This window comes from Lachnospira multipara LB2003, from assembly GCF_000702205.1.
Classification (GTDB): domain Bacteria; phylum Bacillota; class Clostridia; order Lachnospirales; family Lachnospiraceae; genus Lachnospira; species Lachnospira multipara_A.
This window is the reverse complement of sequence record NZ_JNKW01000012.1, coordinates 1-57,671: the sequence shown is the minus strand read 5'-3', so window position 1 is coordinate 57,671 and position 57,671 is coordinate 1. Positions and strand designations below refer to the sequence as shown.

The following is a 57,671-nucleotide window of genomic DNA, read 5'->3' as shown; positions in this document are numbered from 1 at the left end:
ACAGCAACTATTTCACCAGATTTTGTAGCAGATAAAAGTGTGACTTATGAATCTTCTGATGAGAATGTGGCAACAGTTGATAGTAATGGACAGGTTATAGGTATAAGTCCAGGTGTGGCAATAATTAAGGTTAAGCCAGTTGCAGGAAAGAATGTAGAGGAAATTTGTATAGTTGAGGTTGAGGATGAAATATATACAGTAAAATATGATGCCAAAACCAATGGTGGCGAGTCTTATATTACAAGTGAAGACATCTCTTATGGAGATGAGGCAGATTTAAATGTGCCGGCAACTAAGAAACATTACTATCACCTAGGTTGGAATACTAATCCTAAGGCTACTACAGGCCTAGATAGATTAGTGGTTTCAGGACCTGTAACACTTTATGCAATTTATAAGGTTAAGGTTCCAGAAAAAATCGACCTTGGTGAAGATAGACAGATACAAATTGAAAGCCATGAATATATTGATGCAGTAATTACACCAGAGGATGCTCTAGATACTAGCTTAACATGGAGCAGTACCAATGAATCTGTGGCAACGGTAGATGATCACGGAAGAGTTGACGCCCTAGCCCTTGGTACAACAATTATTACAGCCACATCTAATGCAGATAACACAGTAAAGAAGACAATTAAGGTTACAGTTATAAAAAAGCGATTTAACGTAATTTATAATGCTGAATATAATGGTGGTACATCAGATGTAAGCTCACTTATAGCTGTTGATGGAGATAAGGCAAACTTAAAGGTAAAGGCATCTAAATATGGAAGTATCTTCCTTGGCTGGAATACAGATCCTAATGCAAGTGAGGGACTAAAGGAATATACAGTAAAATCAAATATAACCTTATATGCAATTTATAAAAAAATACAGGGAGACAATAAGGCAGAGGCAGTAATTGAATCAGTAACTAATGGAGACTCTAATGTATATGTTAATTCTACATCGGATATGACAGTTAAGAGTATGACAAGTGCAGAAAAAGCCAATGTTATTGCAGGTGCTTTATCAGTTAAGGAAGTATCTGATATGTATGCCGGAAAACTATCAACAGATATTACAATAGAGATTACACCTAATAGAGAAAGCATATCAAGTCCTGACAGTATATTGCTTCTTAATATGAGAGATCCAAATTATGTAGAGAATATACACTTCTTTAATACAGATGTGTATAGAACTATTAAATATACAGCAGGAGGACAAACAAAGGAAGAATTAACTACACTTGATACACCAATAGACCTTACATACATAATTCCATCAGAAATAGTAGTAAGGGAAGGTAGAGGCTTTAGAATGGTAGCTGCACATAAGGATGCTAATAAGGTGCGCTTTGCAACAAATTATGATGATAAAGATAATGTATATCAGACAATTACAATTAATATAGATAAGTTCTGTTTAATGGGACTAATTTATAGAGATACACCTTATGATAATAACGATTCTAATGCGCCAGAAAATCCTGAAAATCCTGATAATCCAGGAGAGCCAATACCATCAGATAATAATGGAATAATTGATGGAGGCGGTGGATATTCAGATAATGGTGGTGTTAATGCAGGCTATACATCTACAGGAGGCACCGCAAGAAGTTCTGGAATGCCATATGATGGAAATTCGAAGAATGCAAGTTATGTAGTTGTGGGACTATCAACTGCCACAGGGGATAAGCCAAATATTATATGGTATATAGCACTTTGCATATCAGCCCTAGTTTGTAATCTGGCACTAAAAATAGAGTTGGATAAACATAAAGAAGATAAGAAAAAAACATAAATGTAGGATCATTATAAAAAGGACTATCTAGAAAGTAATTAATAATAATTACTTTTTAGAAGTCCTTTTTAATTTAAGATTATAATTTTCAATATGACTTTTTTATTATATAAATGATTTTAGAAAAAATTATTCGTCATCTTCTCCCCAAGCTCTAGCACATTTAACAGCACGTTTCCAACCCTTGAGAAGTTTTTCTCTTTCTTTAGTTGTCATGTTAGGAATGAAATTTTTGGATAATTCCCAATTATTCTTGATATCTTCTTTGTTTTTCCAGTATTTTGTGCATAAACCAGCAAGATAGGCAGCACCAAGAGCAGTAGTTTCAATACAGCTAGGTCTATGAACCTCTACATTTAATATGTCAGCCTCAAACTGCATAAGGAAGTTATTAGCACAAGCACCGCCATCAACCTTTAAAGATACTAGGTCACAGCAAGCGTCTTCCTTCATAGCGGCAAGTACGTCATAAACCTGATAATCAATGGCTTCAAGGGTAGCCCTTATAAAATGCTCTTTTTTACAGCCCCTAGTTAAACCTACAATAGTACCACGGGCATAGGGATCCCAATAAGGAGCACCAAGGCCTGTAAAGGCAGGAACAAAATAAACTCCTTCTGTATCGGAGATACTTTTTGTGTAGTCTTCTGATTGACTGGCGTTTTTTAACATTCTAAGGCCATCTCTTAACCACTGAATAGAAGCACCAGCAATAAATACAGAACCCTCTAGGGCATAGTTAATATCATTTTTATCAAGACTTGCTGCAATGGTTGTTACAAGACCATGCTTTGATTCAATGGCTTTATTTCCTGTGTTAAGCAGAAGGAAACAACCGGTACCGTAAGTGTTTTTGGCTTCCCCAGCTTCAAAGCAACACTGACCAAAAAGGGCAGCCTGCTGATCACCAGCAATACCACATATAGGGACTTCCCCACCAAGTACAGTTGTATCTGAGTAGCCAAAAAGGCAACTGCTTGGCTTAACTTCAGGGAGCATAGATCTAGGAATATTAAAGTATTCCAAAAGTTTGTCGTCCCAGTCAAGCTTATGAATATCATAAAGCATGGTTCTACTTGCGTTAGTATAATCAGTTACATGAACTCTGCCCTTTGTTAGATTCCACACAAGCCAGCTATCAACTGTACCAAATATAAGCTTTCCTTCATTGGCAAGTTCTCTAGCATTAGCTACATTATCAAGAATCCAAGCGATTTTAGATGCACTAAAGTAAGCATCTGGAATAAGGCCTGTGGTTTTAATAACATAGTCTTTATATCCATCCTTAATTAATTTTTCAATAATAGGAGCAGTTCTTCTACATTGCCATACAATGGCGTTGTATATAGGAAGACCAGTCTCTTTATTCCAGATAATAGTTGTTTCTCTTTGATTAGTAATTCCTATTGAATCAATGTCTCTATAGGAAAGGCCGGCTTTTAATAGAGCCTCCATAGCCACACCAAGTTGTGATGACCAAATCTCCATTGGATTATGTTCAATCCATCCTGGACTTGGATAAATTTGTTCAAATTCTTTTTGCTCTTTTGAGATGATTTTACCTTTTTTATCAAAGATAATGCATCGTGAACTTGTTGTTCCCTGATCAAGAGCCATAACATACTCTCTCATAAAGTATCCCCCTTTTTAGTCTTCTTTTTAGTCTTCTTTTTAGTCCTCTTTTTTTCTGTAAAAACGACCTTGAACATGTTCTGTTCTCATAACATTAACGAAAGCGTTAGGATCTGTATTTTTAATAACCTTAGTTACATAGCCGGCTTCTTGGGAAGAAATAACAGAGTAGACAACGTTTCTTTCACAATGTTCAAATGATCCTTCACCTTCAAGAATAGTGGAGCTATGACCACTGGTTTTGGCAATACAATCAACCACTTCCTTTGGCTTATTAGTAACTATAAAAAGTGTGGATTCCTGGTATTTTCTGTAAAGCGTGTGAAGAACTTGTGTTGAAACATACTGGAAAATAATTGAATACATTGCCTTGTCCCAACCAAATAAAAATCCTGCAATTATAAGAATAACAGTATTAAATCCAAGGATTATATTAAAGGAATCTATTCCTTTTTTATCTGAAATAAAAATACTGATAAAGTCTGTTCCGCCGCTAGTACCGCCATTAAGAAGGCAAATACTAATAGCAACTCCATTTATAATTCCACCAAAAATAACTAATAGTAATACATCATTAGTGATTTTAATAGATGGCATAATATCTGTAAGCACACTTGTTAGTATAATCATATAAACAGATAGAAGTGTGAAATGCTTTCCGATATATTTAAATCCAATATAGATAGGAATAGCGTTAATGATTACATTTATAATGGTGTAGCTTACATGGATTTTTAAAAATTGTGAAAATGATCGCTGTATAAGCAGGGTTAATCCTGTAGCGCCACCAGGGAAGGTGTTTGCATTTCTTACAAATATAGTAATGTTTAGTGCCATAATAACGGCGGCAATTGTGATAAATACAATATTCCTAATACGTATTCCTATAGTTTTAGGGGTATTAGTTATTGTTTCATTAATTTCGTTCATTGTAGCCTCCAATAATTTGTTATAAAGACATATAATCTTTTGTATTAAATCTCGTAATTATTATATCAAAATATAGGCCTAAATTCAGCTTTTTTGCTATTTGTAAAAGTAAATATAAAAATACTTTAATCTGATAAAGAATTATGGTAGAATTTAACTTGGTTGTCTTAAATAAGTAAGACATATAATTTTATTAGGAGGAAAGTTATGGAAGAGAAGAAAAGAATGCTATCAGGCATCCAGCCAAGCGGCGACTTACATTTAGGTAATTATTTAGGAGCCATTAAGAATTGGTCAGACAGAGTTAACGACTATGACTGCTTCTATTTCATGGCTGATTTACATACAATTACAGTTCGTCAGAACCCAGCTGATTTAAGAAAAAGATCAATTAATCAGTTAGCACAGTATATTGCTTGTGGTTTGGATCCTGAAAAGAATACATTGTTTTTACAATCTCACGTTCCAGAACATGCGCAGCTTGCCTGGGTACTTAATTGTTATACAATGTTTGGCGAATTATCAAGAATGACACAGTTTAAGGATAAGTCTAATAAGCACAAGGACAATATTAATGCAGGTTTATTCACATACCCTGTACTTATGGCAGCAGATATCTTACTTTACCAGCCAGATTTCGTACCAGTTGGTGAAGATCAAAAGCAGCATGTAGAGATTTGTAGAGATATTGCCCAGAGATTTAATGGTATTTATGGTGATGTATTTAAGATACCAGAACCACTTATTGCTAAGACTGGTGCTAGAATCTATGGTCTTAATACACCAGGAGATAAGATGAGCAAGTCTAATCCAGATGGTTGTGTATTTATCATGGATGATCCTGATACAATTGCTCGTAAGTTTAAGAAGGCAATTACAGATTCAGATACTGAAAATTGTGTAAGATATGATAAGGTTAATAAGCCTGGTGTGGCTAACTTAATGAATATCTATTCAACAGTAACAGGTAAGACTTTTGAAGAAATCGAAAGAGAATTTGATGGTCTTGGTTACGGTAAGTTTAAGCCAGCTGTTGGTGAAGCTGTTATTGAACATCTCCGTCCAATTAGAGAAGAGTCAGAAAGACTTATTAAAGATAAGGCCTACCTTAATGATGTATATAAGGAAGGCGCAGAAAAAGCTGGCTATATTGCTATGAAGACTCTTCGTAAAGTTTATAAAAAGGTTGGTTTTTACCAGCTTACAAAGTAATAGAGTTTCTTTAGGGCTTTATTAATTTTATAATGATAGAAATTACAGGTTAGCTATTCAGATAATGAATAGCTAATTTTGTAACTCCTATAGATAAATAGAAATGAATTCTATATAGAATAAGGAGGATTTTATGACATTAGAAAAATTACAAAAAGATATGATCGCAGCTATGAAGGCTCATGAAAAGGATAGAAAGGAAGCAATCTCATCATTAATCGGTGCTGTTAAGAAGTTTGCTATTGATAATGGCAGCAGAGACAACATTACAGAAGATATTGTTGATCAGGTTGTTTTAAAGGAATTAAAGACTGCTAAGGAACAGGTTGATTCTTGTCCAGCAGATAGAACAGATCTTTTAGAGGAATATAAGTTAAGATATGATATTATCGCTGAGTATGCCCCTAAGATGATGTCTGAAGAAGAAATCGTTGCTTTTCTTGAGAAGGATTTTGCAGAAGTACTTGCAACTAAGAACAAGGGTCAGATTATGAAGTCAGTAATGCCAGCACTTAAGGGTAAGGCTGATGGAAAACTTATCAACCAGATTGTGGCAAGATATTGCTAATTAATATAATATTCTAGTAAAGTAAAGAGCTATTTCCTAATTGAATTGGAGATAGCTCTTTTTATCTATACATAACATAATTTGTTAATGTTATGGAATTGGTCTATACACTAATCTAACTAGCTAATGGGAAACTAATGGGAAAGTGCTAGAGTTAAGTAAAATTATAATTACAGACTAGAAGTTGCAAACTGTACTATAAGTTCTGCTACGCCACAGCCCACCATTACAAGAATAGGATCAGTTTTATATTTTTGTAGTAGGAAGAAGGCAACTAAAAACAACACAAAGGCTCTAATATTTACATCTGTTGCTATATTTGCAAAGCCACTTGGAATTACTGTTGGAACTAAGATAGTTAAACCTGCGGTAAAAATCATAGCAATTACTGCTGGAGCTAGCGCAGATAAAACTTCTTGAAGAGGCTTTAGGTTCTTGTATTTAACATATAACCAAGCAAGTAAAGTAACAAAAATACAAGAAGGAAGTATTACTCCAAGGGTTGAAACAATTGCTCCAGGAATACCTGCCACCTGATTACCTACAAAGGTCGCTGAATTTACAGCAATAGGGCCTGGCGTCATTTGAGAAATGGTAACTAAATCAGAGAAATCACTAGTGCTTAGCCAACCGTATTTATCAATAACCTGATTTTGAATTAGAGGCATAGCAGCGTAACCACCACCAAAACTAAAGGCTCCAATTTGTAAAAATGCTAAAAATAACTGAAGGTAAATCATTTTAAGACCTCCTTTTCTTTTTTGCCTTTAATAAAGGCTTTAATAAGTCCGTAGGCAATTACAATAAGAATAATAAGCACTACATTTACATTAAAATAATAATTAGCTATAAAGCTTGCAATAAGGATTATTATTTTACTAATGTCCTTTTCTTTCATAACATTTTTGGTCATATCATATACCACTGAAATAATAACCGCACTAACACCGGAGCGCATGCCATAAAGCAGGGCTTTAATTACAGTGTTATTTTTAAAAAGAGTATAAAAAGAAGAAATCACACTTATAATTACAAATGGTGGAATAATAGCTCCAAAAACAGCGCAGATAATTCCTGGAATACCGCAGATTTTGTAGCCTACAACAATAGAGCCATTTACTGCGATTGCGCCTGGTGATGACTGTGCAATTGCCACTAGATCTAACATTTCTTTTTCATCTATCCAATGTAATTCATCAACAAATTTTTTCTTAAGCAATGTAACAATTACATATCCTCCACCAAAGGTAAAGCTGCTAAGATAAAGAGTTGAAAAAAAGATTTTTCTTAGTTTTTTTATGTCCATAATAGCCTCCTAAATTTATGCTAATATTGTATACCTTGTGGGAAAATTGGTAAAATACTAATTAGAAAAGGCTTTATTTGCTGGGGAAGGATTTCTTAATTAAAACTTGAATTCTACAGTTAATTATGTTACACTTTGAAAGTTAATAACTGTTAGTTTTAATAGTTATTGATTTAATTTAATAGATGCGAAAGCATCAACTAAAGACTATGAAGGAGACTTCTTTTCATGGAAGCTGACAGGAAAGTGGCGTCATCGACTGAAAGCGCACGCAGTGAATTGCTAAGAGGAACACTCTGGAGTTGAATATCTGAAAGTTAAGAGTATTTAGAATATTAATTCTAGATTAGTTTAATCGTAGGTTATTACGTTGCACGCGTTAAGTGTTAATGAGGAGTAAAGGCTATGTCGCTTTTATTCAAATGCGGGTGGTACCGCGGATTAATTAGTTAATTCGCCCCGGAAGTTTAAGACTTCCGGGGTTTTTTATTTATCCGGAAGATTATAATTACTATTTGTTTTTATGAAAGGAGTACTTATGAGTAACATTTACAGAGACGTTAACCTCTCACAGGTTAGTGAATCAGACATTGGCAAAGAATTAAAGGTTTCAGGATGGGTTGAGAACATCCGTGACCACGGTGGAGTTTCGTTCATCGATTTAAGAGATATGTATGGTGTACTTCAGGTTGTACTTAGAGATACAACTCTTTTAGAGGGAATCCATAAGGAAGAATGTATCTCTATTGAAGGTATTATGGAGAAGAGAGATGAGGAAACATACAATCCAAAGCTCCCTACAGGTACAATCGAACTTGAAGCTAAGAAGATTACACTTTTAGGTAAGGTATATCAGCAGCTTCCATTTGAAGTTATGACTTCAAAAGAAGTTAGAGAAGATGTAAGACTTAAGTATAGATATTTAGATCTTCGTAATGAGAAGGTTAAGGACAATATTTTATTTAGATCAAAGGTTATTTCATTCCTTCGTTCTAAGATGACAGAGATGGGCTTTGTTGAAATTCAGACACCTATCCTTTGTGCTTCATCACCAGAAGGTGCTAGAGATTATATTGTTCCTTCAAGAAAATATAAGGGTAAGTTCTATGCATTACCACAGGCTCCACAGCAGTATAAGCAGTTACTTATGGTATCTGGTATTGATAAGTATTTCCAGATTGCTCCATGTTTCCGTGATGAAGATGCAAGAGCTGACCGTTCACCAGGAGAATTCTATCAGTTAGACTTCGAAATGAGTTTTGCTACTCAGGAAGATGTATTTAGAGTTGGTGAAGAAGTATTATCAGCAACATTTGAAAAATTTGCTCCAGAAGGATATACAGTAACACAGGCTCCATATCCTGTAATTAGCTATAAGCAGGCTATGCTTGAATTTGGTTCAGATAAGCCAGATTTAAGAAACCCTCTTAGAATTATTGATGTAACAGACTTCTTCCAGAAGTGTACATTTAAGCCATTTATTGGTAAGACTGTAAGAGCTATTAAGGTTCATGCAGATATGTCTAAGGGCTTCCATGAAAAGTTACTTAAGTTCGCTACAAGCATTGGTATGGGCGGTCTTGGTTACTTAGAAGTTAAGGAAGATTTATCATACAAGGGACCTATCGATAAGTTCATCCCAGATGAATTAAAGAAGGAATTCCTTACACTTGCTGGTCTTGAAGCTGGCGATACAATCTTCTTTATGGCTGATAAGGAAGAAAAGGCTGCATTCTTTGCAGGTCAGATTAGAAATGAATTAGGTGAGAAGTTAGACTTAATCGAGAAAAACGCTTATAGATTCTGCTACGTTAACGACTTCCCTATGTTTGAAAGAGATCCAGAGACTAAGAAGATTGGATTTACACATAACCCATTCTCTATGCCACAGGGCGGCTTAGAAGCTCTTAAGACTATGGATCCACTTGATATCTTAGCTTACCAGTACGATATCGTTTGTAACGGTATTGAATTATCTTCAGGTGCTGTACGTAACCACGATATGGAAATTATGGTTAAGGCATTTGAAATTGCTGGCTATGATGAAGAAGTATTAAAGGCTAAGTTTGGTGCTCTTTATAATGCATTCCAGTTTGGTGCACCTCCACACGCTGGTATGGCACCTGGTGTTGATAGAATGCTTATGTTACTTCGTAATGAAGAAAATATCCGTGAAGTTATTGCATTCCCAATGAGTGGTACAGCTCAGGATCTAATGTGCGGTGCTCCTAATGAAGTAACAGAGCAGCAGTTACGTGAGGTACATATTAAGGTTAGAGATTAAAAGAGGCAAACGGGAGGGGAGCAAATGAAGTCAGTCTTTTAAAAGACACGCTCACGCTAAGCTAACCACGTAGCGCTAGATAAGATTTTTCTTCGCTTTTCAGGCTTGAAAATTCTAACTAGCGACGCGGTTAGAATTGTCTTTTAGAAAGACTACTTCATTTGCTCAAAACCCCGCCACTCCGCTAATCCCCAGCTGCGTGAGGGTGCTAGTGTGACGGCAAAAGCGCTTCGCTGTTTGCCTGTGTGGTGAAAGAAGTGAAGGTGTGAGTATGACGGCAACTGGCTTCGCGGTTGCCTACGTGAGTTTGGATGACGCCAAAAGCGCTTCGCTGTTTGCCTGTATGGTGAAGAAGTGAAGGCGCGAGTATGACGGCAACTGGCTTCGCGGTTGCCTGCGTGAGTTTGGATGATGGCAAAAACGCTTCGCTGTTTGCCTGTATGGTGAAGAAGTGAAGGTGTGAATATGACGGCAACTGGCTTCGCGGTTGCCTGTGTGAGTTTAGATTTTGAAAGGAGGAACTTTTTTATGGCTAATGTTATTAGTGATGAGACTATTGATTACGTTGGTATCTTAGCTAAGCTTGAGCTTTCTGATGAAGAGAAGGAAGCTGCTAAGAAGGATATGGCAGATATGCTTGATTACATTGATAAGCTTGGTGAACTTGATACTACTGGTATTGAGCCTATGTCGCATGTATTCCCAGTTAACAATGTAATGAGAGAAGATGTTGTAACTAATGGTGATGGTAGCGAGGCAACTCTAAAGAACGCTCCAGAACATAATGAGTCAGGATTTATAGTTCCTAAGACTGTTGAATCATAAAATATAAAGTGAAACGAGAAGTTTGAAAGCAAGATAAAAACTAGGGTTGAAGAAACTCTAATTTAAATGGTAAAAACATCACATCATGGTTTTGTTTCCCAATCTACCTATAGTTTTTACTTGTTTGAAAGTTTTTTGTTAAGGGATGCGTGAAGTCTCGGGGATGTGGCCTGTAGAGGTCTCTATCCTTTGTAAAAACTGTCCTGTAGCCGTCGCTAGTTATTTTCTTAGAGCGTAAGCGATAAAGAAAATTTACTAGCGCTACGAGCTACAGCAAGCGAAAGCGTGTTTTTTAAGAAGGAATAGAGACGACGCAGGCGCCCACCGTTTCGCACGCAAGCATAACAAACATTGTTTCAAGAAAGGAAGATTATGGATTTACTTAATTTAACAGCGCATGAACTCTCAGCTGCTATTAAGTCTGGTGAAACTACAGCTGTTGAAGCTATGGAAGCTGTTCTTAAGCAGATTGAAAGTTCTGAATCTGAGATTAATGCGTATGTTACAGTAGATAAAGAAGCTGCCCTAGCTAAGGCTAAAAAGGCAGATGAAGACATTAAGTCTGGTAAGCTTACAGGTCCTTTAGCTGGTGTTCCTGTTGCTATTAAGGATAACATGTGTACTAAGGATATGCTTACAACATGTTCATCTAAGATTTTATCAAATTTTGTTCCTACTTTTTCTTCTGAAGCTGTAATTAAGCTTGAAGAAGCTGGAGCTGTAGTTATTGGTAAGACTAACATGGATGAGTTTGCTATGGGTTCTACAACAGAAACTTCATTCTATGGTGCTACTAAGAATCCTAGAAATACAGAACATGTACCTGGTGGTTCATCAGGTGGTTCTGCTGCTGCTGTAGCTGCTAATGAGGCTTTTGCAGCTCTTGGTTCAGATACAGGTGGATCAATTAGACAGCCAGCTGGTTACTGTGGTGTAGTTGGTTTAAAGCCAACATACGGAACAGTATCTAGATATGGTCTTATTGCTTACGGTTCATCTCTTGATCAGATTGGCCCTTTAACTAAGGATGTTACAGACTGTGCCTTAATTCTTGATGCTATTGCAGGCAAGGATGATAAGGACTCAACATCTATTGGTCGTGAAAAATACAACTTTGCAGACAGCTTAGTTGATGATGTTAAGGGTATGAAGATTGGTATTCCAAGAGATTATTTTGGAGAAGGTCTTGATCCAGAGGTTAAAGAAGCAGTTCTTAAGGCAGCTAAGGTATTAGAAGAAAAGGGTGCTATTGTTGAAGAGTTTGATTTAAGCCTTGTAGACTACGCAATTCCTACTTACTATACAATTGCTGCTGCAGAAGCATCATCTAACTTAGAGAGATTCGATGGTGTTAAGTATGGTCATAGAGCAGCAGAATACGATGGACTTCATAACATGTATAAAAAGACTCGTTCTGAAGGTTTTGGACCAGAAGTTAAGAGAAGAATCATGCTTGGTTCTTTCGTACTTAGCTCAGGTTACTATGACGCTTACTACTTAAAGGCTTTAAGAGTTAAGGCTCTTATTAAGAAGGCTTTTGATGAAGCATTTGCAAAATACGATGTAATCCTTGGACCTGTTGCTCCAACAACAGCACCAAAGCTTGGTTCATCTCTTGCAGATCCTATTAAAATGTATTTATCTGATATTTATACAATTTCAGTAAACTTAGCTTCTCTTCCTGGTATTTCACTTCCATGTGGTAAGGCAAGCAACGGTCTTCCAATTGGTTTACAGTTAATTGGTGATTGCTACAGAGAAGACAATATTATTCGTGCTGCTTACGCTTATGAATGCGCAAGAGGCGAAATAAAATTTTAGAAAGGAAGGGTGTATAAATGAAAGAATACGAGACAGTCATTGGTTTGGAAGTTCACGTTGAGCTTGCAACTAAAACTAAGATTTTCTGTGGTTGTTCTACTGAATTTGGTGGAGCTCCTAATACACATACTTGTCCAGTTTGTACAGGTATGCCAGGTTCCCTTCCTGTTTTAAACAAGAAGGTAGTTGAATACGCAACAGCAGTTGGTCTTGCTACTAATTGTGATATTACAAGAGATTGTAAATTTGATAGAAAAAATTATTTCTACCCTGATAATCCACAGAATTACCAGATTTCTCAGTTATATTTACCAATCTGTAGAAATGGTCATGTGGACATTAAATTAGAAGATGGTTCTACTAAGGAAATCAGAATCCATGAAATCCATATGGAAGAGGATGCTGGTAAGCTTATTCATGATGAATGGGAGGATGTATCATTTGTTGATTACAACAGATCTGGTGTACCTCTTATTGAAATCGTATCAGAACCTGATATGCGTTCAGCTAAGGAAGTTGTTGCATATCTTACAAAGCTTCGTAACACAATTCAGTATCTTGGTGCTTCAGATTGTAAGCTTCAGGAAGGTTCTATGAGAGCCGATGTTAACCTTTCAGTACGTGAAAAGGGAGCAACTGAATTTGGTACAAGAACTGAGATGAAGAACTTAAATTCATTCTCTGCTATTGAAAGAGCTATTGAAAATGAGCGCGCTCGTCAGATTGACTTAATTGAGTCAGGAGAAGGAGTAACTCAGGAAACAAGACGTTGGAATGATGATAAGGAATATTCATATGCTATGCGTTCTAAAGAGGATGCACAGGATTACAGATACTTCCCAGATCCAGACCTTGTTCCAATTCATATCACAGAAGAATTCTTGGATGAAATTAAGGCTAAACAGCCAGAATTTAAGGATGCTAAGATGTTAAGATACAAGGAAGAATTTGGCCTTCCAGATTACGATATTGAACAGATTACTGATTCTAAGAAGTTAGCTGATATCTTTGAGGCTACAGTTGCTATTTGCAACAATCCTAAGAAGGTTTCTAACTGGTTAATCGCAGAAACAATGCGTATCTTAAAGGAACGTCAGTTAGACTCTGTAGATATTAAGTTTAAGCCAGAGGCACTTGCTAGAATTATCGAACTTACAGATAAGAACGAAATTAATAGTAATGCTGCTAAGGAAGTCTTTGAGGCTATCTTTGATGGTGAGGTTGATCCAGACGATTACGTTAAGGAACACGGACTTAAGCAGGTTAACGATGAGGGAGCACTTCGTGCAACAGTTGAGCAGGTAATTGCAAACAACCCTCAGTCAGTAGCTGATTACAAGGGTGGTAAGGAAAAGGCTATTGGTTTCTTAGTTGGTCAGACTATGAAGGCAATGCAAGGAAAGGCTAACCCAGGTATGGTTACAAAATTACTTAAGGAATTACTTAATAACTAATTTGAATTTATTCTAAATAAAAAAACAGACATGGATAATTACTATAAATAATAGTGTTATCCATGTCTTTTATTAATTTATTTAGTCTTGGCATCAATCTCATCTTCATAGTCTTCAAAGATGTAATCAAGAATCGAAGACATACCAACAAATTCACAACCATAAGAATAATAATCAGAATTTTCTAATTGCTGACATCTAATGATTTTAACAACGCAATAAAGTACGCTGTCTTCAGCACCAAGTCTTAGGGCAGCATTGAAATAAAAACCAATAGGGAAAACGCTTTGAGATTCAAAACCGATACCGCTTTTTGAAATGTTAATAACGCGAATTGGTGAGTCTACATTTTGAATTTTAACGTTGTTCTGCTTAAAAAGTGTTGATACAACAAGTTTTAAGTCAGCTTCTACACGCCTATGTCTTCTTTTTTCGATTCCATCGTTCATATTATATCCTCCAATATTTGTTGTTTTTTTAAATTAGAGTTACACGAAACTAGTTATCTTGATTTTATGATACTATTTTGACTAAAATTTTGCAAGCCCAAGCAAAAACGCTCACAAACCCGCATAAAATGTGAATTTTCTCGTATATTCCATGAGAAATATCTATTGATTTTAAACATAGGCTGTTATATAATTTTTGTCGTGTGCTGTAAGTTTACTTGATATAATGAGTGAGATTTGCGCCACGAAAGGTTTAAACCTATAAACCTTGTTAGTAAGCAATTATTCGGCTTAAGTAATTGTTTATTAATTTTTAAATCCCGTAAAGGGTGCGACAGTAACAAAAGTTACTAAAAATTTAATAAAAGAAAAGGATGGGCACATTAATGGAGAAGTTAAAGTTACTCTACGAAGGAAAAGTCAGAGAAGTTTATGATAATGGAGATTCGCTAATCATAGCGGCGACTGATAGAATCTCAGCGTTCGATCATATTTTAAAGAATAAGGTTACAGATAAGGGTGCTATCCTTACTCAAATGTCTAAGTTCTGGTTTGATTTTACTAAAGACGTTATTAATAATCATATGATTTCTACAGATGTTTCTGATATGCCAGAACAATTCCAAAATGAAGATTACAAGGGACGAAGCATGAAGGTTAAGAAGTTAACAATGCTTCCTATTGAATGTATTGTAAGAGGATATATTACAGGTAGCGGATGGGCTAGCTATAAGGAAAATGGAACAGTTTGTGGTATTAAATTACCAGAAGGTCTTAAAGAATCTGAAAAATTACCAGAACCAATTTATACTCCTTCTACAAAGGCAGAAATTGGTGATCATGATGAAAATATCTCTTTTGAAAAGAGCATCGAAGTTCTTGAAAAAAAATTCCCGGGTCATGGAAACGAATATGCAACAAAAATTAAAGACGCTACAATTGCAATTTATAAAAAGTGCGCAGAATATGCATTAACAAAGGACATTATTATTGCTGATACTAAGTTTGAATTTGGTTTAGATGAAAATGGCGAAGTTGTAATTGGTGATGAAATGCTTACACCAGATAGCTCTAGATTCTGGCCAGTAGAAGGCTATGAAGCTGGTAAGAGTCAGCCATCATTTGATAAGCAGTTTGTAAGAGATTGGTTAAAGGCAAATCCAGATAGTGACTACCTTCTTCCAGAAGATGTAATCACTAAGACAGTAGATAAATATAAGGAAGCTTACCTTATGCTTACAGGTAAGGAATTTTCTAAGTAATCCACTATGAATGGAGGAAATATGGGTTTTTGTAAAAACGATTGTAAAAAATGTGGTGATAGCTGCAAAATGAATGAGTTTCTCCTTAATCGTAATGATGATTGTGATGGGGACGTAATTCATGATGAATGTGGCGTTTTTGGCGCATATGACATCGATGGCAGAGATGTATCATCCACAATTTACTACGGCCTTTTTGCACTTCAGCATAGAGGCCAGGAAAGTGCTGGTATTGCAGTTGGGGACACTAATGGACCTAAGGGTGTAAAATGCTATAAAGACATGGGCCTTGTTAATGAAGTTTTTAATAGTGAAAATCTTTCAAAATTAAAGGGCGATATTGGCGTAGGACATGTACGTTATTCAACAGCAGGAAGTTCAGTACGTGAAAATGCTCAACCTCTTGTAATTAACTATGTTAAGGGTACACTTGGTATGGCTCACAACGGAAACCTTCTTAATGCTGTTGAGTTAAGAGAAGAACTATCGTACACTGGCGCGATTTTTCAAACAACTATTGATTCAGAAGTTATAGCATATTTAATAGCAAGAGAAAGATTATACGCACCAACTGTTGAATTATCAGTAAGAAATGCCATGAGAAGAATTAAGGGAGCTTATTCCTTAGTAGTTATGAGTCCTAAAAAACTTATTGGTGCTAGAGATCCATTTGGTTTTAAACCTTTATGTATCGGTAAGAGAGACAACACTTATTTCTTATCTTCTGAAACTTGCGCTCTAGATACTGTTGGAGCTGAGTTTGTAAGAGATGTGGAACCTGGCGAAGTTGTTACTATTACACCAGAAGGTATTTTTAGTGATAAGACATTATGTCAGGAAAAACATGCAAGATGTATTTTTGAATATATTTATTTTGCTAGACCAGACAGTAAAATCGATGGTATGGGCGTTTACGAATCAAGAATTATTGCAGGAAAAATTCTTGCTCAGACACATCCTGTAGAAGCTGATTTAGTTGTTGGTGTTCCTGAATCAGGAAATCCTGCAGCTCTTGGTTATTCAATGGAATCAGGAATTCCATATGGTAACGCTTTTATTAAAAACAACTATGTTGGTAGAACATTTATTAAGCCTAAGCAGGGCGAGAGAGAATCTTCTGTTAAGGTTAAACTTAATGTTTTAAAGGAAGCTGTAAATGGTAAGAGAGTTGTAATGATTGATGATTCCATCGTTCGTGGTACAACATCTGCAAGAATTGTTAGTTTACTTAAGGCTGCGGGAGCTAAGGAAGTACATGTACGTATTAGTTCACCTGCATTCTTGCATCCATGCTATTTTGGAACAGATATTCCATCAGAAGACCAGCTTATTGCTTCTGGTCATTCAGTTGATGAAATATGTAAGATGATTGGAGCAGATTCGCTTGGATATCTTGATGTTACACGACTTTCAGAAATGATTGGCGGTAGAGAAGATATTTGCGATGCTTGCTTTACAGGTAATTATCCAATTGATCCTCCTAAGATTGATATTAGAGGAGAAATGGGTTAATTATAAGGAAAAAAGCTGCTAATAAGTGGCAAAGTTTAAAAAGTTTATTAAGGGAAGGCGGATTTAAACAATGAATGACGTTTATCAGACACCACTTGCACAAAGATATGCTAGTAAGGAGATGCAGTACATTTTTTCTCCAGATATGAAGTTTAAGACTTGGAGAAAGTTATGGATTGCTCTTGCTGAAACTGAGAAAGAACTTGGTCTTGATATTACTGATGAGCAGATTGAAGAATTAAAGGCTCATAAGGATGATATCAACTACGAAGATGCTAGAAAGCGTGAAAAGGAAGTTAGACATGATGTTATGTCGCATGTTTATGCTTACGGTTTACAATGTCCAAAGGCTAAGGGCATCATTCACTTAGGCGCTACATCTTGTTACGTAGGTGATAATACAGATGTTATCATCATGACAGAAGGCTTAAAGCTTGTTAGAAAAAAGCTTATTAATGTCATTTCTGAATTAGCTAAATTCGCAAAGGAATATAAGGCACAGCCAACACTTGCATTTACACATTTTCAGCCAGCACAGCCAACAACAGTAGGTAAGAGAGCTACTTTATGGATGAATGAATTTGTAATGGATCTTGAGGATTTAGATTACGTTCTTTCAACAATGAAGTTACTTGGTTGTAAGGGTACAACAGGTACACAGGCTTCTTTCCTAGAATTATTCAATGGTGATCATGATAAGATTCGTATGATTGATAAGAAGATTGCTGCTAAGATGGGATTTGATGCTTGTGTTCCAGTATCTGGTCAGACTTACTCTCGTAAGGTTGATACAAGAGTTCTTAACGTTCTTGCAGGTATTGCAGCTTCAGCTCATAAGATGTCTAATGATATTAGATTATTACAGCATTTAAAGGAAGTTGAAGAACCATTTGAAAAGAGTCAGATTGGTTCATCAGCTATGGCTTATAAGAGAAATCCAATGAGAAGTGAAAGAATTGCTTCATTAGCAGATTTCGTTATTGCTGATGCTCTTAATCCAGCAATTGTTTCATCAACACAGTGGTTTGAAAGAACTCTTGATGATTCAGCTAATAAGAGATTATCAGTACCAGAAGGCTTCTTAGCTGTTGATGGTATTCTTGACTTACTTCTTAATGTTACAGATGGCCTTAAGGTTTATGATAAGGTTATTCTTCGTCATTTTATGGCAGAATTACCATTCATGGCTACAGAAAACATCATGATGGATGCTGTTAAGGCTGGTGAAGACAGACAGGTTATGCATGAGAAGATCAGAGAATTATCAATGATCGCAGGTAGAAGAGTTAAGGAAGAAGGCCTTGATAACAACCTTCTTGAACTTATTGCTGCAGACCCATCATTCCATGTAACAATGGAAGAACTTCAGGCTAAGATGGAACCTATCAACTACGTAGGTCGTTCAAGAGAACAGGTTGATGAATATCTAGAAGAAGTAATCAATCCAATCCTTGAAGCTAATAAAGATTTACTTGGCATGACAGCAGAGATTAATGTTTAGTGTAGCTGGATTTGCTACGCAAAGCCAGCGCCCGTATCGTGCAAAGCACGATACAAGGTACGAAAAACCAGTGAAGATTTACGTTGGGCCCCGCTATGCGGGGGCAAGCGCCCGTAAGCTGCTTGCAGCTTACAAGGTATAGCTGGATTTGCTTTGCAAAGCACATCTTTAAAGAGGCGAGAAATCGCCTCTTTTTTTGCTTGCATTTATCCCACATACTATTTAAGATTTAACTATATACTTTATTTAACGAGATTCTTACAAGATTCTTATTGGGGGGAAAGATAAGATGAAATCTTTATTTTATGAGGAAGCAGCGAAAAATTGGAATGAGGCATTACCTTTAGGAAATGGTTTTTTAGGGGCTATGGTTTTTGGGGGAACAGGGATTGAACGTTTAAGTTTAAACGAGGATAGCTTATGGTATGGAGGATTTAAGAATCGTGTAAATCCTGATGCTAGGGAATCTATTCCTAAAATTAGAGAATTATTAGAAGAGGACAAACTAGATGAGGCGCAGATACTTGCAGATGAAACCTTTGCAGCTTGTCCAGATTCCCAGTGTCATTACGAACCCTTATGTGACTTATTAATTCAGCAAGAAAGCTCTTACGAATTGCAGAGCTTGCATGGAATGCGCTGGCTTAATGATAAGGATATGTCCAAGTTAGAGATAGAAAATCATAACTATAAAAGAGAACTAGATCTTGATTATGGAATTATGAAAGTTGAATATAATGGACATGATAATCGTAAATATAAACGAGAAATTTTCATATCTAATCCTAGTCGAGTGCTGGTTATGGATTTTGAGGGTGAGCCTTCTAGAATCTTAATGCGCAGGGATAGATATTTAAGCAAATTGGAAAAAATCGACAATAACACTATTGTCTTATCTGGTCAAACAGGAGATGGTGGAGTTAGTTATGTGGCAGTTTGTAGAGTGCTTGGAGAGGAAGTTTGTGCAAGAAATTCTTTAATTAAAGCAGGTGGAAAATTTAAGCTTTATTTAGCAGCAGCCACAAGTTATAGATATGAAGATCCAAAGGCTAAGGCTCTAGAATGGGTTGATAAGGCTAGCAAGGTGGATTATGAAATCTTAAAGAAAGAGCATATGTCTGATTTTAACCAATATATGAAGCGTTGTTATTTAGAATTAAAGAGCGATACAACTTCTAAAGATGAATTAGAATATATGCCTACTAATTTACGTTTAAAAAGATTTGTGGAAAAAAAGGATGATTTAGGCCTAATAAATACTTATTTTACATTTGGCAGATACTTACTTCTTAGTTCTTCAAGAGAGGGCAGTTTGCCAGCTAATTTGCAGGGAATATGGAATAAGGATTTTTTACCTGCATGGGATAGTAAATTTACCATAAATATTAATACCCAGATGAATTATTGGCCGGCAGAAAGCCTTAATTTATCTGATTTACACAAGCCTCTTTTTGATCATTTATTTAGGATGCTTCCGAAGGGAAAAGAAGTGGCTAAGGAAATGTATAATGCTGATGGTTTTGTGGCACATCATAATACAGACCTATGGGGAGATTGTGCGCCACAAGACACTTATGGTGCGTCTACCTACTGGCAGATGGGAGCGGCTTGGTTAAGTCTACATATTGCCGAGCATTATTTCTTCACTAAGGATCTTGATTTTTTAAGAGAAAATGTGGTCATTATGGAAGAGGCAGCGAAATTCCTTATGGAAACGATGCAGAAAAATAAGGATGGTTTTTATTATGTTAGTCCTTCAGTTTCCCCGGAAAATAAGTATTTAACAAAGGATAAGAAAAAGGGAACCCTAACCAATTGTGCTGCTATGGATGCTCAGATTACATATGAGTTAATGAAAGATTTGTGTATATGTGAGAAAGCTTTGGGGAAAGAAACTAAAAAATATCAGGATTTTGTGGAAAAGCTTCATCCAATAGTTGTAGAAAATGGACTTATTAAAGAGTGGATAAGAGATTATGAGGAGATAGATTTAGGTCATAGACATATTTCCCACCTCTTTGCTCTATACCCTGGAAGCCAGATAAAATCAAAAGCAGCTCAAACCCAAGTAAAGCTAGATAAGGCAGGTCAGACAATGCCAGATAAGTCGGAAATTTTTACGGCTGCAAGAAATACCCTAGAGCGAAGACTTGCCAATGGTGGTGGTTACACAGGTTGGAGTAGGGCTTGGATAATCTGCATGTGGGCAAGACTTCTTGATGGTGATAAGGCTTGGGAAAATATTGTTGCTCTTCTTGAAAAATCCACGCTTACAAACCTTTTAGACAATCATCCACCATTTCAGATTGATGGAAATTTTGGCAGTATTGCGGGAATTTCAGAAATGCTACTACAAAGTCATGAAGGCTTTATAAACATTTTGCCAGCACTTCCAAAGGCATGGAAAGAGGGTAAGGTTTACGGACTTAGGGCTAGGGGCGCTTATACTGTTAATATTTCTTGGAAGGAAAATGCATACACAGCCGAGATAATTCCTGATTTTAAGGGAACTTTAAAGTTAGCTGATGGGAAAGAGATAGAACATGAGGCTAAGGAAAAGATAGAAATAAAAAGGCACTATATATACTAAAGTATTGATAAATACTGACTTTTTTCGAAAAAAATTCAAAAAATGCTTGACACAAAAGAGTGATTTGTTATATACTAAGCAAGTCGCAAGTGCTTAACACTTGAGTCGATAAGCTTGGGGTCTTAGCTCAGCTGGGAGAGCATCTGCCTTACAAGCAGAGGGTCACAGGTTCGAGCCCTGTAGGCCCCACTCAATACGAAAGCTTATCAATTTAATATGGCGAGATAGCTCAGTTGGCTAGAGCACACGGTTCATACCCGTGGTGTCGTGGGTTCAAATCCCTCTCTCGCTACTAGATTTAGCAGGTCGAAAGACCTGCTTTTTTGTTGCATACTTTTATTTTTACGTAGCTTTACCTGCTTTATAAATAATTAACACTCCTTGCATTTCTTATGTCTTGATAAGTTTAGAAAAATATGTTTTACTTATAAGGTTAGAGATGTTTTTTGACATACTCTAAACTATAATAAGGAATTATTGCAATAGATATTTTTAGATAAAGGAGGAAGTACTAATGAGAGTTGGAATGGGATATGATGTACACAAGTTAGTTGAAGGTAGAAAGCTTATAATTGGCGGTGTAGAAATTCCATATGATAAGGGTTTACTTGGCCATTCAGATGCTGATGTGCTTCTTCATGCAATAACAGATGCAATTCTTGGTGCAGCAGCGCTTGGAGATATCGGAAAGCATTTTCCTGATACAGATCCAAGATATGAGGGCGCTGATAGTTTAAAGCTATTAAGTGAAGCCGCTCGTATGGTAGATGAGAAGAATTTTATCATAGAAAATGTTGATGCAACAATTATTGCACAAAAGCCTAAGATGAGACCATACATTGACACAATGAGAGAGAATATTGCTAAGGTATTAAATATTTCTGTTGATAGAGTTAATGTAAAGGCAACAACAGAAGAAGGCTTAGGTTTTACAGGCAGTGGAGAGGGCATTTCTTCACAGGCCATAGCATCTATTTCATCCGTTGATAATTATATTTATGGCGAATCAGATATGACAAACTGTAGTAGCTGTGGTGGTTGTGGCTCTTGTCCACGTAGAGAATCTAATTAGATTAGTTATAAATGGAATGGAATGATTATTATGAATTTTATTAAATATATTAAGCAAGAAACTGAAATAATAAAAAAGAAGGATCCGGCTATAAGAAGCAACCTTGAAGTTTTATTATATCCAAGTTTTTGGGCGATTTATTATTATAGAAAAGCTCACAAGTTATATGAAAAAGGCCATTTTTATAGAGCAAGAAAAATATCTCAAAGAGCTGCAAGAAAGACAGGAATAGAGATTCATCCAGGTGCGGTTATTGGGGAAGGTTTCTTTATAGATCATGGTCATGGTGTTGTTATTGGTGAAACAGCAATTATTGGCGATAATGTTACTTTGTATCAGGGAGTTACCTTAGGTGGTACAGGTAAGGAGCATGGTAAAAGACATCCAACACTAGGCAATAATATTATGGTTGGTGCTGGAGCTAAGGTTTTAGGTAATATAACTATAGGCAATAATTGTAAGATTGGCGCAGGCTCTGTAGTTGTAAAAAATGTACCTGATGACAGTACAGTTGTTGGTATACCAGGTAAGGTTGTTGTTCAGGATTGCAAGCGCATGATTGAAAATCTTGATCAGGTTACATTACCAGATCCAGTGGCAGCAGAATTCTGTAAACTAAAGGACGAGAATGAACGTATACTAAAGAGATTGGCTAAACTTGAAAAACAGGTGGCAGAAAATAGAGATCATATGATTATAAACTAGAGAGTTTTTTAGGAAGGTAATAAAATGAAGATTTACAATACATTAACAAGAAAAAAAGAAGAGTTTGTTCCAATTGAAGAAGGAAAGGTTAGAATGTATGTCTGCGGACCTACAGTTTATAACTTAATTCACATTGGTAATGCTAGACCAATGATAGTGTTTGATACAGTAAGAAGATATTTTGAATATAAGGGCTACGAAGTAAATTATGTATCAAATTTTACAGATGTAGACGACAAGATTATTAAGAAGGCTAACGAAGAAGGTACAACTGCTGATGTAATTAGTCAAAGATATATTGCTGAGTGTAAGAAGGATATGGAGGGCATGAATATTAAGCCAGCTACAACACATCCTTTAGCTACTAAGGAAATTCCAGGCATGTTAGATATGATTGGAACACTTATTAAGAAGGGTCATGCTTATGCTAAGAATGGAACAGTTTATTTCAAGACACGTTCTTTTGATCAGTATGGTAAATTATCTAAGAAGAATATCGATGATTTAGAGGCAGGACATAGAGATGAGGCTCATGCATTAAAGGTTTCAGGTGCTGATGAAAAGGAAGATCCACTTGATTTCGTATTATGGAAACCTAAAAAAGATGGGGAACCATATTGGGAAGCTGAGTGGTCACAGGGAAGACCAGGCTGGCATATTGAATGCTCAGTTATGGCTAAGAAGTATCTTGGCGATACAATTGATATTCATGCAGGTGGTGAGGATTTAATATTCCCTCATCATGAGAATGAAATTGCACAGTCTGAATGTTGCAATGGTGTAGAATTCTCAAGATACTGGATGCATAATGCTTTCCTTAATATTAATAACAAGAAGATGTCAAAGTCAGAAGGCAACTTCTTTACAGTAAGAGATATAGCCGAACATTACGATTTAGGTGTGCTTAGATTCTTTATGCTTAGCGCCCACTATCGTAATCCAATTAATTTTAGCCGTGAACTTATGGAATCAGCAAAGAATGGTTTAGATAGAATTATGACAGCAGTTTCTAATCTTGATGAATTGGCAAATGTAGTAACAAACGAAGCTCTTACAGAAGAAGAAACTAAGGTGCTTGCAGAAGTTAAGACTTGCAAGGATAAGTTTGAAGCTTCTATGGATGATGACTTTAATACAGCAGATGCTATTTCTGCAATTTTTGATATGGTTAAGCTTGCTAATTCTAATGCAAATGCTAACTCAAGTAAGGAATTTATCAAGGAATTAAGAGAATCAATCGTTACTCTTTCAGATATTTTAGGTCTTAAGGTAGTTAAGTCAGAAGAATTACTTGATGCAGATATTGAAAATCTTATTAAGGAACGTCAGGAAGCAAGAAAAGCTAAAAATTTTGCAAGAGCTGATGAGATTAGAGATGAATTGTTATCAAAGGGCATTGTTCTTGAAGATACAAGAGAAGGTGTAAGATGGAAGAGAGCTTAAGTTTTACAAAGTCTATAATTGAGGGCTTAAATTTAAAGGAGACTAATCCAAGACAATTATCTCCTCTTGTATTAGCTTATATTGGAGATTGCGCCTATGATTTAATCATTAAGACTATGATTGTATCAGAGGGTAATACTCAGGTAAATAAGATGAATAAACAAGCATCGTCACTAGTAAAGGCAGAGGCACAGTCCATCATGATAGGTGGACTAGAAGCTTTGCTTACTGAAGATGAAGAGGCAATATATAAAAGAGGACGTAATGCTAAGTCATATACTTCGGCTAAGAATGCGTCAATTACAGATTATAGAAGAGCAACTGGTTTTGAGGCTTTAGTAGGATATTTGTATTTAACAAATCAATTTGATAGATTGGTTGAACTTGTAAAAATCGGACTTGAATTAGATGAGATGAAGACAAGAAAGCCAACCAATAGGAGGACAAATGAGATATAAGGAATTAACATTTGAAGGTCGTAATGCGGTTTTAGAGGCCTTTAGATCAGGTAAGACTATAGATAAATTATTTATTTTAGATGGATCAAGCGATGGTCCAATTAAGACTATTATTAGAGAAGCTAAGAAGACAGATTGCATTATTAATTTTGTTGATAAGGAAAGACTTGATAGATTATCAGGTACAAATCGTCACCAGGGCGTAGTAGCCATTGGTGCAGCATATGATTATGCAAGTGTAGAAGATATATTAGCTAACGCAAGAGACAAAGGTGAGGATCCATTTATTTTTATCTTAGATGAAATTGAAGATCCACATAACCTTGGTGCAATTATTAGAACTGCAAATCAGGCAGGTGCACACGGTGTAATTATTCCAAAAAGAAGAGCAGTAGGTTTAACTGCAACAGTAGCTAAGACATCAGCAGGGGCTATTAATTACACACCAGTAGCTAAGGTAACTAATATTTCTAAGACAATTGAAGAACTAAAAAAAGAAGGTTTATGGTTTGTTTGTGCTGATATGGGCGGAGAGACTATGTATAATCTTGATTTAAAGGGACCAATTGGCTTAGTAATAGGAAATGAAGGTAATGGAGTAAGCAGACTTGTTAAGGAAAAATGTGATTTTATAGCATCAATTCCAATGAAGGGTGATATTGATTCCCTTAATGCTTCAGTTGCAGCAGGTGTATTAGCTTATGAAATTGTAAGACAGAGAATGGCATAATCTTTTTATAGTAGAGGATAAAGATGGATAAATTGACATCATTGACTGATGAAGCTTTAGTAGAAGAATATAGAAACAATAATAATCAGGCAGCCGCAAGCGTCCTATATGAAAGATATAAGGATGCAGTTACCTATAAGGCAAACACTCTCTTTTTAGCGGGTGGAGATGTGGAAGACTTAATACAGGAAGGAATGATTGGACTAGTTAATGCAGTTAGAGATTTTGACCCTGATAAAAATATTAAGTTTACCACATTTGCTAACATATGTATTGAACGCCAGATTCTTAATGCAATTACAGCTTCTAATAGACAAAAAAATAAGCCGCTTAATACTTATGTTAGCCTTGATTCTCCAATTAATGGGGATGAAGATGAGGAGACAACCATAGGTGATAATTTAAAAGCTGATGATTTTTACAATCCTGAATATGCCTATTTTAGTAAAGAGGAAGTGGAGAGTTTAAGAACTGACGCTCTTAATAAATTAAGTGACCTTGAAGTTGAGGTTTTTAATCTTAATATTGCAGGAAATGATTATAAGCAGATTGCTAAGATTCTAGGAAAAAGCCCAAAGTCTATAGATAATGCATTAACTAGAATTAAAAGAAAAATAAAAATGTAATAGATTAATAGATTTATAAATTTATGAATTTGAGTTATGAAAAAATCGGACATGAATCTTAAAAAACAAGAAGAGTTTAGTTGCTAAATTAACTTAAATATGTTATGATTTTTTATGATTCGCTATTGTAGCTCAGTGGCAGAGCACTTCATTGGTAATGAAGAGGTCGGGGGTCCAATTCCCCTCAATAGCTTTATTTAAGCATTCAATTTAAAAGTGGTTTTTACGCGTTATTTCTTGCATATTTGTCAAGGTTTTGATATTATAAACCGGTGTGGTCTTGTTAAAAAAACAAGACTATATCGGTTTCATTTATATTTAAATAAATGAATCTATAATATAATATACCCGTAAAACGGGACGGAGGAAGTAACTATGGTAAAGGCTATTGTTGGTGCTAACTGGGGCGACGAAGGTAAGGGTAAGATTACTGATATGCTCGCTGAGGAATCTGATATTATCGTAAGATTCCAGGGAGGAAGTAACGCAGGACACACAATTATCAATGATTATGGTAAATTTGCATTACATCTACTCCCATCTGGTGTTTTTTACAATCATACTACAAGCATTATAGGTAATGGAGTTGCTCTAAATATTCCATATTTAATTAATGAATTAAAGAGTTTAACAGATAGAAATGTACCTATGCCTAAAATTTTGGTATCTGATAGAGCACAGATTATGATGCCTTATCACGTTGATTTTGATACATATGAAGAGGCAAGACTTGCAGGTAAATCCTTTGGTTCTACAAAGTCAGGTATTGCTCCATTCTATTCAGATAAGTATGCTAAGATTGGATTCCAGGTTAGCGAATTATTTGGCGATGAGAAGGCTTTAAAGGAGAAGATCGCCAACGTATGTACTCTTAAAAATGTTATGTTAGAGCATTTATATCATGCTCCACTTCTTAAGGAAGAAGAAATTTTTAATACTCTTATGGAATATAAGGAGATGATTGCTCCTTATGTTTGTGATACATCTGCATATCTTCACAATGCCCTAAAGGAAGGCAAGAAGATTCTATTAGAGGGTCAATTAGGATCATTAAAGGACCCAGATCACGGTATTTATCCAATGGTAACTTCAAGTTCAACATTAGCTGCATTTGGCGCAATTGGTGCAGGAATTCCAGCAGCAGAAATTAAGGATGTTGTAACAGTAGTAAAAGCATATTCATCATCAGTTGGTGCAGGCGCATTTGTTTCTGAAATTTTTGGTGATGAAGCACAGGAATTAAGAGTCCGTGGTGGTGATGGCGGCGAATTTGGTGCTACAACAGGTCGTCCAAGAAGAATGGGTTGGTTTGATGCAGTAGCAACTCGTTACGGTGTAAGAATGCAGGGAACAACTGAAGTTGCTCTTACAGTAATTGATGTTTTGGGTTACTTAGACGAAATTCCTATGTGTGTAGGATATGAAATTGATGGAAAGGTAACTAAGGACTTCCCTACAACTTCACAGCTTGAAAATGCAAAACCAGTATTTAAGAAGTTTAAGGGTTGGAAGAGCGAAATTAGAGGAATTACTAAGTATGAAGATCTTCCAAAGGAATGTCGTGATTATATTGAAGCTATTGAAGAGGAAATTGAGGCTCCTATTACAATGGTTTCAAACGGTCCAGGAAGACATGAAATTATCCATAGAGTATCTAATTATAAGAGAAAATAATTATTAAGATAAGACAGACACTTTTAAAAATTATAACAATAAAAAAGAAAGCAGGCATTGCCTGCTTTCTTTTTTATTAATGTTAGAATAAAGATTATTCTGATAAACGTTGAATTAATTCCCAGATTAACTCTGCTGAATTGAAGTTTTCAGGAACAATATCATTAGGAGTAATGTTAATGTCGTATTCGTCATTAAGTTCCTTAGCTAAGCTTTCTAAATCATCATATAATAATATTTCGTCGTCTACTAAAGCTTCATAAGTCTCAAAGTCAATTTCAGAGTTGTATTCTGATAAAATTTCCATTAATTGATCCATATGCGAACCCTCATTTCTTACAATTTTTCAAAAATGCCTTATTTAACATGCTAATAAACTGTTAAATAGCTAGGCGGCTTGTAGAAGCGAAAACTAGTGGTTTTCACTTGCTAAGATAAAATACTATAAGCAATTACTATAGTCAAGGATTTTTAGGGCAATATACCTATAAAATATGATATCTAGCAAGTCTTTATATGAAGTTACACGTCCTGTTTATCATAATATTATAATCTTTTCATTGCTTATGCAATAGTTTATTGTGTATACTTGTAAAAGTTAGATTTTGTAGAGAAAGGATGCTTTATTAACTATTATGAAAAATGGAAAAATAAAAAGAGTATTGGCATTAACTATTGTGATTTTGTGGGGAGTGTTAATTTTGTCTACTTTAGTTATCTCGTTTATAGATACTCCAGTGACTAACACGCTTTTTAGAGGACTTATATATACAGATATAGTATTGCCAGTTGTAGCCTATGCAATGATGCTTGCTTATAGATTTTTAAGAGGAAAATCTAAGAACGAAGATATAGAAAAATAGTACTTATGATTGATATTTTGTATAGATATGGTATAATAGTATTAGTAACAATAGGATAACCAGACGTATTAATACAAGGAGGTGTTAAGATGTCAGGAATTAATAATATAGCTAGCTTGTTTTCACCAACACAGTCTAATAGCGGAAATTCAGGTATTTATAATCTGGATTTTAACACGCTAAGCTCTATTAAGAGCGGCTCATATAAGAAACTGCTTAATAACTATTATCAGGAGAATTCTACAGAGGCCACAGAGGAAGGAAAAACAACTAATTCAAATGATATTAAAACTTCCACTCAAAAGGTGAACACAACTAAGATTAAGGATGCATCAGCTAGTGTAATAAAAGATGTAAAGGAACTTGCAAACCAAAAGATGTGGGAAAAGAAAACGGTAGTTGACAAGGATGGTAAAGAAAGCACAGATTATGATAGAGATGCTATTTATAAAGCCGTTTCTAAATTTGCAAATGACTATAATGACTTGATTAAATCAACTGGAGATTCTGAAAGTGCAACAACTCTTAGAACAGCAGCTAATATGGTTAATCAGACGAAGATAAATGCCAAGGTTTTATCCATGGCTGGTATTAATGTAAAAAGTGATAATACAATTGAAATTGATAAGGATGTACTTGATAAAGCGGATATTGGAGTTTTAAAATCGGTATTTGGAGCAGATGGTTCTATTGCTAGTCAGATTCAATCAAGCACATCTAGGATTAATAATGATTCAGTAAATGCTCTTGCTAAACTTGCAAGTCAAGGCATGTACTCAAAGGATGGAGGATATACACATATTACTGGATCTAATTACAATTCAATTATTTAACAAGATTTAGAGGTAAAAATATAAGTGTAATGCTTTTTTTTACCTCTTTTTTATGGCTTGCTTTTAAAATATTCTATGTTATAATTCCATAGTGATGATTTTTTTAGTGTAGTTTGGAGAGGTGTCCCTGGATTACCTAAAAATAAAATATGTGATTAATAATTTTAAAGAGAGGTATTAAACATGGCACTTTTAGAAACATGGAGAAATCTTGCATACAACACAGAAGCAGATCCTCAGGCTGCTGAAAATTTCTGGAATGCTTATTTTACAGAAGAACAGAGAATTTACAAGGAAATCCTTGGAAATCCTGATGTGGTAGTTAAGGGAACTGTTAAGGATTTAGCTGCTAAGTTTGGTGTTGAAGTTTTACTTATGACAGGTTTCTTAGATGGTATTAACGATTCATTAGTTACACCAAATTCAATTGAAACAATGGAAGAAGATACAGAAGTATCTCTTGAATATGATAGAGAGAAGCTTTATTACAACATGGTAGGTTGCAAGGCTAGCTGGTTATATGAACTTCCTGAATGGGATAATTTACTTTCAGAAGAAGTTAGAAAAGACCTTTACAAGAAGCAGAAGGCTTCTGGTACATATGTAAGAGAAGGTAAGAAAATTGGACGTAATGATCCATGTCCATGCGGAAGCGGTAAGAAGTATAAGCAGTGCTGTGGTAGATAATACCAACAGACTATAATAGACCAAAAGGTTTGATAAATTTATGAGGGAAATTGATCTTGTATCTATTTCCCTTTTTCTATAAAGGAGTAAAAATGAACGCATATACTGCATTTGCATACGTGTATGATGAATACATGGATAATATCCCATACGATGAATGGGGACAATATATGATAGAACTACTAAAGGCTAATGGTATAAAAAAAGGCCACAGCGTAGTTGATTTGGGATGTGGAACAGGAACTGTTACAAGAATGCTTGATAAGGAAGGCTATGATATTGTAGGAATTGATATGTCTGAAGATATGTTAGCTATTGCATCTGAGAAGGTTTTAGAAACAAATCAGGAAATTTTTTATTCATGTCAGGATATGCGAGAATTCGAGTTACCATATAAAGTAGATGCTTTCACAAGTATTGGTGATTCAATGAACTATATTACCACAGTTAGTGATTTAGAATCGGTTTTTAGCTGTGTATTTGACAATCTAAAGGATGGTGGGGTTTTTGTATTTGATTTAAAGACTATTCACTTTTTTAGAGACATACTAGCTGATAATACATATGCAGAGAATCGTGATGAATCTGCTTTTATTTGGGATAATTATTATAACGAAGAAGAAAGAAATAATGAATATGATCTTGCCGTTTTTGTTATGAATGAAGACGGAAGTTTTAATAGATATGAAGAACAACACTTTCAGCATGGTTTTGAATTAGAAGAGGTTGAGATGGCAGCTAAGAATGCAGGACTTAAGATCTTAGCAGTTTATGATGCTTTTACAGATAATAAGCCGGAAATCAATTCTGAAAGAGTTTATTTTGTTTTAGGAAAATAACTAGATGAAAGGAAAATAGATATGAAAGATTATATTGTTAGAGCAACTGCAGCAAATGGACAGGTTAGAGCATTTGCTATTACAAGTAAGAATACAGTTGAAGAGGCAAGAACTCGTCATAACATGAGTCCTATTGGAACTATTGCCCTTGGTAGATTACTTACAGGTGGCGCTATGATGGGTACAATGATGAAAAATGATAGTGATGTTGTTACTATTCAAATTAAGGGAAATGGCCCAATTGGAGCAATGACAGTAACAGCTAATGCTAAGGGTGAAGTTAAGGGTACAGTGGCTAATCCACAAGTAATGTTGCCTTTAAAAAATGGTAAGATTGATGTTGCAGGAGCAGTTGGTATTGGTGTTATTTCTGTAATTAAGGATATTGGACTTAGAGAACCATACGTTGGTGATACTATTCTTATAACAAGTGAAATTGCTGAGGATTTAACATACTATTTTGCTACAAGTGAGCAGGTTCCATCATCAGTTGGCTTAGGTGTATTAATGAATCATGATAATACAGTAAGAGAAGCTGGCGGTTTTATTATTCAGTTAATGCCTAATGCTACAGAAGAATTTATTGATAAGCTTGAAGAAAGAATTAAATCAATTAAGTCAATTACATATATGCTTGAAGAAGGTATGACACCAGAGCAGATCCTTGAGCATATCTTAGGTGATATGGACTTAGAGATTCTTGATACAATAGAGACAGGATTTAAATGTAACTGCTCTAAAGAAAGAGTAAGTAAAGCTGTAATTAGTGTTGGCAAGGAAGAAATCCAGAAGATGATTGATGAAGGCAAGCCAATTGAAGTTAATTGCCATTTCTGTAATTCACATTATAATTTTACAATTCCAGAATTACAGGAAATGTATGATCAGGCAACACATTAATTTATATATTTCTTTACGAAATAAGTGTTTTGGAGTAGAATAAAATAGCTAGTTTATGATTAAGAAAGCAATATATAACATATTTTGCTAGAAAACGGAGGAACAGTTATGGAAAACGAAGTTGTTTCCAAGAATTTTATAGAGCAAATTATTGATAAAGATATAGCCGAGGGACATTGTAAGAAGGTTATTACAAGATTCCCACCTGAACCAAATGGATATTTACATATTGGACATGCTAAATCTATACTTTTAAATTATGGTTTAGCAATGGAATATAATGGCCAGTTTAATTTGAGATTTGATGATACTAATCCAACAAAGGAGAAGGAAGAATTCGTTGAATCTATAAAGAAGGATGTTGAATGGCTTGGTGCTAAATGGCATGGAGATGTATTGTTTGCATCTGGTTATTTTGATGCTATGTATGAGGCAGCAGTTAAGTTAATTAAGAAGGGTAAGGCATATGTTTGTGACCTTTCTGCAGAAGAAATCAGACAGTATAGAGGAACATTAACAGAACCAGGTAAGAATTCACCATATAGAGATAGATCAATTGAAGAGAACTTAGCTCTTTTTGAAGATATGAAAAATGGTAAATTTGAAGATGGTACTAAGGTGCTTAGAGCTAAGATTGATATGGCAAGTCCTAATATTAACATGAGAGATCCTGTTATTTATAGAGTAGCTCATATGACACATCATAGAACAGGTGATAAATGGTGCATTTATCCAATGTATGATTTTGCTCATCCAATTGAAGATGCTATTGAAGGAGTTTCACATTCTATTTGTACTCTTGAATTCGAAGATCATAGACCATTATATGATTGGGTAGTAAGAGAACTTGAATATGAGAATCCTCCAAGACAGATTGAATTTGCTAAGCTTTACCTTGAGAATGTAGTAACAGGTAAGCGTTATATTAAGAAGCTTGTTGAAGATGGTGTAGTTGATGGTTGGGATGATCCAAGACTTGTTTCAATCGCAGCTCTTAGAAGAAGAGGTTTTACACCTGAATCAATTAAGATGTTTACTAAGCTTGTGGGCGTTACTAAGTCACAGGGTGCTGTTGAATATCCAATGCTTGAATATTGCATTAGAGAAGACTTAAAGCCAAAGGCAAAGAGAATGATGGCTGTACTTGATCCAGTTAAGGTTATCGTAGATAACTATCCAGAGGGTCAGGTTGAATATATGGAAGTTCCTAATAATCAGGAGAATCCTGAAATGGGAACTAGAAAAGTTCCATTTACAAGAGAACTTTACATTGAAAGAGAAGACTTTATGGAAGAACCACCTAAGAAATATTTTAGATTATTCCCAGGTAATGAGGTTCGTTTCATGAATGCATACCTTCTTAAGTGTGTAGATTATAAGAAGGATGAGAATGGCAAAATTACAGAAATTCATTGTACTTACGATCCAGAAACTAAAGGAGGAAATGTTGAAGGCCGCAAGGTTAAGGGTACTATCCATTGGGTATCAGCAACTGAGGGCAAACAAGCTGAGGTAAGATTATATGAGAATATTATTGATGAGGAGAAGGGTGTTTATAACGAAGAGGATGGCTCTATGAATATAAATCCTAATTCATTAACAATAATTAAAGATGCAATAGTTGAACCTGAGCTTATCAACTCTAAGGCAGAAGATAAATTCCAGTTCGTAAGAAATGGCTATTTCTGTGTTGATAATAAGGATTCAAAGGAAGGGGTTCCTGTATTTAACAGAATTGTTTCACTAAAGAGTTCATTTAAGTTGACAAAATAAAACTATATAGGGGGGCAGAAACATTTATGTTTCTGCCCCTAAGTATTTAAAAAGGAGAATGTATGGAAAAATTAAAGAACAACAAAGTACTGCAGAAAATAAAATCTATCTTTGATAAAATTTGGACATATGATATTTTACATCCCTTTTGTTATGCTATATTAGTGACAATGATTGTGGAATGTTTTAATAGACGTAATCTAACAGGAATTACATTCCTTTTTACACATCCTGTTATTTTCTTAGCTAATATGCTAATTGTGACTTCTTGTTTAAGTATTGGTATGTTATTTAAGAAAAGAACCTTTATATATACCTTAATTTCAATTATTTGGATAGGCTTATCTATTACAAATTTTGTAATTAAGTCAGTGAGAAAAACTCCATTTACTGCTATGGATTTTCTTGTATTAGACGATGCTAGAAAAGTAGCACCAATGTATTTAACAGTAATTAATATGATATTTATAGTACTAGCTATTGTTCTTGTAATAGTAGCATTAGTTTTCTTGTATAGAAAAACAGGAAAAATTAAGACAGAATTATCTTTAAAAAGGTTTATTATCCTTGGTGCAGGACAAAGCTTAATTGTAATTTTATTTACATATGGCATTATTACAACATTACTTCTTAATAAAATTATTGCGGCAGATTTTGGTAACTTATCTAATGCTTTCCAAAATTATGGCTTTGTTTACTGCTTCACAACATCAGTGGTAGATAGAGGTGTACACAAGGATTCTGATTATTCTGAAGAATATGTAGATAGTATTAAAGAAACAATTGATAGTGTGGAAACAACTACTGAAGAAGATGAACCTAATATTATCTTTTTACAGTTAGAGTCATTTTTTGATCCAACAGAGATTAAGGGTTTAGAGCTTTCATCAGAAGCATTGCCCACATTTAATAAATTACAGCAGGAATACACATCAGGATACCTATCAGTTCCTGTATTTGGTGCAGGTACAGTTAATACAGAATTTGAAGTACAGACAGGTATGAATTTAGATGACTTTGGACCTGGAGAGTATCCTTATAAGACAGCACTTCAGAATAAGGTATGCGAATCAAGTGCCTATGTTTTAAAGGACTTAGGATATTCTGCTCATGTAATTCATAATAATACAGCGACTTTCTACACAAGAAATAAGGTTTTTTCTCGTTTGGGATATGACACATTTACACCGGTAGAATATATGGATGGTATAAGCAAGACACCTAATGGAAACTGGGCAAAGGATGAAATCCTTACAAAATATATTAAAAAAGCCTTAGATTCAACAACAGGTCCTGACTATATTTATACAATTTCAGTAGAAGGACATGGTGATTATCCTAATGAATATCCTGAAGGTTATACACCAGAAATTACAATTAAGAATTTCCCTGATGCTGATAATACAGTGGCTTTTGAATATTATGTTAATATGGCCCATGATATGGATAAATTCATAGCTCAGTTAATAGATGAATTGTCTAATTATGATGAGAAGACTGTGCTTGTAATGTATGGTGATCATTTACCAACCTTTAATTTAAAGGATGAGGATATGAAGCATAATAGTATTTATGAGACTGAATATGTTATGTGGAGTAATTTTGATATGGATAAGGAGAATGTAAACCTAGAGGCATATCAGCTTACATCTTATGTATTTAGCAGATTAAATATATCTCAGGGTAACATTTTTAAATATCATCAGTTAAGTAAGGATAGCGAAGATTATTTGAAGGATCTTAAAATCCTAGAATACGATATTCTCTATGGAAATCAGGATATCTATAATGGCGAATCTCCATATAAGCAGACTGATTTAAAACTTGGTCTTGATGATATAACTATTACTAATGCTTATGAGTATGAAGGTGATTTGTTTGTTGAAGGATCTTACTTTAATGACTACTCAACAGTGCTAGTAAATAGTAAAAAATATAGCACACAAAAGATAAACGATAGACTTTTAAAGGTTGAAGGTGCATCAATTAAAGATGGTGATATTATATCCGTTGCTCAAATTGATAAAGACGGAGTTGAACTTAGTAGAGTTATTTACCTAGTATCTTCTAATGTTAAAGAGAGCGCTAAAGATGAAAAAATGTTTAGACTAGTGGCTTAGTTTTAACACTTTATTGTATAAAATTAAGGACAAAGTATGATAAATACTATATCTTATTGACATACAATAAATAGAGTGTTACGATAATTAAGGATTTTTATTAAGGGAGGGGAACCTTAACTTATTAAGAACAACTAGATATTTTATGGAGGTACTATTACATGAAAGGTACAGTAAAGTGGTTTAACAACCAGAAGGGCTATGGCTTTATTTCTGATGAGTCAGGAAAGGATGTATTCGTACATTACTCAGGTCTTAACATGGAAGGTTTTAAGTCATTAGAGGAAGGCGCATCTGTTGAATTCGATATCACAGAAGGTGCTAAGGGACCTCAAGCTACTAACGTTACTAAGCTCTAATCTGGGGGATTATTGACGTACCTTTTTCAATTAATCATTCACTAGAATGCCTCATATGAGAAAGCGAAGCTTAGCTCGAGGTATATATTAACCTTTAAAGAGGTTGATACAAGATAAGGGATAGATATTGGGAAAAGATAGTAAAGAGGATGAGAAGCTATATGATTTTCATATAGCTTCTTTTTTTAATTATTCCTTAATAGACGTGAGGGTATCTTTTTGTTATTATTTTATATGGATTTTGAAGAAGACTTGCAGTCAAAACAAGAAGGGAAGGTCGTATTAAATGGAAAAATTTGATGTGTTTTTAGGAAAGACATTATCTAATGATGTCTTGACTTTTATAACTGCAGGGGGAATATTATTTCTTTCAGTTATAATTGTTGCTGCAATTATTATGTTTAGAAGATGGAATGGAAGAATTTTACCATTGCTATTTTCAATTGTGACTTATGGTTTGTTTGGTTTTATTTTTACACAGCTAATAGTGTCAGCATTAGCAATGGTTCCAAGTATAGATTATACATTTACTTATAATCAGTCTGCTTATAATCTTGTGAATGCCATATTTTTAGCAATTGGAATTGGTATTGCAAGATGGTTTGTTTTAAAAATGATGATTTCAAGATTTGAAAGACCAGGAGACGTTTATCTTGCAGGTTTAGGACTTGGAATTGGACAGGGGATTTTTAGCTACGGAATTAGTATTTTAGCATTTTATGTAAATGCACAGGTGCTTGTAAAGCAGGGCGAAGTTACAACAGATTTCATATCTAATTTAATAAGCAATCTTTCAGAAAGCAATATTGATTCTTTAGTAGACACATTTAATCAATTATTTAATGCTCCAGAAATTGTATGGGCATTACTTGGCTTATCAGCAGTACTAGATTTATTTTTAAATCTATTCCTAATGGTAGCAACATTTGGCGCAATGAAGAAAAATATTAATTATATGTGGAGTTGGTATGCAATTGCAATTCAGTTAGTAGCAATTCTTTCTTTCTCTGTATATGATTATAGATCATTAACAAGTATTGTAATTAGTTTTATAGTTAAGACAATTCTAGTAATTGGTGCTATAATAGTTATAAATAGACAAGGAAAATCAATTGAATACATGAATGAATAATGTAAATGACCTTGCATTTTATAATGAAGAAATGAAGACTATATAATCTTATTTAGTGGTATAAAGCATGAGAAAAACACACATCACAGTTAGAAAAGCAGTAGAAAATGTGGCAGATAGTAAGGCAATTGGAAAAATTGCCAATAGAGTTGCGCATTTTAGAGGAAGTACAGAAGAATATATAAATAACGATGAGCTTTTACAGACAGATGTATGTTCTGGTTTAACAAAGGAAGAAGTCCGTAAAAGAAACTTAGAAGGTTTGTCAAATATAGCAACTCATAAACCATCTAAGACTAATGGACAAATTATTTTTAGTAATATTTTTACGTATTTTAATCTTATCTTTTTTACATTTGCATTTTTATTATGTCTAGTTCATTCATATACTGATATGACATTTATGCCTATAGTTGTGTGGAATACAATTATAGGCATAGTGCAAGAAATTAGAGCTAAGGCAGTTTTAGATAAAATAAATGTAGTCAATGCTCCAAAAACTAAGGTGGTAAGAAATTCTAAGACGGAAGTTGTGGATTCTACCGCTTTAGTAAGAGGAGATATATGTATATTTAGCGCAGGAAATCAAATATGCGCAGATTCCGTGATTAGACAAGGCAGTATAATAGTTAATGAGTCTTTAATAACAGGGGAAGCAGATGATGTTGTTAAAGAAGAGGGTGACCTTTTATTATCAGGTAGCTTTGTGGTATCTGGTGAGTGCAGGGTGGTTCTTACAGCCGTAGGTAATGAAGCATATGCACAAAAATTAAATGCACAAGCAAAGGCTTCAAGAAAAAAGACAAAAACAAGTATGATGGCTTCTTTAAATAGAATGGTGTCTTTAATTGGAATTGTAATAATTCCTGTTGGATTAATGATGTATATACAAAATGTCTTTTTTCTTCATACAAGCATAAAGGATAGCGTGGTATCAACAATTGCATCTTTAGTAGGCATGATTCCAGAGGGCCTTTATTTACTTGCAAGTGTAACATTAGTGGTTTCTATTATGAGACTTGCAAAGCAACAGGTTTTAATTCATGAAATGAATTGCGTAGAAACCCTTGCAAGAGTAAATGTTTTATGTGTTGATAAGACAGGAACAATAACAAATCCTGAAATGTCAGTAAGCAATATTTATTATATAGATAATGGAGATAGTCAGGAAGAAATTGAAAAAAATAGACTTGAAATAGATAGATTAATAAGATTATCTGCAGGAAGTCAGATGGATGACAATGAAACAATGAAGGCAATACGTATGCATTTTATGAAAGCAGATAATGATGCAAAAGCAGATGAAGTATGTCCATTTTCTTCAAAGTACAAGTATTCAGCATCAAGGTTTAATGATATGACATATGTTTTTGGTGCGCCTGAATATGTGCTTTTAGATGATATTAAGGACTATAAAGCTAAGATAGATAATCTAACAGAAGCTGGAGTTAGAGTATTAGCCTTTGGTAGAACTAATGAGAGATTAGGTGCGGGGGCAATACATAAACCAATAGAATTACTTGCATTTATTTGCCTTGAAAATAAAATTAGAAAAAATGCAAAAGAGACCTTTGCTTATTTTAAAGAAGAAGGAGTTACAATTAAAGTAATATCAGGAGATAATCCACTTACTGTATCAAGGGTATCTGTTATGGCAGGCATTGAAAATGCCGATAAATACATAGATGCCACAAGTCTTGAGACTTATGAAGATATAAAGAAGGTAATAAATGAAATTACTGTATTTGGTAGAGTAGTACCAGAACAGAAAAAACTAATAATAAAGGCAATAAAGGAAAGTGGAAATACAGTTGCAATGACAGGGGATGGTGTAAATGATGTACTAGCTTTAAAAGAAGCAGATTGTAGTATTGCCATGGAGTCAGGCAGTGAGGCAGCAAGTAATGCAGCGCAAATAGTTTTACTTGATTCTGATTTTGCTAAAATGCCACAGGTTGTAGCGGAAGGTAGACGAGTGGTTAATAATATAGGACGTTCGGCAACACTTTTTTTGGTAAAGAATATATTGTCTATATTCCTAACTATTTTCACAATTTTTGCAGCAAACTTATATCCACTTTATCCAACACAGTTATCTCTACTTGGTGCTTTTACCATAGGAATTCCATCCTTTGTATTGGCATTACAGCCTAATAAGAATAGGATTAGAGGACATTTCTTAGTGGGAGTAATTGTAAATGCGCTACCATCAGGAATTGCAGATTTTATCTCGGTTGTAATGGTGGTTATTTATGGCAATATTGTAGGACTCAGTCATGACTGCGTTTCTACAATGTGTATTTTAACAATGATAGCAATAGGCATTGGTACACTTGTAAGGATAAGTTATCCATTTAATACATTACGAATTTCACTTATATGCTTGATGGTTTTGGGAATAACATTATCAATAATTATTACACCAAAGCTATTTAGAATTGCTATTTTGAGTTTTTATCAATGGCAGATGACATTCTTATTTATGTTTGTTGGCGTTGGAATTTTGTTTATCTTAGTAAGAGTATCTAATAAATTAATGGGCTATTTACTAACACATAATGAAAAATTCAGAAGAATTATGGAAGAATAAAAAAAACACTTATAAAATAATTGTTACACAATTAACAATATGATATACTTTTAGAGGCTAATTAAAGGGAAAAGATAAATAATATTTTTTGTGATAACTATCACAAACGGAGGTTTTATGGGTGATTCAAAAGTATGGGTTGTAGGACATAAGAATCCTGATACAGATTCAATATGTGCTGCAATAAGTTATGCCAACTTAAAAAATCAAATTACACAAAGCGAATTATATGAGCCAAAGAGAGCTGGTCATCTTAACGAAGAGACACAATTCGTTTTAAAGAATGCAGGTTTAAAGGCACCTGAGTACATTAAAGATGTGCGTCCACAGGTTAAGGACATTGAGATTAGAAGAACAAAGGGTATTGATAAAGATCTCTCTGTTAGAAGAGCCTGGGAACTTATGAAAGGCTTAGATGTAGTAACTCTTCCAATTACTAAAGGGGAAGAATTAGAAGGATTAGTTACTATTGGTGACGTTTCAAAATCTTATTTTGAAGTGTTTGATTCTAAGATTTTATCAACTGCGCATACAAGCTTTAATAACATCGTGGATACTGTAAATGGTAAAGTAATTACAGGTGATGTTGATAATGCTTATGCTAAAGGTAAATTACTTATAGGTGTAGCCAATCCCGATATCCTAGAAGAGATGATTGATGAAGGTGATATCGTAATTCTAGGTAATAGATATGAAGCACAGTTATGTGCAATTGAAATGAGCGCTGGTTGTATTATTGTATGTGAAGGCGCTAAAGTCTCTAATACAATCTCTAAGATTGCTAGTGACAGAGGCGTAATAGTAATTAGTACAGAATATGATACATATACAGTTGCTAGATTAATGAATCAGTCTATCCCTGTAAGTTTCTTTATGAAAGAAAAGGAAAAATTAATAGGATTTAAGACTAATGATTATATTGAAGATATTCAGGATATAATGGCTAAGAAAAGATTTAGAGATTTCCCAATAGAGGATGAAGAAGGCCATTATGTAGGTATGATTTCTCGTCGAAACTTACTTGGTGCAGGTAAGAAGAATGTTATCTTAGTTGACCATAATGAGAAGACACAGGCTGTATTTGGTATTGATAATGCTCAGATACAAGAAATTATAGATCATCATAGATTAGGTTCTATTGAAACTATTTCACCTGTATTCTTTAGAAATCAACCACTTGGTTGTACATGTACAATCATTTATAAGATGTATAGAGAATCAGCAATTGAAATTACTAAGACAATGGCCCTTTTAATGTGTTCAGCAATTCTTTCTGATACACTTATTTTTAAATCTCCTACTTGTACATGGGAAGATGAGGCAGCAGCTAGAGATTTAGCTGTAATAGCAGGAATTGATCCTGAAAGTTATGGTAGAGAAATGTTTAGAGCTGGTAGTAATTTATCAGAGAAGTCTGAATCAGAAATTTTTTATCAGGATTTCAAGAGATTTGCAGTTAATGACACTAATATCGGTGTTGGACAGGTTAATGTTATGGGAATGGATGAAGTTAAGGAATTAGTTAAGAGAGAAATTGACTATATCCCAGAGACAGTAGGACAGTCAGGACTTGATATGACATTCCTTCTTGTTACTGATATTATGAGTGAATCATCATATGCAATTTGTGCAGGAAAAAATGCAGAGCAGGTTTTAAAAGGAGCATTTAATGTAGAAATTGATGAATATCCAATCCTTTTAAAGGGTGTTGTTTCAAGAAAGAAACAGTTTTTACCAGCAATTATGGATGAAATGCAGTCTTAGAAAAGCTTGTAGTTTTAAGGCGATAATAAAAAGCTGAATTTTTAGGGGGGTGAGTATCCCTAAAAATTCAGCTTTTTTTGAGTGCGATTAATTATTTTTTTCTTTTATAGTATATGTATTTCTTTTAATGGAAATATCAAATGTTGTTTTCTTTCCATCTGGTGATTCTATTACAAATTCAGTTTTTCCGGCTTTTTTAAAATCAGCATGAAGTGCCCAATCTTCGAATCTTGCATCATATTCAATACTTAAATCTCCATATTTTTTATCTACTAAATATACATTATATGAGTCGTCAAATTGGTATTCATCTCCATTATACAGTAAAATCGTACTATATTTAGGAGGATTGATTATACATATAGTAAATATCGAAATAATCAACAATCCACTTATTACTACTCCAGTAATTTTTATTTTTTTATTATTAAATATAGCTAATGGATAGATTATTAATGCAGCCATACAAAAAATAGTAGTTAAAAGATGTCTTGGAAAAGAGAACATTGTATCAGACAAATAACCAGCACACATTTCTCCAGTTAATAATAACATAGGAATAAGAATTAATAATCCCCACCATTTATCTTTTTTCATGTAATATCCAATAAATCCCATAGGAATACAAGCTATTGTCCAAAGAATCCAAAATCTATAATACGTATTAAATAAGTTACTATGCTTAATTATATCTTGAACTAAATATACTAACGGTTGACTAATTAAAAAGAAGACGAAACACTTTAAGGCTGAATCTTTAGGAGATTTACTATTCATAATAATAAATATTCCCAAAAAGATCCATACTTCAAAGCTAACAGTTAAATCACTAAATGAAGTATCTTTTGCTATTGGTAACATAGCCATAATAGCAGTATAAACACCTAAAATGATAGCCATTATAATTAACTTCGGCCAAGTTAAATTAATTCCACCAAATATTTTTTTCATAATATCCCCCTCTTTTCTTCATCATTTAATATCCTATTATACCAATATTATCTTTATCTATTTTGTTATACACATTATTCTTTTTGAAACAATTTTATCATAAACGAAGTTCTACCACAATGAATTTAATTTTAATTTTTTTCATTTGTCATGGATGAGATACACGCCTCTTGATAAAATTTATTGTTAATTTACTTTTTTTTACATGTTTAGGCGAGTATAATAAGAAGGTGTTTATTTAGACAACATATGTTTTTTAACCTTATAGGTTTATATAGAAAGGAAGTAATTATTATGAAAAAGATTCAAGCAAATGATCCTTGCTGGTGTAAAAGCGGCAAGCCTTATTGTGAGTGTCATAGAGAATGGGATAGAAAAATTGATACTTTCAAGAGAAAGTTCCATAAGGTTCCACCAAGAAAAATAATTAAGAATGAAGAAACTTTAAAAGGAATGAGAGAAAGTTCTAAGATAAATATTGCTTGTCTTGATTATGTAGCTGCTAATATTAAGGCAGGTATGACAACAGAAGACATTGATAAGATGGTTTATGAGACAACAACTAAGATGGGTGGAATTCCAGCTCCACTTAATTATGAAGGATTCCCAAAGAGTGTTTGTACATCCCTTAATAATCAGGTTTGTCATGGTATCCCATCAGATAAGATTGTAATTGAAGATGGAGATATTATTAATGTAGACTGTTCAACAATTCTTAATGGTTTTTATTCAGATTCCTCTAGAATGTTCTGTATTGGTGATGTTTCACCAGAACACAAAAAGTTAGTAGATGTTGCTAAGGAATGTGTAGAACTTGGATTAAAGCAGGTTAAGCCATGGGGACATTTAGGAGATGTTGCTCAGGCAATCCAGGACCATGCAAGAGCTAATGGTTATTCAGTAGTACGTGAAGTTGGTGGACATGGAATTGGTTTAGAATTCCATGAAGAGCCATTTGTAAGCTATGTAATTAAGAAGGGCACAGGAATGGTTATGGCTCCAGGAATGGTATTTACAATTGAGCCAATGATTAATGAAGGTGCACCAGGAATATTCATAGATGATTCTAATGGATGGACAATTTATACAGATGATGATTCATATTCAGCACAGTGGGAAATTATGGTACTTGTAACTGAAGATGGTTATGAAGTATTAACTTATTAATTAGTTTTGTAATAAATAATAAAAAGCTACTAGTAAAAATTGATTAGGGACAATCAAATTACTAGTAGCTTTAATTTTTGTTTATGAATTTTTGGCTTGAATATTAGTCGTAATTAAATACGATAACATAAAGTGTATAGTCACTTCTTTCTACATCTTTGTATGAATATGTTAAATAAACGCCAGCTTTTTGGATGGCGTCTTTAATATTTAAATCTGCTGTAGAAGTAAATTCTACAATATCAGCTTCGTTTCTAATTTTTGAAACCAAGTAATTAGTTAAATCAGTTTGAGATGTAATTTTTCTTAACTTAGATGCATTAGCATATGAATATTTTGTGCCGGTTGCATCAGGGTGATTACTCTTTTGTTTATCCCAGGTATGGTCTAGGGCCATATCCTTAGATGTAATATTAAAATAGTTATGTTGTACGTAGTTAGTAGATGAATTTACAGGATCATCCCAAGTTACGTCTACTTGATACCATTCATTATCAAGTTCTACCACATTCCAAATGTGGGATTGATTTCCGGCAACACCAGAAATTGTGTAGTTGTTAATTCCTAGCATATCAAGTAAAGTTTTGAATGCTTCAGTATAACCACTACAAACAGCCTTACCTTCAATAAGGGCTGAATATGCATTGAAAGAATTATCATTTCCGTCATCAACATATTCTATATTGTTTACAAGATAGTCATGTATAGCAAGTTCGTTCTCATAATCAGAATTTGACTTACTTGTTACATTGTCTAATATATTTAAGTATTTATTGTACAAGGCTAGCTGTCTTTCGTTAAGCTCGCTAGTGTCATTACTTCTATATGCGTTAACAATTTTATAATTATCCCATCTAGTAAAAGTAATAACAAGATTATAGCCATTTTTAACTCTGCGATACTCACAAGAAAGCTGCTCTAATCCTGAAAGACTTGAAAGCCAATCTTCTGCATTAATAAGACTTTCGTCAGTAACAAAAATCTCGAGGGAATCTTCATTATTATCAAGTGCAGTTTGTATTAAACTTATAATTTCCCCAGTAGTACTTGCGCTTTGATTAAAAGCTATATAGCTAATCGAAGAAGTTTCGGACTCATTACTATTTAATGCAAAAGGAATATTACATCCTGCAAGGCAGAAAGCAAAGGCAGCTCCACCAAGTAGGACTAAGATTCTTTTATTTAATTTCATATAAACTCCATTGACAGTTTTTGCGCCAAAGCGCATATTTTATATATATCCAAAAGGCATATAGCCTAAAAAATTCATAAACAAAGTAGAAAAAAACTACTTTTACATTTTAGTATAAACTTAAATAAAATAAAAGGGGAAATTTAAAAATGAGTAATTATATAGTAAAAAAAGAAACAGAATTTGACTTAGAGCAGACATTAGAATGTGGCCAGTGCTTTCATTTTTTAAAGATAGCAGATGAGGAATATGTGTTAACTGCCTATGGTAGGGGACTACATATTAAGCAAGAAGGAGATGAGTTGATTTTTTATAATACAACAAAGAAAGATTTTGATTTAATTTGGCGACATTATTTTGATTTAGATAGGGATTATAAAAGTGTAAAAAAACGACTTCTAGAAACAGATAAAGAGTTAGAGGAAGCAATAAAAGCAAAGTGGGGAGTTTATATCCTAAATCAGAGCTTTTTTGAGACGCTAATAAGTTTTATTATTTCGCAAAATAAGCAAATCCCTCATATAAAGAAGATAGTTTGGGCAATGTCAGAAAAATACGGAGATTATTTGGGAGAATATGCAGGGGTTAAATTATATGCTTTTCCAACACCAGAACAATTAAGATCCGTAACAGAAGATGATCTAAAGGAATTAAAGACAGGCTTTAGAGCAGCTTATATAAAGGATGCAATTGATAAAGTGTTGAATTTAGAATACTCTAATGGTTTGTCAAATGAGGATTTTATGTCCTTTTTTTCCAATTTATCTAACAAAGATTGCTTAAAGGAATTAATGAAAATAAAAGGTGTTGGTTTAAAGGTGGCAAGCTGCGTTTCTTTATTTGCCCTTGGTAAAAGAGATTCATTTCCAATAGATGTATGGATTAAGAGAATAATGATTGCAAAGTATTTTGATGGGAAAGAAACTAAGATAGAAGACATAGAAAGTTTTGCAAAGGAAAAGTATAAAGACCTAGGTGGATATGCACAACAATATCTTTTTTATTATGCTAGAGACCTAGCTAAAACTAAAAAATAAACAAAATATAAAAATTACAACTATTCATTGACAAAGAAGGGGAGTAGTAGTATCTTTAATTATGTTGATATTAGCACTCGAAAGTTATGAGTGCTAACAGATAAGGATTTAAGATTATTACATATAGGATAATGATTTATAAGGAGGAATTAAATTATGAAGTTAGTACCATTAGGAGACAGAGTTGTTCTTAAGGCAATTATGGCAGAAGAAACTACAAAGTCAGGTATTGTATTACCAGGACAGGCAAAGGAAAAGCCACAGCAGGCAGAAGTTGTAGCTGTAGGACCTGGCGGATTAGTAGATGGTAAGGAAGTTACTATGCAGGTTAAGGTAGGAGATAAGGTAATTTACGCTAAGTATTCTGGAACAGAAGTTAAGTTAGACGATGATGAATATACAATCGTTAAGCAGTCAGATATTTTAGCAGTAATTGAATAAAATAGACTAAAAGTTGTTTTTATAATTTTGAAAAAATCAGACATAAGTTTGAAAGGAGATTTTAGACATGGCTAAGGAAATTAAATATGGTATTGAAGCTAGAAAGGCTTTAGAAGAAGGCGTTAATAAGCTTGCTAACACAGTAAAGGTAACAATTGGTCCTAAGGGACGTAATGTAGTATTAGATAAGTCATATGGTGCACCACTTATTACAAATGATGGTGTAACAATTGCTAAGGAAATCGAACTTGAAGATTCATTTGAAAATATGGGCGCTCAGTTAGTTAAGGAAGTTGCTTCTAAGACTAATGATGTAGCAGGTGATGGTACAACAACAGCTACAGTTTTAGCTCAGGCAATGATTAATGAAGGTATGAAGAACCTTGCAGCAGGTGCTAACCCAATCGTATTAAGAAAGGGTATGAGAAAGGCTACAGATACAGCAGTAGAAGCTATTGCTAAGATGAGCCAGAAAGTAACAGGTAAAGATCAGATTGCTAAGGTTGCTTCTATTTCAGCAGCTGATGAAGAAGTAGGTCAGATGGTAGCTGATGCTATGGAAAAGGTTTCTAACGACGGTGTTATCACAATCGAAGAATCTAAGACAATGCAGACAGAACTTGACCTTGTAGAAGGCATGCAGTTTGATAGAGGATATGTTTCAGCTTATATGTGCACAGATATGGATAAGATGGAAGCTAACTTAGATGATCCATATATTCTTATTACAGATAAGAAGATTTCTAATATCCAGGATATTTTACCAATTCTTGAACAGATTGTTCAGAGTGGTTCAAGACTTCTTATTATCGCTGAAGATATTGAAGGTGAAGCACTTACAACACTTATCGTTAATAAGTTAAGAGGTACATTCAATGTTGTAGCTGTTAAGGCTCCAGGTTATGGCGACAGACGTAAGGAAATGTTAAAGGATATCGCAATTCTTACAGGTGGTCAGGTAGTATCTGAAGAATTAGGCTTAGAGCTTAAGGATACAACAATGGAAATGCTTGGTCGTGCTAAGTCAGTTAAGGTTGCTAAGGAAAATACAGTAATCGTAGATGGCGAAGGCAATAAGGAAGAAATCGATGCAAGAGTTGCTCAGATTAGAGCTCAGTTAGAAGAGACAACATCTGAATTTGATAAAGAAAAATTACAGGAAAGACTTGCTAAGCTTGCAGGTGGCGTAGCAGTTATTAGAGTTGGTGCTGCAACAGAAACAGAAATGAAGGAAGCTAAGCTTCGTATGGAAGATGCTCTTAATGCAACAAGAGCTGCAGTAGAAGAAGGTGTAGTATCAGGTGGTGGATCAGCTTATATCCATGCTTCTAAGGAAGTTGCTAAGTTAGTTGAAACATTATCAGGTGATGAAAAGATTGGTGCTCAGATTATCTTAAAGGCACTTGAAGCTCCATTATTCCAGATTGCATACAATGCAGGTCTTGAAGGTGCTGTAATTATCAATAAGGTAAGAGAATCAGAAGTAGGAACTGGTTTTGATGCATATAAGGAAGAATATGTAAACATGATTGATGCAGGTATCCTAGATCCTACAAAGGTAGAACGTTCAGCATTACAGAATGCTTGCTCAGTAGCATCTACATTACTTACAACAGAATCAGCAGTAGCTAATATCAAAGAAGAAACACCAGCAATGCCAGCAGGCGCAGCAGGCATGGGCGGTATGATGTAATATGACTTAAATCTTTGATTTAAGTCTAGTATCGAATCTTTGATTCGATACATAAGGAATGAAGCAAATCAAGCGCCCGTAAGATTACGAAGTAATCTTACAAGGATAATCTGACTTAAATTTTTGATTTAAGTCTAGTATCGAATCTCTGATTCGATACATATTTAGAATGAGGCTAGGCAAATCAAGCGCCCGTAAGATTACAAAGTCTTATACAGCTAGGTGAATACAGAAAAGATTAGGGAAGCATTTATGCTTCCCTTTTTAATATTTTTTTTATACACTAATTTAGTTTATATGTTACAATCATAGTGGCATTAAAGTTTAGACTAAAAAGGAGATATTTATGAATGTAGAACAGTTAATTAAGGTAAAGGCACCTGCAGTATCTTGGGCTTATAGGGTGATTTTGATAATAGCATGCATACTAGCAGCAACAACAATTCCAACAGTAGGGGTAATGGGAATTGTATTGTTAATAGCATTTCTAATAGTAACAGTATTAGTCTTTGAATATTATAATGCAGAATATGAATATTCATTTTACGATGATGTGTTAAGTATTGATAGAATAATGGGTAAAACTAATAGAAAGCATGCAAGAAGTTTTGTTTTTTCAAGAGCTAAATTAGTAGCTTATGTAGATTGTGAAGATGCTTTAAGATTAGAAAGAACTAGGGTTCGTACATATAATTATGTAGGAGGATTATCAGATAGAGAGGTAGTAGTTTGCTACGTATATGATGAAGCAACTAATGAAGAAGTTCGCTTATATATAGAACCAGATGAAAGAATTCTTGCTTGTATCAAGGAAGTAGTTAAAAAAGATGCGTATAAAATACCTGAAAAATAGTTTGACTTTTAAGATTCGTAGTGCTATATTTCTAATAATACATAAACAGTGCCAACAGTTTGTTGGTGCTGTTTTATGTTGTTATAGAGGTGTTTAGCACATTAAAGCATAAATTTAAACAAATTTATGATTGATGCGATACTGGTATCTTTAATTTAAAGTGCTATACCTATTAGGTAATAAAAGTAAGAAGTAAGAAAGCGAGGAACAAATTAGAATGGGTAAGATTATTGGTGAAGGCATTACATTTGATGACGTATTATTAGTACCTCAGTATTCAGAAGTAACACCAAATATGGTTGACACATCTACATACCTAACTAAGAATATTAAACTTAATATTCCACTTATGAGTGCTGGTATGGATACTGTAACAGAACACAGAATGGCAATTGCAATGGCAAGACAGGGTGGTATTGGTATTATCCACAAGAATATGTCTATTGAGCAGCAGGCTGAAGAGGTTGATAAGGTTAAGCGTTCAGAGAATGGTGTAATCACAGATCCATTCTTTTTACATCCAGACAATACATTAAACGAAGCTAACGACCTTATGGCTAAATTTAGAATTTCAGGTGTACCAATTGTTGATGACAATGGTAAGTTAGTTGGTATTATTACTAACAGAGACCTTAAATTCGAAGAGAATTTTGATAGACCAATTAAGGAATGTATGACAAGTGAGAACTTAGTTACAGCTCCAGTTGGTATTTCTCTTGAAGAAGCTAAGAAGATTTTAGCTCAGTCAAGAAAAGAAAAATTACCAATCGTAGATGATGAATTTAAGTTAAAGGGTCTTATTACAATCAAGGATATTGAGAAGTCAATTAAGTATCCTAACTCAGCTCATGATTCACAGGGTAGATTACTTGCAGGTGCTGCTGTTGGTATTACAGCTAATGTTATGGATAGAGTTGATGCATTAGTTAAGGCTAATGTAGATGCAATCGTTATTGATTCAGCTCATGGTCATTCAAAGAATATTATTACAACACTTAAGAACATTAAGTCAGCATATCCTGAACTTCAGGTAATTGCAGGTAACATCGCTACAGGTGCTGCTGCTAAGGCTTTATGTGAAGCAGGTGTTGATGCAGTTAAGGTTGGTATTGGACCTGGTTCTATCTGTACAACAAGAGTTGTAGCAGGTATTGGTGTACCTCAGGTTTCAGCTATTATGGATTCATACGAAGTTGCTAAGCAGTATGGTATTCCAGTAATCGCTGACGGTGGTATTAAGTACTCAGGTGATATCGTTAAGGCTATCGGTGCTGGTGGATCAGTTTGTATGCTTGGTAGCTTACTTGCAGGTTGTGATGAAGCTCCAGGTTCTTTCGAACTCTTCCAGGGTAGAAAGTATAAGGTATATAGAGGAATGGGTTCTATTGCAGCTATGGAAAATGGTAGCAAGGATAGATACTTCCAGACTAATGCTAAGAAGTTAGTTCCAGAAGGTGTTGAAGGTAGAGTTGCTTATAAGGGAACTGTAGAAGATACAATCTTCCAGCTTATGGGTGGTCTTCGTTCAGGTATGGGTTACAATGGTGCTCCAAATATCCCACATCTTCAGGAGAATGCTCAGTTTATTAAGATGTCAGGTGCAGCTCTTCGTGAGTCACATCCACATGACATTCATATTACTAAGGAAGCTCCAAACTATTCAGTAGAAGATAAGTAAGATTAAGAATATAAATAACATTAAAGGCATAAATCGAAATGGTTTATGCCTTTTTTATTTTGGAAAAATGTGGCTATTCCATGTTTTCTTTTATACATAAAAAGACTTGATAAAAAGCTCTCTAGTGGTATAATATTATTAGTATTAATAACGTGGACAATAATAATATAACTTGAGGAGATTGTATATGAATGACAAGATACTAGGTAAGTATATTGCTAAAAATCACTCAGGTGCATCATTTACAGATAGTGAGTTGCAAGTGATTAAACAAGGCAATATCGATGATATGGTCACGACTTTTTTTGATATGAATAATGACTATTATATTACCCAACTTCAGTGTGCAATTAAGAGTTTAGCTACATTTATGGACACACAAATAGTTATGGAGAGTATTGAGTACATTAAACAATATCAAGGACAGTTTATGGGCTGTCAAATAATGGACGGAGATATTGATGTATTCCTAGGAATAGCAGGAAATGACGATGAATTAGTGGAATTGGCATCGGTATTTGCAGGCGAAGATTTTACTGAATTAGACATGGATGCATATGATGCCCTATGTGAGCTGATAAATGTTATGAATGGTGCATATGCAACCAAGCTAAGTGGCTCGGAAATAGAAGTAACTTTGCATCCGCCAGTGTTCTACAAAGATACTTGCGTTACATCAGAAACTGGTCTTTATGTAGCGGCTTTTGAAATGAACAAAAAAACATTCAAGTTATTAATGGCGGCTAATGATAAGATCAAACTAAATGCGTAGAATAGGAGGATAGCAAAATGGCAAAAATCTTAATAGTGGATGATTCAAAAACATCGAGAAAGTTTTTAAGAACTATGCTAGAAGAGGCAGGACATGAGATTGTCTCAGAAGCTGTTAATGGCTTAGAAGGCGTAGAAAAATTCAAAGTGTATCAACCAGATATAGTTACCATGGATATTACAATGCCAGTAATGGATGGAATAGATGCAGTAAAGGAAATTGTAGAGATAGAACCAAACGCCAAAGTTATAATGGTAACAGCGGCTGGTCAAAAGACCAATATGGTTGAAGCATTAAAAAGAGGTGCAGCAGATTTTATACAAAAACCATTTGACTCAGGTGTAATTCTTAATACAATTTCTAAGGTCCTTGAAGAATAGTAGGTTTCCAGTAATATGGGTAATTACAATATAATCTCTTCTTTGATAAATAAAGGTTGCTAACAAATTAATAAAAGTTGTATAATGTGGTGTAACTTTCCATAAGGTGAGTTACACCTTTTTTGCGCTTAGATTAGAGCGCTTAAAGTTTTATAAGAAACAGCTAATTATGGCGAGTTAAGGCTGATTTGGAGGAGTTATGTACAATTACAAGATGACACTTCAATATGATGGCTCTAGGTATGATGGATGGCTTCGCGGTAAAGATGAAGGAACTAATACTATAGAGTTTAAGATTGTTGAAGTATTAAAAAAGCTTACAAGTCAAGAAATAGAACTTGTATGCGGATGTCGTACGGAAAAAGGCGTGCATGCCTGTGCGCAAGTGGCTAATTTTAAATTAGAAAAAAGAATTGCCCCACTTGAAATACGTAATTATTTAAACAGATATCTCCCAAGAGATATCGCAGTATATGAATTAGTAGAAGTAGATGAAAGATTTAATGCAATGTTAAATGCAAAATCTAAGACATATGAATATAGATTAGATATTGCCAATATAGCAGATGTTTTTTCAAGAAAGTACGCATATCATACCTTTGATAAGCCTGATTTTAAGGCATTACATGAGGCATCAAAGTACTTCCTTGGTAAACATGATTTTAAGGCATTTACAACAGCCAAGAGAAGTAAATCAACAGTTAAAGAAATAAAGAATATTTCTCTTGAAATAGAAGATCATTATGCATATTTAAGAATAAAGGCTAATGATTTTATGCATAATCAGGCAAGACTTATGATTGGTTTTTTATTAGATGTATCAACAGGATTAAAGAAACCAGAGGAAGTTAAGAAGGCCTTAGATGGTGAAAAAATTACAATGTCTCTGCCAGCAGAAAGTTATGGCTTATTTTTAAAAGAGATAGAGTACTAATTTAGGAGGATAAATGAAGACAGTTATAGAATTAATTACAGAAGAATTACAGGAAGCATTTACTAAAGCAGGCGTAGATACTAGCTATGCTAAGGTGAATATTTCTAATAGACCAGATCTTTGTGAATATCAGTGTAACGGTGCAATGGCAGCAGCAAAAGCTCTAAAAAAAGCACCATTTATGATAGCTGATGATGTGGTAGCTAATTTAACAGACAATAAGATGTTTAGTAAGGTAGAAAGCATAAAGCCTGGATTTATTAATATGACAGTAAGTCCAGAATTTATTACAGACTATATTAATGAAATGGCTAAGACAGACAAATTTGGCTATGTTAATAAAGAAGGAAATAAGACTGTAATCGTTGATTACGGTGGAGCTAATGCAGCTAAGCCACTTCATGTTGGACATCTTCGTTCAGCAGTAATTGGTGAATCAGTAAAGAGAATTAATAATTACGTAGGAAATAAGACAATAGGTGATGTTCACTTAGGAGACTGGGGACTTCAGATGGGCCTTATTATAGAAGAGCTTCGTGATAGAAAGCCAGATCTTTGCTATTTTGATGAAAACTACACAGGAGAATATCCAACAGAGGCTCCATTTACAATTTCAGAATTAGAGGAAATCTATCCAGCAGCTTCAAAGAAGTCCAAAGAAGATACAGATGAAGGAAGAGCCTTTAAAGAAAGAGCACATCTTGCAACATTAAAGCTTCAGAAGGGTGATAAGGCATGCCGTGCACTTTGGAATCATATTATGACAATTTCAAAGGCAGATTTAAAGAAAAACTATGATAACTTAAATGTATCATTTGAATTATGGAAGGGCGAATCAGATGCTCAGCCATATATAGATGAAATGGTAGATAAGATGATAGCAGATGGCATAGCACATGAAAGTCAGGGCGCTATTGTTGTAGACATCCAAGAGGAAACAGATTCTAAGGAATTACCTCCATGTATTGTAAGAAAGTCAGATGGTGCAGCACTTTATGCAACATCAGATCTTGCAACACTTGTAGAAAGAGAAAAATTATATAGCCCAGATGCATATATATATCTAGCAGATAAGAGACAGGAATTACATTATACACAGTTCTTTAGAGTAGCTAAGAAGGCTGGAATTGTTAAGCCAGATGCTAATTTAACATTTGTTGGCTTTGGTACAATGAATGGTAAGGATGGAAAGCCATTTAAGACACGTGCCGGCGGAGTTATGAGACTTGAACACTTAATAGCTGATATTAATGAAGCAGTTTATACAAAGGTTAAGGAAAATAGAGATGTTTCTGAAGAAGAAGCAAGAGAAACATCAAGAATAGTAGGACTTGCAGCATTAAAATATGGTGACCTTTCTAATCAGGCATCAAAGGATTATGTCTTTGATGTAGAAAGATTTGCATCATTTGAAGGTAATACAGGCCCATATATTCTTTACACAATCGTAAGAATTAAATCAATTATTGCTAAGTATATTGAAGCAGGTGGAAAGGTAGAAGAAGGAGCAATTCTTCCAACAACTAAGGATAGCCAGAAGGCACTTTCATTATCCCTTGTAAAATTTGCTGATGTAATTGAAAGTGCATATAAAGATAATGCACCACATAGAATCTGCCAGTACATTTATGAGGTATCTAATACATTTAACGGATTCTATCATGATACTAAGATTTTAGCAGAGGAAGATGAAAGCCTTAAGGCAGGCTATATTTCGTTATTAGATTTAACTAAGAGAGTACTTGAAACATGTATTGACTTACTTGCATTTGAGTGCCCAGACCGTATGTAATATAAAAAATAAATGCCAATTAAGTATTAATTTAGCTGGCATTAATAAAAAATGGGGTAAAATTATGAAACTTATAACATTTGCAATACCTTGTTACAACTCAGCAGCATACATGGAAAAATGTATCAACTCTTTGTTAGTGGGAGGCACAGACATAGAAATCATCATCGTAGATGATGGATCAACTAAGGATAATACGCTTGAAATAGCCAGAAAATATGAAAAAGAATATCCAGATATAGTAAGAGCTATACATCAGGAAAATGGTGGACATGGAGAAGCTGTAAATACAGGCTTAAGAAATGCCACAGGACGTTTTTATAAAGTTGTAGATAGCGATGATTGGGTAGATGAAAAAAGCTTAAAAAAGGTAATTAAGACATTAAAGAGCTTTGAAGAAGATAATGAACCAGATATGGTTATAGCTAATTATGTATATGAGAAGGTAGGAGTTACAAAAAAGAGAGTAATACACTACCGTAATGTATTCCCAATAGAGAAGATGTTTACATGGGATGAGATGTTAGCTAAATTTAAAGTAGATCAGTATATATTAATGCATTCAGTAATTTATAAAACAGAAGTACTTAGAAAATGTAGCTTAGAATTACCAAAGCATACATTCTATGTGGATAATATTTTTGTATTTGAACCATTACCATGTGTAAATAAGATGTATTATATCGATACTAATTTCTATAGATATTTTATAGGAAGAGAGGATCAGTCAGTTAACGAAAAAGTTATGATAAGCAGAATAGATCAACAGCTTCGCGTAACAAAGAGAATGATTGAATCGTATTTATCTATAGAACATAATAATGAAAAATGTCGTTATTATATGAGAAACTACCTTCGTATTATGATGGAAATTTCTTCAATTTTCCTTATAATTTCGGGAACTAAAGAAGACCTAGCTAAGAAAAAGGAATTGTGGCAATTTGTAAAGAATAAGGATAAGAATCTTTATAAAGAATTGAGATTTTGTGCCCTTGGATGGTCAGTTAATATCCCAGGTGGACCGCTAGGCCGTGGAATTTCTAAAATTGGCTATAAAGTAATGAATAAGTTAATTGGATTTAACTAGGAATAAGGGTTGGTGTAAAAATGGATATGATTAAATATGAAACAAGCCTTAAAGCTAAAGGCGACGATTATAGAAAAATTGTATTTTGGAATAGATTTATAAGAAATCCAATTGAAACAATTTTAACGCTATTACCTGCAGTAATAAGTATTTGCCTACTTGTAGCAGGTTTTCAAACATACTTTTTACTTGTTATTTATGCAGTTTGCGTTGCATATCCTTTATTTATATTTTTATATCAATTTAGAAGTAGCGTAAATTATCACTTGAAGCATAGAGATCCGGCAGAAGAGGCAAAGTGTATTATGACAATTACAAAGTCAGGTATATTAGCTGATATTCCGGAACATGACATATTAAATAATTACGACTGGAATGATTGTACAACAGTATATTATAAATTTGGTTATTATATGCTTTTTAACGAATCTAAAATGATCGTTATGTTTAATACTAATGACATGACAGAGGAAGAGAAAAAAGCTCTACCTAAGATTATTATGGATAACGTAGATAGAAATAAATGTGCAATTAAATTCTAGAATAAAAAGTCTAGCTTTTGTAAGCTAGGCTTTTTTTGATGGTATTCTTGTTAGTCTTAATTATCTAATTATTAGCATCTATTGTTAGAAGATTAAAAGAGTAGTGTTAAAAGATTAAAAAAGTGGTATAATTAAGTGAAAATATATGACTTGCAGGAGGGACCTATGAAAAACAAGAAACTAAAAAGAATAAGGTTAATACTAGTATTATTAATTGTAATAGCAAATGCTTTTGTAACGTTCGCTTTGCCAAAAATCCTAGGAATTAGCTTAGGGGATGATTTGATTCGCTTTATTGGAGGTTCTGTAGGTTTATTAATTGCTTTAGTTATCTTTGAATTAGCAGACTATATAATTAAGTCAGATCCAAAGTCTAAGGAAAAGGATTTAGTTTTAATGACAGGTATAACATTCTTAATAATAGCTTATGTTACAATCCTTGGGGCTTATTATGAATATGGCTTGATAAGATTAAAAAGGGATGCTAGCTATAGCACAGGCCTAAATCTGATAAGTGTTTCATTAATAGTAGATGCCATTTTGTTTATAGGAATTTCAATAGCATGTGCTAGACTAAAACAAAACACAGTTTGGGGTTATAGAAATAGTTATACATTAAAAAGTAAAAATACATGGAAAAAAACTAATAAATTAGCTTCAATTTTAAGTATTGTTGTGGCAGCAGTATTAATTGTAATGTCTTTTGTAATGTTAAATTTATACGCCTACCTTGTATTTTTAGCTATGATTTTAATAGAAATTCTTGTTTGTAATGTATATTCTGCAAGGGTTTATAAAGAAGAAATGCAAAAATAGGTAAAATAGATTTGTGAACTATAGAAATGAATAATTATAAATATAACTTTAAAGACCTCTTAGGAGGTCTTTTTATTTTATAGGAAAGTTCTCCTTTGGAGAAATCTTGCTGCTAAATTGCAGAAAAATACAGTGTTTATGCGGCTTGAATGAGAAATGTAAACTAAAGTATTGATAAGTATAAAAAGTACAGTAAAAAAGTAGGCGAAAAAAGGAAAAAAGTTGTTGACATAATAAAACTGAGGTGATAATATATACAAGTCGCTACGATACAGCAGCAACACAAAAACAAAACAAAGCCAGTAAATAACAGGCTTTGAAGATATAGAACCTTGACAACTGAACAGAATGACAACCTTGAAAATTCTTTGAAAAATTCAAGCGAGTTAATCAATCGTTAAACATAAGTTTAGAAATGATTATCCTTAATAACAGTAATGTTAAACGGAAACGAAACTATTAAGCTAGTTCGTTCAGAACTAAGCTAAGGTAAAACTTTTTATGAGAGTTTGATCCTGGCTCAGGATGAACGCTGGCGGCGTGCTTAACACATGCAAGTCGAACGAAGCAACTTATCACGATCCCTTCGGGGTGACGATTTGTTGACTGAGTGGCGGACGGGTGAGTAACGCGTGGG

General features: G+C 34.2%; 50 protein-coding genes, 3 tRNA genes and 1 rRNA gene (1 of these 54 running past the window's edge). 46 read left to right on the top strand and 8 right to left on the bottom strand.

Features of this window, described 5'->3' with window-relative positions; translation table 11 throughout:
* Nucleotides 1–1,785, top strand: partial view of an Ig-like domain-containing protein gene (locus T537_RS12485; RefSeq protein ID WP_031557181.1) — the 3' end only. The gene continues 4,143 nt to the left of window position 1, outside the view; 1,785 of the gene's 5,928 nt are visible here — the last part of the coding sequence; its start codon lies beyond the left edge, outside the window; its stop codon occupies nucleotides 1,783–1,785.
* Nucleotides 1,786–1,914: 129 nt separating this feature from the next.
* Here the strand turns inward: T537_RS12485 and glpK are convergent, their stop codons facing one another.
* Entirely contained in the window at nucleotides 1,915–3,417 is a 1,503-nt protein-coding gene (gene glpK, locus T537_RS0108255; protein ID WP_031557179.1) for a glycerol kinase GlpK, read from the bottom strand.
* A gap of 39 nt (nucleotides 3,418–3,456) precedes the next feature.
* Nucleotides 3,457–4,347, bottom strand: coding sequence for a YitT family protein (locus T537_RS0108250; RefSeq protein WP_051554995.1), 891 nt, complete (start codon nucleotides 4,345–4,347; stop codon nucleotides 3,457–3,459).
* Between the two features lie 207 nt (nucleotides 4,348–4,554).
* Between T537_RS0108250 and trpS the strand changes: the two genes are divergently transcribed.
* Together trpS and T537_RS0108240 are read left to right on the top strand one after the other, a co-directional pair.
* Nucleotides 4,555–5,559, top strand: coding sequence for a tryptophan--tRNA ligase (gene trpS, locus T537_RS0108245; RefSeq protein WP_031557178.1), 1,005 nt, complete (start codon nucleotides 4,555–4,557; stop codon nucleotides 5,557–5,559).
* Nucleotides 5,560–5,692: 133 nt separating this feature from the next.
* Nucleotides 5,693–6,127: a GatB/YqeY domain-containing protein gene (locus tag T537_RS0108240; protein WP_031557176.1), complete on the top strand. Its 435-nt coding sequence runs from the start codon at nucleotides 5,693–5,695 to the stop codon at nucleotides 6,125–6,127.
* Nucleotides 6,128–6,297: 170 nt separating this feature from the next.
* Here the strand turns inward: T537_RS0108240 and T537_RS0108235 are convergent, their stop codons facing one another.
* Together T537_RS0108235 and T537_RS0108230 are read right to left on the bottom strand one after the other, a co-directional pair.
* Nucleotides 6,298–6,867, bottom strand: coding sequence for a chromate transporter (locus T537_RS0108235; protein WP_031557174.1), 570 nt, complete (start codon nucleotides 6,865–6,867; stop codon nucleotides 6,298–6,300).
* Nucleotides 6,864–7,433: a chromate transporter gene (locus T537_RS0108230; RefSeq protein ID WP_031557173.1), complete on the bottom strand. Its 570-nt coding sequence runs from the start codon at nucleotides 7,431–7,433 to the stop codon at nucleotides 6,864–6,866. Before T537_RS0108230 ends, T537_RS0108235 begins: the two co-directional genes overlap by 4 nt.
* A gap of 538 nt (nucleotides 7,434–7,971) precedes the next feature.
* Here T537_RS0108230 and aspS point away from each other — a divergent pair.
* From aspS to gatB, 4 genes are all read left to right on the top strand, one after another.
* Nucleotides 7,972–9,717, top strand: coding sequence for an aspartate--tRNA ligase (gene aspS, locus T537_RS0108225; protein WP_031557171.1), 1,746 nt, complete (start codon nucleotides 7,972–7,974; stop codon nucleotides 9,715–9,717).
* Nucleotides 9,718–10,245: 528 nt separating this feature from the next.
* Entirely contained in the window at nucleotides 10,246–10,542 is a 297-nt protein-coding gene (gene gatC / locus T537_RS0108220; protein ID WP_027438349.1) for an Asp-tRNA(Asn)/Glu-tRNA(Gln) amidotransferase subunit GatC, read from the top strand.
* A gap of 372 nt (nucleotides 10,543–10,914) precedes the next feature.
* Nucleotides 10,915–12,363: an Asp-tRNA(Asn)/Glu-tRNA(Gln) amidotransferase subunit GatA gene (gatA, locus tag T537_RS0108215; protein WP_031557168.1), complete on the top strand. Its 1,449-nt coding sequence runs from the start codon at nucleotides 10,915–10,917 to the stop codon at nucleotides 12,361–12,363.
* A gap of 17 nt (nucleotides 12,364–12,380) precedes the next feature.
* Nucleotides 12,381–13,817 carry an Asp-tRNA(Asn)/Glu-tRNA(Gln) amidotransferase subunit GatB gene (gene gatB, locus T537_RS0108210; protein ID WP_031557167.1) on the top strand — a complete coding sequence of 479 codons (1,437 nt, stop codon included), beginning with the start codon at nucleotides 12,381–12,383 and terminating at the stop codon, nucleotides 13,815–13,817.
* Nucleotides 13,818–13,894: 77 nt separating this feature from the next.
* Here gatB and T537_RS0108205 read toward each other — a convergent pair whose 3' ends face one another.
* Nucleotides 13,895–14,266 carry a PilZ domain-containing protein gene (locus T537_RS0108205; protein WP_031557165.1) on the bottom strand — a complete coding sequence of 124 codons (372 nt, stop codon included), beginning with the start codon at nucleotides 14,264–14,266 and terminating at the stop codon, nucleotides 13,895–13,897.
* A gap of 374 nt (nucleotides 14,267–14,640) precedes the next feature.
* Between T537_RS0108205 and T537_RS0108200 the strand changes: the two genes are divergently transcribed.
* The 14 genes from T537_RS0108200 (at nucleotide 14,641) to T537_RS0108130 (ending at nucleotide 27,839) form a co-directional block, all read left to right on the top strand.
* Entirely contained in the window at nucleotides 14,641–15,528 is an 888-nt protein-coding gene (locus T537_RS0108200) for a phosphoribosylaminoimidazolesuccinocarboxamide synthase (RefSeq protein ID WP_031557164.1), read from the top strand.
* Between the two features lie 69 nt (nucleotides 15,529–15,597).
* Nucleotides 15,598–17,040 (top strand): amidophosphoribosyltransferase, encoded by a 1,443-nt coding sequence (gene purF / locus T537_RS0108195; RefSeq protein ID WP_031557162.1) that lies wholly within the window; start codon nucleotides 15,598–15,600, stop codon nucleotides 17,038–17,040.
* A gap of 70 nt (nucleotides 17,041–17,110) precedes the next feature.
* Complete coding sequence (gene purB, locus T537_RS0108190) at nucleotides 17,111–18,541, top strand: adenylosuccinate lyase (RefSeq protein WP_031557160.1); 1,431 nt, start codon at nucleotides 17,111–17,113, stop codon at nucleotides 18,539–18,541.
* Between the two features lie 289 nt (nucleotides 18,542–18,830).
* On the top strand, nucleotides 18,831–21,131 hold the full coding sequence (locus T537_RS0108180; RefSeq protein ID WP_051637193.1) for a glycoside hydrolase family 95 protein: 2,301 nt from the start codon (nucleotides 18,831–18,833) through the stop codon (nucleotides 21,129–21,131).
* Between the two features lie 116 nt (nucleotides 21,132–21,247).
* Nucleotides 21,248–21,320, top strand: a tRNA-Val gene (locus T537_RS0108175).
* 29 nt (nucleotides 21,321–21,349) lie between these two features.
* Nucleotides 21,350–21,423, top strand: a tRNA-Met gene (locus T537_RS0108170).
* A 222-nt stretch (nucleotides 21,424–21,645) separates the two neighbouring features.
* Nucleotides 21,646–22,203, top strand: coding sequence for a 2-C-methyl-D-erythritol 2,4-cyclodiphosphate synthase (gene ispF, locus T537_RS0108165; RefSeq protein ID WP_031557154.1), 558 nt, complete (start codon nucleotides 21,646–21,648; stop codon nucleotides 22,201–22,203).
* Nucleotides 22,204–22,233: 30 nt separating this feature from the next.
* Complete coding sequence (cysE, locus tag T537_RS0108160) at nucleotides 22,234–22,908, top strand: serine O-acetyltransferase (protein ID WP_027438357.1); 675 nt, start codon at nucleotides 22,234–22,236, stop codon at nucleotides 22,906–22,908.
* A 24-nt stretch (nucleotides 22,909–22,932) separates the two neighbouring features.
* On the top strand, nucleotides 22,933–24,351 hold the full coding sequence (gene cysS / locus T537_RS0108155) for a cysteine--tRNA ligase (RefSeq protein ID WP_031557152.1): 1,419 nt from the start codon (nucleotides 22,933–22,935) through the stop codon (nucleotides 24,349–24,351).
* Nucleotides 24,336–24,809, top strand: coding sequence for a Mini-ribonuclease 3 (locus tag T537_RS0108150; protein ID WP_031557150.1), 474 nt, complete (start codon nucleotides 24,336–24,338; stop codon nucleotides 24,807–24,809). The genes cysS and T537_RS0108150 overlap by 16 nt, the downstream gene beginning before the upstream one ends.
* Nucleotides 24,799–25,539 (top strand): 23S rRNA (guanosine(2251)-2'-O)-methyltransferase RlmB, encoded by a 741-nt coding sequence (gene rlmB / locus T537_RS0108145; RefSeq protein ID WP_027438360.1) that lies wholly within the window; start codon nucleotides 24,799–24,801, stop codon nucleotides 25,537–25,539. The genes T537_RS0108150 and rlmB overlap by 11 nt, the downstream gene beginning before the upstream one ends.
* Nucleotides 25,540–25,562: 23 nt before the next feature.
* A complete protein-coding gene (locus T537_RS0108140; RefSeq protein WP_031557147.1) occupies nucleotides 25,563–26,165 on the top strand; it encodes a sigma-70 family RNA polymerase sigma factor in 603 nt (200 codons plus the stop codon).
* A gap of 121 nt (nucleotides 26,166–26,286) precedes the next feature.
* Nucleotides 26,287–26,358, top strand: a tRNA-Thr gene (locus tag T537_RS0108135).
* 182 nt (nucleotides 26,359–26,540) lie between these two features.
* Complete coding sequence (locus T537_RS0108130) at nucleotides 26,541–27,839, top strand: adenylosuccinate synthase (protein ID WP_027438362.1); 1,299 nt, start codon at nucleotides 26,541–26,543, stop codon at nucleotides 27,837–27,839.
* Between the two features lie 94 nt (nucleotides 27,840–27,933).
* On the opposite strand, the gene T537_RS0108125 is transcribed toward T537_RS0108130, so the two are convergent.
* On the bottom strand, nucleotides 27,934–28,158 hold the full coding sequence (locus T537_RS0108125) for a hypothetical protein (protein ID WP_027438363.1): 225 nt from the start codon (nucleotides 28,156–28,158) through the stop codon (nucleotides 27,934–27,936).
* Between the two features lie 316 nt (nucleotides 28,159–28,474).
* Here T537_RS0108125 and T537_RS0108120 point away from each other — a divergent pair, with 316 nt between their 5' ends.
* From T537_RS0108120 to T537_RS0108070, 11 genes are all read left to right on the top strand, one after another.
* Complete coding sequence (locus T537_RS0108120; RefSeq protein WP_027438364.1) at nucleotides 28,475–28,702, top strand: hypothetical protein; 228 nt, start codon at nucleotides 28,475–28,477, stop codon at nucleotides 28,700–28,702.
* Between the two features lie 89 nt (nucleotides 28,703–28,791).
* Nucleotides 28,792–29,535: a hypothetical protein gene (locus tag T537_RS0108115; protein ID WP_027438365.1), complete on the top strand. Its 744-nt coding sequence runs from the start codon at nucleotides 28,792–28,794 to the stop codon at nucleotides 29,533–29,535.
* A gap of 183 nt (nucleotides 29,536–29,718) precedes the next feature.
* A complete protein-coding gene (locus tag T537_RS0108110; protein WP_027438366.1) occupies nucleotides 29,719–30,222 on the top strand; it encodes an SEC-C metal-binding domain-containing protein in 504 nt (167 codons plus the stop codon).
* Nucleotides 30,223–30,314: 92 nt separating this feature from the next.
* A complete protein-coding gene (locus T537_RS0108105) occupies nucleotides 30,315–31,061 on the top strand; it encodes a class I SAM-dependent DNA methyltransferase (RefSeq protein WP_027438367.1) in 747 nt (248 codons plus the stop codon).
* Nucleotides 31,062–31,082: 21 nt separating this feature from the next.
* Complete coding sequence (hslO, locus tag T537_RS0108100; protein WP_027438368.1) at nucleotides 31,083–31,961, top strand: Hsp33 family molecular chaperone HslO; 879 nt, start codon at nucleotides 31,083–31,085, stop codon at nucleotides 31,959–31,961.
* 108 nt (nucleotides 31,962–32,069) lie between these two features.
* Complete coding sequence (locus T537_RS0108095; RefSeq protein ID WP_027438369.1) at nucleotides 32,070–33,734, top strand: glutamine--tRNA ligase/YqeY domain fusion protein; 1,665 nt, start codon at nucleotides 32,070–32,072, stop codon at nucleotides 33,732–33,734.
* A gap of 62 nt (nucleotides 33,735–33,796) precedes the next feature.
* Complete coding sequence (locus tag T537_RS12480) at nucleotides 33,797–35,854, top strand: LTA synthase family protein (protein WP_051554997.1); 2,058 nt, start codon at nucleotides 33,797–33,799, stop codon at nucleotides 35,852–35,854.
* Nucleotides 35,855–36,015: 161 nt separating this feature from the next.
* Entirely contained in the window at nucleotides 36,016–36,213 is a 198-nt protein-coding gene (locus T537_RS0108085; RefSeq protein WP_027431855.1) for a cold-shock protein, read from the top strand.
* 286 nt (nucleotides 36,214–36,499) lie between these two features.
* Nucleotides 36,500–37,345, top strand: a complete 846-nt coding sequence (locus T537_RS0108080; RefSeq protein ID WP_027438370.1) for a hypothetical protein — start codon at nucleotides 36,500–36,502, stop codon at nucleotides 37,343–37,345.
* 67 nt (nucleotides 37,346–37,412) lie between these two features.
* Entirely contained in the window at nucleotides 37,413–39,935 is a 2,523-nt protein-coding gene (locus T537_RS0108075; RefSeq protein WP_081823273.1) for an HAD-IC family P-type ATPase, read from the top strand.
* A gap of 117 nt (nucleotides 39,936–40,052) precedes the next feature.
* Nucleotides 40,053–41,699 carry a putative manganese-dependent inorganic diphosphatase gene (locus tag T537_RS0108070; protein WP_031557140.1) on the top strand — a complete coding sequence of 549 codons (1,647 nt, stop codon included), beginning with the start codon at nucleotides 40,053–40,055 and terminating at the stop codon, nucleotides 41,697–41,699.
* An 87-nt stretch (nucleotides 41,700–41,786) separates the two neighbouring features.
* On the opposite strand, the gene T537_RS0108065 is transcribed toward T537_RS0108070, so the two are convergent.
* Complete coding sequence (locus T537_RS0108065; protein ID WP_031557138.1) at nucleotides 41,787–42,650, bottom strand: hypothetical protein; 864 nt, start codon at nucleotides 42,648–42,650, stop codon at nucleotides 41,787–41,789.
* A 294-nt stretch (nucleotides 42,651–42,944) separates the two neighbouring features.
* On the opposite strand from T537_RS0108065, the gene map reads away from it, so the two are divergent.
* Complete coding sequence (map, locus tag T537_RS0108060) at nucleotides 42,945–43,817, top strand: type I methionyl aminopeptidase (RefSeq protein WP_031557136.1); 873 nt, start codon at nucleotides 42,945–42,947, stop codon at nucleotides 43,815–43,817.
* Nucleotides 43,818–43,920: 103 nt separating this feature from the next.
* Here the strand turns inward: map and T537_RS0108055 are convergent, their stop codons facing one another.
* The gene (locus T537_RS0108055; RefSeq protein WP_027438374.1) at nucleotides 43,921–45,009 is read right to left on the bottom strand and encodes a transglutaminase domain-containing protein; all 1,089 of its coding nucleotides are present in this window, start codon (nucleotides 45,007–45,009) and stop codon (nucleotides 43,921–43,923) included.
* Between the two features lie 149 nt (nucleotides 45,010–45,158).
* Here T537_RS0108055 and T537_RS0108050 point away from each other — a divergent pair, with 149 nt between their 5' ends.
* The 13 genes from T537_RS0108050 to T537_RS0107990 all read left to right on the top strand — a co-directional run.
* Complete coding sequence (locus T537_RS0108050; RefSeq protein WP_027438375.1) at nucleotides 45,159–46,046, top strand: DNA-3-methyladenine glycosylase family protein; 888 nt, start codon at nucleotides 45,159–45,161, stop codon at nucleotides 46,044–46,046.
* Between the two features lie 156 nt (nucleotides 46,047–46,202).
* Nucleotides 46,203–46,487, top strand: coding sequence for a co-chaperone GroES (locus tag T537_RS0108045; protein ID WP_027438376.1), 285 nt, complete (start codon nucleotides 46,203–46,205; stop codon nucleotides 46,485–46,487).
* 67 nt (nucleotides 46,488–46,554) lie between these two features.
* Complete coding sequence (groL, locus tag T537_RS0108040) at nucleotides 46,555–48,180, top strand: chaperonin GroEL (RefSeq protein ID WP_027438377.1); 1,626 nt, start codon at nucleotides 46,555–46,557, stop codon at nucleotides 48,178–48,180.
* Nucleotides 48,181–48,526: 346 nt separating this feature from the next.
* Entirely contained in the window at nucleotides 48,527–49,033 is a 507-nt protein-coding gene (locus tag T537_RS12475) for a hypothetical protein (RefSeq protein ID WP_051637192.1), read from the top strand.
* A gap of 217 nt (nucleotides 49,034–49,250) precedes the next feature.
* Nucleotides 49,251–50,711 (top strand): IMP dehydrogenase, encoded by a 1,461-nt coding sequence (gene guaB, locus T537_RS0108030; RefSeq protein ID WP_031557132.1) that lies wholly within the window; start codon nucleotides 49,251–49,253, stop codon nucleotides 50,709–50,711.
* Nucleotides 50,712–50,898: 187 nt separating this feature from the next.
* On the top strand, nucleotides 50,899–51,483 hold the full coding sequence (locus tag T537_RS0108025) for a chemotaxis protein CheX (RefSeq protein WP_027438379.1): 585 nt from the start codon (nucleotides 50,899–50,901) through the stop codon (nucleotides 51,481–51,483).
* A 17-nt stretch (nucleotides 51,484–51,500) separates the two neighbouring features.
* The gene (locus T537_RS0108020) at nucleotides 51,501–51,863 is read left to right on the top strand and encodes a response regulator (protein ID WP_027438380.1); all 363 of its coding nucleotides are present in this window, start codon (nucleotides 51,501–51,503) and stop codon (nucleotides 51,861–51,863) included.
* A 199-nt stretch (nucleotides 51,864–52,062) separates the two neighbouring features.
* Nucleotides 52,063–52,797, top strand: a complete 735-nt coding sequence (gene truA / locus T537_RS0108015) for a tRNA pseudouridine(38-40) synthase TruA (protein ID WP_031557129.1) — start codon at nucleotides 52,063–52,065, stop codon at nucleotides 52,795–52,797.
* Between the two features lie 13 nt (nucleotides 52,798–52,810).
* Nucleotides 52,811–54,589, top strand: coding sequence for an arginine--tRNA ligase (gene argS, locus T537_RS0108010; protein WP_031557128.1), 1,779 nt, complete (start codon nucleotides 52,811–52,813; stop codon nucleotides 54,587–54,589).
* 64 nt (nucleotides 54,590–54,653) lie between these two features.
* Nucleotides 54,654–55,676 (top strand): glycosyltransferase family 2 protein, encoded by a 1,023-nt coding sequence (locus T537_RS0108005; RefSeq protein WP_031557126.1) that lies wholly within the window; start codon nucleotides 54,654–54,656, stop codon nucleotides 55,674–55,676.
* 20 nt (nucleotides 55,677–55,696) lie between these two features.
* Nucleotides 55,697–56,218, top strand: a complete 522-nt coding sequence (locus T537_RS0108000) for a hypothetical protein (RefSeq protein WP_031557124.1) — start codon at nucleotides 55,697–55,699, stop codon at nucleotides 56,216–56,218.
* Nucleotides 56,219–56,383: 165 nt separating this feature from the next.
* Nucleotides 56,384–57,034 (top strand): SdpI family protein, encoded by a 651-nt coding sequence (locus T537_RS0107995; protein ID WP_027438385.1) that lies wholly within the window; start codon nucleotides 56,384–56,386, stop codon nucleotides 57,032–57,034.
* Nucleotides 57,035–57,531: 497 nt separating this feature from the next.
* Nucleotides 57,532–57,671, top strand: a 16S ribosomal RNA gene (locus T537_RS0107990); the annotation flags it as partial.

Bases quoted from the DNA above. Each gene is read 5' to 3' on its own strand.
- T537_RS0108235 (WP_031557174.1), bottom strand. From the start codon at position 6,867: ATGATTTACCTTCAGTTATTTTTAGCATTTTTACAAATTGGAGCCTTT.
- aspS (WP_031557171.1), top strand. From the start codon at position 7,972: ATGAGTAACATTTACAGAGACGTTAACCTCTCACAGGTTAGTGAATCA.
- ispF (WP_031557154.1), top strand. From the start codon at position 21,646: ATGAGAGTTGGAATGGGATATGATGTACACAAGTTAGTTGAAGGTAGA.
- T537_RS0108105 (WP_027438367.1), top strand. From the start codon at position 30,315: ATGAACGCATATACTGCATTTGCATACGTGTATGATGAATACATGGAT.
- T537_RS12475 (WP_051637192.1), top strand. From the start codon at position 48,527: ATGAATGTAGAACAGTTAATTAAGGTAAAGGCACCTGCAGTATCTTGG.
- T537_RS0108085 (WP_027431855.1), top strand. From the start codon at position 36,016: ATGAAAGGTACAGTAAAGTGGTTTAACAACCAGAAGGGCTATGGCTTT.
- T537_RS0108065 (WP_031557138.1), bottom strand. From the start codon at position 42,650: ATGAAAAAAATATTTGGTGGAATTAATTTAACTTGGCCGAAGTTAATT.
- groL (WP_027438377.1), top strand. From the start codon at position 46,555: ATGGCTAAGGAAATTAAATATGGTATTGAAGCTAGAAAGGCTTTAGAA.
- T537_RS0108150 (WP_031557150.1), top strand. From the start codon at position 24,336: ATGGAAGAGAGCTTAAGTTTTACAAAGTCTATAATTGAGGGCTTAAAT.
- T537_RS0108115 (WP_027438365.1), top strand. From the start codon at position 28,792: ATGTCAGGAATTAATAATATAGCTAGCTTGTTTTCACCAACACAGTCT.
- gatC (WP_027438349.1), top strand. From the start codon at position 10,246: ATGGCTAATGTTATTAGTGATGAGACTATTGATTACGTTGGTATCTTA.
- T537_RS0108240 (WP_031557176.1), top strand. From the start codon at position 5,693: ATGACATTAGAAAAATTACAAAAAGATATGATCGCAGCTATGAAGGCT.
- T537_RS0108050 (WP_027438375.1), top strand. From the start codon at position 45,159: ATGAGTAATTATATAGTAAAAAAAGAAACAGAATTTGACTTAGAGCAG.
- T537_RS0108080 (WP_027438370.1), top strand. From the start codon at position 36,500: ATGGAAAAATTTGATGTGTTTTTAGGAAAGACATTATCTAATGATGTC.
- T537_RS0108110 (WP_027438366.1), top strand. From the start codon at position 29,719: ATGGCACTTTTAGAAACATGGAGAAATCTTGCATACAACACAGAAGCA.
- T537_RS0108020 (WP_027438380.1), top strand. From the start codon at position 51,501: ATGGCAAAAATCTTAATAGTGGATGATTCAAAAACATCGAGAAAGTTT.
- T537_RS0108070 (WP_031557140.1), top strand. From the start codon at position 40,053: ATGGGTGATTCAAAAGTATGGGTTGTAGGACATAAGAATCCTGATACA.
- T537_RS0108140 (WP_031557147.1), top strand. From the start codon at position 25,563: ATGGATAAATTGACATCATTGACTGATGAAGCTTTAGTAGAAGAATAT.
- cysE (WP_027438357.1), top strand. From the start codon at position 22,234: ATGAATTTTATTAAATATATTAAGCAAGAAACTGAAATAATAAAAAAG.
- gatB (WP_031557167.1), top strand. From the start codon at position 12,381: ATGAAAGAATACGAGACAGTCATTGGTTTGGAAGTTCACGTTGAGCTT.
- T537_RS0108000 (WP_031557124.1), top strand. From the start codon at position 55,697: ATGGATATGATTAAATATGAAACAAGCCTTAAAGCTAAAGGCGACGAT.
- gatA (WP_031557168.1), top strand. From the start codon at position 10,915: ATGGATTTACTTAATTTAACAGCGCATGAACTCTCAGCTGCTATTAAG.
- T537_RS0108230 (WP_031557173.1), bottom strand. From the start codon at position 7,433: ATGGACATAAAAAAACTAAGAAAAATCTTTTTTTCAACTCTTTATCTT.
- purB (WP_031557160.1), top strand. From the start codon at position 17,111: ATGAATGACGTTTATCAGACACCACTTGCACAAAGATATGCTAGTAAG.
- T537_RS12480 (WP_051554997.1), top strand. From the start codon at position 33,797: ATGGAAAAATTAAAGAACAACAAAGTACTGCAGAAAATAAAATCTATC.
- map (WP_031557136.1), top strand. From the start codon at position 42,945: ATGAAAAAGATTCAAGCAAATGATCCTTGCTGGTGTAAAAGCGGCAAG.
- T537_RS0108125 (WP_027438363.1), bottom strand. From the start codon at position 28,158: ATGGATCAATTAATGGAAATTTTATCAGAATACAACTCTGAAATTGAC.
- glpK (WP_031557179.1), bottom strand. From the start codon at position 3,417: ATGAGAGAGTATGTTATGGCTCTTGATCAGGGAACAACAAGTTCACGA.
- T537_RS0108055 (WP_027438374.1), bottom strand. From the start codon at position 45,009: ATGAAATTAAATAAAAGAATCTTAGTCCTACTTGGTGGAGCTGCCTTT.
- T537_RS0108130 (WP_027438362.1), top strand. From the start codon at position 26,541: ATGGTAAAGGCTATTGTTGGTGCTAACTGGGGCGACGAAGGTAAGGGT.
- hslO (WP_027438368.1), top strand. From the start codon at position 31,083: ATGAAAGATTATATTGTTAGAGCAACTGCAGCAAATGGACAGGTTAGA.
- cysS (WP_031557152.1), top strand. From the start codon at position 22,933: ATGAAGATTTACAATACATTAACAAGAAAAAAAGAAGAGTTTGTTCCA.
- T537_RS0108075 (WP_081823273.1), top strand. From the start codon at position 37,413: ATGAGAAAAACACACATCACAGTTAGAAAAGCAGTAGAAAATGTGGCA.
- T537_RS0107995 (WP_027438385.1), top strand. From the start codon at position 56,384: ATGAAAAACAAGAAACTAAAAAGAATAAGGTTAATACTAGTATTATTA.
- truA (WP_031557129.1), top strand. From the start codon at position 52,063: ATGTACAATTACAAGATGACACTTCAATATGATGGCTCTAGGTATGAT.
- trpS (WP_031557178.1), top strand. From the start codon at position 4,555: ATGGAAGAGAAGAAAAGAATGCTATCAGGCATCCAGCCAAGCGGCGAC.
- T537_RS0108180 (WP_051637193.1), top strand. From the start codon at position 18,831: ATGAAATCTTTATTTTATGAGGAAGCAGCGAAAAATTGGAATGAGGCA.
- T537_RS0108045 (WP_027438376.1), top strand. From the start codon at position 46,203: ATGAAGTTAGTACCATTAGGAGACAGAGTTGTTCTTAAGGCAATTATG.
- T537_RS0108200 (WP_031557164.1), top strand. From the start codon at position 14,641: ATGGGCACATTAATGGAGAAGTTAAAGTTACTCTACGAAGGAAAAGTC.
- T537_RS0108005 (WP_031557126.1), top strand. From the start codon at position 54,654: ATGAAACTTATAACATTTGCAATACCTTGTTACAACTCAGCAGCATAC.
- T537_RS0108120 (WP_027438364.1), top strand. From the start codon at position 28,475: ATGAAAAATGGAAAAATAAAAAGAGTATTGGCATTAACTATTGTGATT.
- rlmB (WP_027438360.1), top strand. From the start codon at position 24,799: ATGAGATATAAGGAATTAACATTTGAAGGTCGTAATGCGGTTTTAGAG.
- T537_RS0108025 (WP_027438379.1), top strand. From the start codon at position 50,899: ATGAATGACAAGATACTAGGTAAGTATATTGCTAAAAATCACTCAGGT.
- T537_RS0108205 (WP_031557165.1), bottom strand. From the start codon at position 14,266: ATGAACGATGGAATCGAAAAAAGAAGACATAGGCGTGTAGAAGCTGAC.
- T537_RS0108250 (WP_051554995.1), bottom strand. From the start codon at position 4,347: ATGAACGAAATTAATGAAACAATAACTAATACCCCTAAAACTATAGGA.
- T537_RS0108095 (WP_027438369.1), top strand. From the start codon at position 32,070: ATGGAAAACGAAGTTGTTTCCAAGAATTTTATAGAGCAAATTATTGAT.
- purF (WP_031557162.1), top strand. From the start codon at position 15,598: ATGAATGAGTTTCTCCTTAATCGTAATGATGATTGTGATGGGGACGTA.
- argS (WP_031557128.1), top strand. From the start codon at position 52,811: ATGAAGACAGTTATAGAATTAATTACAGAAGAATTACAGGAAGCATTT.
- guaB (WP_031557132.1), top strand. From the start codon at position 49,251: ATGGGTAAGATTATTGGTGAAGGCATTACATTTGATGACGTATTATTA.